Source organism: Streptomyces sp. NPDC107500, assembly GCF_055582785.1.
The window spans coordinates 1-56994 of the sequence record NZ_JBVJPF010000008.1; the positions used below are offsets into that span (position 1 = coordinate 1).

Below are 56994 nucleotides of genomic sequence, written 5' to 3' on the forward strand. Positions count from 1 at the left end.
CTTGCGTTTCCGACTCTATCAGATCTTTCCGATCCGATTTCCTCGGTGCTTTCCAGGTTCTCGCTTTCGCGTTTCCCTTTCCGGCGGTTCCGACTTTATCAGAAGTTCCGGGGCGGTCTGACCGGCCGTTCGTTTCCGATTTGATCGGGAGAGTGCTTCGTCGAATTCGAGATTCGGGAGGAAGCAAGCAGATGTTCACTGTGACCCTCGGGGATGAACCCGTCTACAGGCAACTGTTCGAATCTACCTCCCCGCTCGCTCCGTGTCAACGGCTCTTGCGGGAACGAAGAGGACACTAGCAGTTCACCAAGGCTCCATGCACATCAGGCGGCCGTGGGCACCGTGGCGCTGCGCTCGGCCTCCTCCACGTCGCCCGTGTCGCCCTCGCGTACCGCACGACGGCCCAGGACATAGACGTAGGCGAGGAAGGCCAGTTCGGCGACGACGCCGATGGTGATGCGGGCCCAGGTGGGCAGGCCGGACGGAGTGACGAATCCTTCGATGGCGCCGGAGACGAAGAGGACCAGGGCGAGTCCGACGGCCATGCCGATGGCGGCTCGGCCCTCTTCCGCCAGGGCGATGCGCCGGCTGCGGGGTCCAGGGTCGATCAGGGTCCAGCCGAGACGTAGTCCGGTGCCCGCGGCCACGAAGACCGCGGTCAGTTCGAGCAGGCCGTGGGGCAGGACGAGGCCCAAGAAGGTGTCGAGGCGCCCGGCCGACGACATCAGACCGAATCCGACTCCCAGGTTCAGCATGTTCTGGAACAGGATCCAGATGACGGGCAGGCCCAGGAAGACGCCCAGGATCAGGCAGAGCGCGGCGGCCCACGCGTTGTTCGTCCAGACCTGTGCGGCGAAGGAGGCCGCGGGGTGGCTCGAGTAGTACGTCTCGTACTGACCGCCCGGGCGGGTCATCTCGCGCAGTTCGGCGGGCGCCGCGATGGTCGACTGAACTTCGGGGTGCGTGCCGATCCACCAGCCGAGCAGAGCCGCCACGGCCGTCGACAGGAGTGCGGTGGGGACCCACCAGTGCCGGGCCCGGTAGACGGCGGCCGGGAACTGCCGGGTGAGGAAGCGGGTGACGTCGCGCCAGGAGGCTCGGCGGGTGCCGGTCACAGCGCTGCGCGCGCGTGCCACCAATTGGCTCAGGCGTCCGGTCAGCTGGGGGTCGGGCGCGCTGGACTGGATCAGGGAGAGGTGAGTGGCCGTGCGCTGATAGAGGGCGACGAGTTCGTCGGTCTCGGTACCGGTGAGCCGGCGCCGACGCCGGAGCAGGGCGTCGAGGCGGTCCCACTCCGCGCGGTGGGCGGAGACGAAGACGTCGAGGTCCATCGGTGTGCCTGCTCCTCGGCTATCGTCAGCGGCTCGTCGTGGATCAGCTTGTCGTACCGCGGCGCGGTGCGTCCTCAGCTTGGCAGACTGGCGGGGACGGGGGGAGACGAGGGAAGGGCGGCGGGCGTGAGCGAGCTGGTGACGGGCGAGGCGGTGGCGCTGGAGCTCCGCCCCGCGAGGCTGCCCAGCAGGGCGTTGGCCGTGCTGCTCGACCTCGCGGTGGCCGTGGCCGTCTACGTGGCCGTCACCATCGCCCTGGTGGCCTCCACCGCCTCCTTGGACATGGCGGCGCAGACCGCGCTGTCGATCGCCGCGTTCGTACTCGTGCTGGTGGGTGTGCCGATCGCCGTCGAGACACTCAGTCACGGGCGGTCGCTCGGGAAGATGGCCTGCGGTCTGCGGGTCGTGCGGGACGACGGCGGGCCCATCCGGTTCCGGCACGCGCTCGTCCGGGGGCTCATCGGGGTGATCGAGATCCTGATGACGTTCGGGGTGGTCGCCTGTATCGCCTCGCTGGTGTCGGCGCGGGGGCGTCGGCTCGGGGACGTGTTCGCGGGCACGCTGGTCGTGCGGGAGCGGGTTCCGGTCGCGTCCGCGGGGTTCGTACCGCCGCCTCCGCCCTGGCTGGCCGGTCGTTTCTCGGAGCTCGACCTCTCCGCGGTACCCGATGAGCTGTGGCTCGCCGTCCGTCAGTACCTGTCGCGGATGGGGCAGCTCGACGCCCGCGTCGGCTGGGCCATGGCGGAACGGCTCGCCGCGGACGTGGCCGCTCGGACTGGCGCCCCGGTGCCGCGGGAGGTTCCGCCGCCCGCCTATCTCGCGGCCGTGTTGCAGGAACGGCAGGCGCGGGAGGCGCGGCGCGCGTTCGGGGGTGCGGCCTTGGGGGTGGATCCGGCGGCGACGGCATCGCCGCCGCCTCCCGTCACTCCTGTGGCTTCCCCTGTCATTCCCGCGGCTCCGGTCACGCCTGCCCCTCCCCCGCCGGATTCCTCGGCCACGCCTCCGGCTGCGCCGTCGGACGGGCGCCCCGGTTCCGGTACCGGGTTCGTGCCGCCCGCGTAGCGTCACCGCGTCACGTCACGGGAACGCGGACGGCGGTGACTCCAGGTCCTCCAGCTCGATTCCGGGGGCCGCGAGCACTACGTCGCCGGCGATGTGCACGGCATGCTGCTCACCGGTGTCCAGGGCTGTGACCTGGTACTCGTCCACGGTGAGGGGGCCGTTGTCAGTGGCGTGTGCTTCTCTCTTCAGCAAGGCCCAGGACTGGTCCACGGTGCGGGGGGCGAGGACCGGGTCGGTGAGGGCGACGAGGCGCAGGCGTGTGGCTGATCCGGAGGGGGTGAGGCGCAGGAGACGGGCGACGGCGACGAGGAAGGCCGGGGAGCTGCCGGTGAAGGCGTGGGCGCGCACATTGCCTTCGGTGGCGTGGACTCCGGTGGGGTCGGTACGGACCCAGGTGATGCCGTCGATGGCCGCGCCGCGTACCTGCCAGTCGGCGGCGTGGACTTCGAGGCGGATGGGGCGGCCGAGTTCGTCCAGGGCGAGGTCGACGGAGCCGTGGTGGTCTCCGGTGGGCGTGGTCAGCCGGGAGACGTAGCGCCAGCCGGAGGGTCCGGGGGCGCACTGGAAGTGTTCTTCCGCGAGGGGGGTGTGGTCATGCGGTTCGTGGAGCGAATAACGGCCGCGGGGCATGGTGGTCCTGGAGGGTGACGGGCTGCTGTTCCGGCCGCTGAGGCGCCAACGGGGCAGGCCCCCGGCACGGGGGTGCGGGGGCCTGTCTCGGAGGAGCCGTCAGGGCTCAGTAGCGGTAGTGGTCCGCCTTGTAGGGGCCCTCGACCTTGACGCCGATGTACTCGGCCTGCTCCGGGCGGAGCGTGGTCAGCTTGACGCCGAGGGAGTCGAGGTGGAGGCGGGCGACCTTCTCGTCCAGGTGCTTGGGCAGCACGTACACGTCGGTCGGGTACTCGTCGGGCTTGGTGAACAGCTCGATCTGGGCCAGCGTCTGGTCCGCGAACGAGTTGGACATGACGAACGACGGGTGGCCGGTCGCGTTGCCCAGGTTCAGCAGGCGGCCCTCGGAGAGGACGATGAGGACCCTGCCGTCGGGGAAGGTCCAGGTGTGGACCTGCGGCTTGACCTCGTCCTTGACGATGCCCGGGATCTGGGCGAGGCCGGCCATGTCGATCTCGTTGTCGAAGTGGCCGATGTTGCCCACGATGGCCTGGTGCTTCATCTTGGCCATGTCCGCGGCCATGATGATGTCCTTGTTGCCGGTCGTCGTGACGAAGATGTCGGCCTGGCCGACCACGTCGTCCAGCGTCGAGACCTGGTAGCCGTCCATCGCCGCCTGGAGGGCGCAGATCGGGTCGATCTCGGTGATGATCACTCGGGCGCCCTGGCCGCGCAGGGACTCCGCGCAGCCCTTGCCCACGTCGCCGTAGCCGCAGACGACGGCGGTCTTGCCGCCGATCAGGACGTCGGTGGCGCGGTTGATGCCGTCGATCAGGGAGTGGCGGCAGCCGTACTTGTTGTCGAACTTCGACTTCGTCACGGCGTCGTTGACGTTGATGGCCGGGAACAGCAGGGTGCCGTCGCGGTGCATCTCGTACAGGCGGTGGACGCCGGTCGTGGTCTCCTCGGTCACGCCGCGGATCTCGGACGCGAGCTGGGTCCACTTCTGCGGGCTCTCGCCCACCGTGCGGGTGAGGAGTTCGAGGATGACGCGGTGCTCGTCGGACTCGGCGGTGTCGGGCGAGGGGACCTTGCCGTCCTTCTCGTACTCGACGCCCTTGTGGACGAGGAGGGTGGCGTCACCGCCGTCGTCCAGGATCATGTTCGGGCCGCCGGTAGGGGTGTTCGGCCAGGTCAGCGCCTGCTCCGTGCACCACCAGTACTCGTCCAGGGTCTCGCCCTTCCAGGCGAAGACCGGGATGCCCTGGGGGTTGTCCGGCGTGCCGTTCGGGCCGACGGCGATGGCGGCGGCCGCGTGGTCCTGGGTGGAGAAGATGTTGCAGGAGGCCCAGCGGACATCGGCGCCGAGGGCGACGAGGGTCTCGATGAGCACGGCGGTCTGCACGGTCATGTGCAGGGAGCCGGTGACACGGGCGCCGGCGAGGGGCTGGGCCTCGGCGTACTCCTTGCGGATCGCCATCAGGCCCGGCATCTCGTGCTCGGCGAGGGTGATCTCCTTGCGGCCAAACGCGGCCAGGGAGAGGTCGGCGACCTTGAAGTCCTGTCGGTTGTCGACAGTCGTCATTACGGGCTGCTCCTCGGGTTGGGTCGAGGTGGGTACGGCTGACCTGCGCGGCGGCGGACACAGGGGTGTCCCGGAAGAGGACACAGGCATGCCCGCGTACGCGCAGCGCAGTCCGTCGGAGGCCCTCTCTCCCTCGGCCGGTCCGTCCTGGACCGCCCGACCGCCATCAGCAGCGACGTCTGGCTCCACCCCAAGCTACACCGCGGGCGCCCGCGGACCCCAGTCCGCCTCCGCACACTTCAGGACGTTCCGAGCGGGGATCGAGCGCGGCTCAGGGTGGGGGTCGGACCTCAGTGGGCGTCGGGAGGCGTCGCCGGGCCGCCGGGGGTGGCCTCGCGGTCCGGGCCCTTGGCGGCCTCGGACTCGCTGTAGATGTCGGGCTCCAGGTAGATGACGCGGGCGATCGGGACGGCGTCGCGGATGCGGGACTCGGCGGCGTCGATCGCGGAGGCGATCTCGGTGGCCGTGCCGTCGTGGCGTACGGCGATCTTGGCGGCGACGAGCAGCTCCTCGGGGCCGAGGTGCAGCGTGCGCATGTGGATGACGCCGGTGACCGTGTCACCCGCGACGATCGCGGCCTCGATCTGCTGGACGGCCTCGGGGCCGGCCGCCTCACCGAGCAGCAGGGACTTGGTCTCGACGGCCAGGACCAGCGCGATCAGGACGAGCAGCACGCCGATGCAGAGGGTGCCGATGCCGTCCCAGACGCCGTCGCCGGTGAGGAGGGCGAGGCCGACGCCGCCGAGGGCGAGGACCAGGCCGACGAGGGCGCCGAGGTCCTCGAGGAGGACGACCGGCAGCTCGGGGGCCTTGGCGTGGCGGACGAACTCCTTCCAGGACTTCTTCCCGCGCAGGGTGTTGGACTCCTTGATGGCGGTCCGGAAGGAGAAGGCCTCGGCGATGATCGCGAAGACCAGCACGCCGACCGGCCAGTACCAGTGCTCGATCTCGTGCGGGTGCTTGATCTTCTCGTAGCCCTCGTACAGGGCGAACATGCCACCGAGCGAGAAGAGCACGATGGAGACGAGGAAGGCGTAGATGTAGCGCTCGCGGCCGTAGCCGAAGGGGTGTTGGGGGGTGGCCTCGCGCTGGGCGCGCTTGCCGCCGAGAAGCAGGAGTCCCTGGTTGCCGGAGTCGGCGAGGGAGTGCACGGACTCGGCGAGCATCGACGACGATCCACTGAAGAGGAACGCCACGAATTTCGCTACCGCGATCGAGAGGTTGGCGAGCAGTGCCGCCACGATCGCCTTGGTTCCGCCTGACGCGCTCATGTGTCGCGTTGTCCCTTCGCCTTCGTCTGCGTCCGTACGCCGGTGGGGGCGCGGCCGGTGACCGGCTTTGCCCCTCCTTTGCGGTGCGCCATTGTTGCAGCCCGCGCGGGCCCCGACGTGCCGGATGCCCCTTCGTCCGCCCCTCAGACGTGCGTCAGACGAGCACGGTGGCGCGGAAGAGCGTGCCGGTTCCGGACACTTCGGCCTTTTCGCCCGCGGCGACGAACACCGACTGCCCCGGGGTGAGTTCGTGCTCGCCGGCCCGGACGGTGCCCGCCGTGCAGAGCAGGATCTGCGGGGTGGCCCGGGTGAGGTCGTGGGCGCCGGTGCCCTCGGGCAGGACGTGGCGGGAGAGCCGGAACTCGTCGATCGGGGTCTCGTAGACCTCTTCGCCGTCCGGGGACGCCTCCGGGCGCAGCACGCCGGGGTCGCCGGCCTCGAAGCGGACGATGCGCAGCAGTTCGGGGACGTCGACGTGCTTGGGCGTGAGGCCGCAGCGCAGGACGTTGTCGGAGTTGGCCATGATCTCGACGCCGAGGCCGTTCAGGTAGGCGTGCGGGATTCCGGCGCCGAGGTACAGGGCCTCGCCGGGCTGGAGCCTGACGTGGTTGAGGAGCATCGCGGCGAGGACGCCGGGGTCGCCCGGGTAGTGGTGGGCGATGTCGGCGTAGGGGGTGTAGGCGCCGCCGAGGCGGTCGCAGGCGGCCGCGACCTCGGTGACCGTGTGGGACATCTCCTCGGGGTCGGCCGTGAGGACGGCGGTGAGGACCTCGCGCAGGGCGGCGTCCTCGGGGTGTGCGCGCAGCAGGTCGACGTACGGCTTGAGGGAGGCGACGCCGAGGCCGTCGAGCAGGTCGGCGGTCTCGGCCGGCGGGCGGAAGCCGCACAGGCCCTCGAACTCGGTGAGGGCGCAGATCAGTTCGGGCTTGTGGTTGGCGTCCTTGTAGTTGCGGTGCGGGGCGTCCAGGGGGATGCCCCGGCGCTCCTCGTCCTCGTAACCGGCCCTGGCCTGGGCGAGGTCGGGGTGGACCTGGAGGGAGAGCGGGGCGCCGGCGGCGAGGAGTTTGAGGAGGAAGGGCAGCCGGGGGCCGAACTTCGCCACGGAGGCGGCGCCCAGTTCCTTCTCGGGGGCGGCGTCGACGACCTCGGCGAGGGTGCCCCGGCCGGTGCGGGAGGGGGCGCCGGGGTGGGCGCCCATCCACATCTCCGCCTGCGGTTCGCCGGTCGGCTCGGTCCCGAGCAGGGTCGGGATCGCGGTGGTGGAACCCCAGGCGTAGGGGCGGACGGTGTTGTCGAGGCGGTCCATGGGCTCTCTCTGCCGGTGCGTGTCCTGTGCGTGCGGTGCGTTCCCGATGGTGCGTACGGGATCAGGCGCCCGAGGCGAGCGCCAGGTAAACGGCGGCGAAATCCGTGATGGCGATCAGTTCGGCGAGGGTCTCCAGTTCGCCGCCCGCTTCGGGCTCCAGTTCGCTCATCGGCGTGTCGTGGCTGAGGGCCAGTTCACGGGCGTTGGGGGCGGCGGTGAGGCCACCGCTGGGGCGGTCGCGCAGGAGCACCACGCGTGCGTGCAGGGCGGGTGCCTCCTCGACGCGGTCGCGGAAGAAGTCGTCGGGGTCGGCGCCGGCGGCGAGGCGCCCGGCGAGCAGGGCGGTGTGCGCGGCGAGCGCCTCGGGCAGGTCGGCGACGACGGCCGGGGTGCCGGACAGTTCGGCGAGCGCGGCGGCGAAGCGGCGGCCGGCGGGACCGGCCGAGGTGCCCTCGGTCCAGATCACCGGGAGGGAGTCGGCCAGCTCGGCGGCCAGGGTCTTGGCGGGGTTGCTGTACGTCACGATGGCGGGCCCGCAGCGTTCGGCGATGCGGTCGAGGCGGTCGGCGATCTTCTCGACGGCCTCGGGCGGTGCGTCGAGCAGGGCGGTGCGGTCGAGGAGTACGAGCAGCGGTGTGAGCAGCGCCCACAGGACTCCGGGGGCGGCACCGGCCAGGGGTTCGTCCTGGTCGTAGGGGGCGGTCGCCATCGGGATGAACAGGCCGTGCGCGGCGTTCACCGACTCGCTGAGCGGGCAGCCGGCGGGGGCGACGGCGACGACCGTGCAGCCCCGGCGGTAGGCCTGTTCGGCGAGCAGGGAGAGGCCCGGCTCGGTGCCGTCGGGGGTGGCGATCAGGAGGAGGTCCACGGAGCCGGCCCAGCCGGGCAGTTCCCAGCGCAGGGCGCCCGCGGCGGGGGCGACGCCGGTGGGGGCGAGGCGGGTGACGGGGCTGCCGGCGCCGGCGAGGGTGCCGAGGAGGTCGGCGGCGTGGGTGGCGGCGGCGCCGGGCCCGGCGATCAGGACGGCGCGGGGGCGGCCGTCGGGCTTGAGGTTGCCGACTCCGGCCTCGGCGGCGTGCCGGGCGGCGGTGCGGACGCGGGCGCCTGCCTCGGCGGCGCCGCGCAGCAGTCCGCGGTGGTCGGCCTCGGTGAGGCGCTCCGGGGTGTCGAGGAGCGATTCGTCGAGCATGGCGGCAGGTCTCCGATCGCCGGGGCGTTCGTTCGGTTGCGCGGGGTCGCCGAGTGGCCGGGGTGCCGGGTCGCTTCGCCGTCGGTCAGGCGGGGCGGCGGGCCTCGTCGACGAGGAGGACGGGGATGCCGTCGCGCACCGGGTAGGCCAGGCCGCAGTCCTGGCCGGTGCAGATCAGTTCCGCGTCCTGCTCCTTGAGGGGGGCGTGGCAGGCGGGGCAGGCGAGGATCTCCAGGAGGCCGGCTTCGAGCGGCATGGGGGTTCCCTTCGGGGGCGGTTCGTCTTGTGCGGATGTGCTGGTCAGGGTACCGCCGGTGGGGGCGTGGTGGAGGGGCGCGGCCCCTCTTGCGGCCCCGCCGGGGGGTTCCGCCCCCTGGCCCCCCTCACCCCCTGATGATCGCCAGCGCCGCGTCCCGCACCTTGGTCATCGTGGCCTCGTCGCGGGCCTCCGCGTTCAGGCGGAGCAGGGGCTCGGTGTTGGAGGGGCGGACGTTGAACCACCAGTCGGCCGACGTGACGGTGAGGCCGTCGAGGTCGTCCAGGGTGATGTCGTCGCGGCCCTCGTACGCGGCCCTGATCGCGGCGAGGCGGTCCGCCTGGTCGGCGACGGTGGAGTTGATCTCGCCGGAGCCGGCGTAGCGGTCGTACTCGGCGACGAGGGCGGACAGCGGGCCCTGCTGGCCGCCGAGGGCGGCCAGGACGTGGAGGGCGGCCAGCATGCCCGTGTCGGCGTTCCAGAAGTCGCGGAAGTAGTAGTGCGCGGAGTGCTCGCCGCCGAAGATGGCGCCGGTGCGGGCCATCTCGGCCTTGATGAAGGAGTGGCCCACGCGCGTGCGTACGGGTGTGCCGCCGTGCTCCTCGACGACCTCCGGGACGGACCAGGAGGTGATCAGGTTGTGGATGACCATGCCCCGGCCGCCGTTGCGGGCGAGTTCGCGGGCGGCCACCAGGGCGGTGACCGCGGACGGGGAGACCGGGTTGCCGTCCTGGTCGACGACGAAGCAGCGGTCGGCGTCGCCGTCGAAGGCGAGGCCGAGGTCGGCGCCCTCCTCGCGGACGCGCTTCTGGAGGTCGACGAGGTTGGCCGGGTCGAGCGGGTTGGCCTCGTGGTTGGGGAAGGTGCCGTCCAGTTCGAAGTACATCGGCACGAGGTCGAGGGGCAGCCCGGCGAAGACCGAGGGCACGGTGTGGCCGCCCATGCCGTTGCCCGCGTCGACGACGACCTTCAGGGGGCGGATGGTGGTGAGGTCGACGAGGGAGCGCAGGTGGGCGGCGTAGTCGGCGAGGGTGTCGCGCCGGGTGACGGTGCCCGGCCGGGACGCCGGTTCCGGGGCGCCGGTGTCGCTCCAGCGCTCCACGAGGGCGCGGATCTCGGCGAGGCCGGTGTCCTGGCCGACGGGTGCGGCGCCCGCGCGGCAGAGCTTGATGCCGTTGTACCGGGCCGGATTGTGCGAGGCGGTGAACATGGCGCCCGGCAGGTCCAGCGCGCCGGAGGCGTAGTACAGCTGGTCGGTGGAGCACAGGCCGATCTCGGTCACGTCGGCGCCCCGGGCCGCGGCCCCGCGCGCGAAGGCACCGGACAGGCCGGGCGACGAGGGCCGCATGTCGTGCCCGACGACGACGGCGCCCGCTCCGGTCAGCTCGACGAAGGCCGCGCCGAACAGCTCGGCCAGCGACTCGTCCCACTGGTCGGGTACGACACCGCGCACGTCGTACGCCTTCACGATCTGCGACAGATCAGCAGCCACGGCCAGCCTTCCTGGAGGTGCTCTGGGTCCCCCAAAGTACCCGCACCCGCCGCCCGGCCGTCGCGCGGTTCCCGAAGGTCAGGGCAGCATCCAGCCCAGGACGACGGTGGACTGGCCGACCACGATCAGGCACATCACCAGCAGCAGGCCGAGGCTCCAGGGCAGCACCTTGCGCAGCAGGTCGCCCTCGCGGCCCGCGAGTCCGACGGCGGCGCAGGCGATGGTGAGGTTCTGCGGGGAGATCATCTTGCCGAGGACACCGCCTGAGCTGTTGGCGGCGGCGAGCAGTTCGGGAGAGAGTCCGGACTCCCGCGCGGCGGTCACCTGGAGGGCGCCGAAGAGCGCGTTGGCCGAGGTGTCGGAGCCGGAGACGGCCACGCCGAACCAGCCGAGGACCGGGGAGAGGAAGGCGAGCCCGGCCCCCGCCGCGGCGACGAAGTGGCCGATGGTGGCGGCCTGTCCGGAGAGGTTCATGACGTAGGCGAGGGCCAGCACCGAGGTGACGGTGAGGATCGCGAACCGCAGTTCGTGGACGGTCGCGAGCCACTCCTTGACCGCCACGCGCGCGTGCACACCGAGGACGACCGCCGTGACCAGCCCGGCGAACAGGACGAGCGTGCCGCCGGTGGAGACGATCGGCCAGGAGAAGACGTTGCCGCCCACCGGGTTGCCCTCGGGGTCGGCCACGTCCAGGAACGGCCAGTCGTAGGTCTGGGTCGCCCGGGCCAGCCAGTCCTTGACCGCCGGGATCTGCGCGACGGAGAAGACGGCGACGATCAGGGCGTAGGGGGCGTAGGCGCGCAGCACCTCCCGGCGGGAGTCGTCCTCGTCCAGCTCCTCGCTGCGGGCGCCGGTCAGGACGGCCGCCCGGACGGGTTCGGCGGCGGGCCTGCGAGAGTGCGGTACGGCGACCAGGGCGCCGGCCCCGACCAGGGCGGCGACGATGTCGGCGAGCTGGACGGAGAGGTAGTTGGAGGCGACGAACTGGGCGACGGCGAAGGCGACTCCGCAGGCCATCGCGGGGATCCAGGTCTCGCGCAGTCCGCGCCGCCCGTCCACCAGGCCGACCAGCAGCAGCGGGACGATCAGGGCGAGCAGCGGGGTCTGGCGGCCGACGACGGAGGCGACGTCGTCCAGGGGCAGCCCGGTGACCTGGGCCAGCGTCACCACGGGGGTGCCCATCGCGCCGAAGGCGACCGGCGCGGTGTTGGCGACCAGCGACACGACCGCCGCGCGGACCGGGTCGAAGCCGAGCGCGACGAGCATGACCGAGCAGATCGCGACGGGCGCCCCGAAGCCGGCCAGGGCCTCCAGCAGGGCGCCGAAGCAGAAGGCGACGACGAGGGCCTGGATGCGGGGGTCGTCGGACAGCCGCCCGAAGGAGCGGCGCAGGATGTCGAAGTGCCGGGTGCGGACGGTCATCCGGTAGACCCACAGGGCGTTCACGACGATCCACAGGATGGGGAAGAGGCCGAAAACCGCCCCCTGGACGGCGCTGGAGGCCGTCTGGTCCAGCGGCATGCCGTACGCCAGCCACGCCACCAGTACGGCCGCCAGGAGACCGGTGAGGCCCGCCAGGTGCGCCTTCATGCGGACGCCGCCCAGCAGGACGAGGACGATCACCAGGGGCAGGGCCGCCACCAGGGCGGACAGGCCGAGCGAACCGGCGACGGGTTCCAGTTCCTGCACGTACACGGGCGCCTCCCCGGATTCCGCAATGCGAAAGCGTTTTCTCGCGGCTTCCGGAATGGTCGTGTCCGCGACAAGGCGACGTCAATGGGTGTGCAGCAACGGATGTGACGGGAGATGCCGGGACGGGCGAACGTCCCTGCTCAGTTGTCCGGCGAGCGCAGCACGCGGAGATGGCCGCGGCGCGCGACCTCCATCGGGTCGGCCGTGCGTCCGCCGCCGCCGGCCTCGGCCGCCCGCTCCTGGGGACGGGCCGCCTCGCGCACCGCGTTGGCAAGCGCTTCCAGGTCGTCGCCGCTGGGGCGGGCCGGGGCCGACCCGTCGAGCAGGCGGACGACCTCCCAGCCGCGCGGGGCGGTGAGGCGCTCGGAGTGCTCGGCGCACAGGTCGTAGCAGTGGGGTTCGGCGTAGGTGGCGAGCGGGCCGAGGACCGCGGTCGAGTCGGCGTAGACGTACGTCAGCGTCGCGACGGCGGGACGGCCGCAGGCGGTGCGCGAACAGCGACGTACAGGGCTCACGATGTTGGACGGTACCGCACTCTTGAGCGGGCCGCGACGACTCTCCACCAGGTCACACCCCCGTGTCGTGGCGTGAAACGCCCTACGAGCCCCTCGGAACGCACCCCGGTGACCTGCGCGGACGCCGGTTTCCGGGCGGCGGGACCGCCTGGGAAGCGGTCACGACCTGATACAAACAGTGACATTTGCCTTGAGTTCCACGGTCGGGGAGAGATGCAGAATCGAGCCCAACCTTGGCTGGAATGGTCATTCGGCGACAAGCCGCGTCTCGGGCCCCGGCACTGTCCGGTCCGCGTGTGCGGCCGGACGCTCGACCTCGGCGGGGACTACCCTTCACCAGTGATGGACAACCCCGTGACGCCCCGTGATGCCGGTCGCCCAGGGCCCCGCCGTCGTGATCGCCACGGCCGGGGCATGCGCGGTCCGGTGGCGCCCCCGCAGGTGCCGCTCGCCGCGAGCCGCGGCGAGGTGTTCGCGGACCTGGTGCAGGACTCCGTGGAGCGCCTGGAGCGGCGGTGGCCGCAACTCGCCGACATCGATTTCCTCGTCCTCGACGTGCCCCGGCTGGACGGGCCCGGGGAGATGTGGAACGACGAGGCGGTCCCGCTCGGCGGCACGGTGCCCTCGCGTGAGGGCCGGCGGGGGCGGGTGGTCGTGTACCGGCGGCCGGTGGAGATCCGGAGCAAGGGCCGGGACGAACGGGCGGCCCTGGTGCACGAGGTCGTCGTGGAACAGGTCGCCGAGCTGCTGGGGCTGACGCCCGAGACGGTGGATCCGCGGTACGGGGAGGACTGAGGGCGCGGGGCGCCTTCCCTCCTCCCCGGCCGCGCGTCTACTTCTGAAGCACCGAGAGGTCTTCCTCCGCGTTCGGCACCGAGACCGTCCCCCGGTCGTCCGGGAGGGTCTGGACGGTGAAGGACGCCACGTCGTCGTCGGCGACGGTCAGGGTGCGGGACGCGTGGACCGGCCCCCCGGAGACGGTCTCGACGGTGAGCGCGTAAGCGCCCTTGAGGCCTGCGGGGACGGGTGCCTCGACGTTCTGGGTGGTGCCGGCCTTGACCGTGTACGTCTTGGTCGCCGTCGTGCCGCCCTCCGTGCCCGCCGACGCCGTCACCTTCACCTCGGCGCCCTCGCCCGGGGCGGTCAGGGCCAGGGTCGTGCCCTTGGCGCGGTTGTCCGCGGCCGTCGCGCGCGCACCGACCGGGTCGGTCGCCGGGATGAACGCCGACTCCTGCTCACCGCCCTTGCCCCGTACGACCCGGACCGCGGCCACCACCGGCACGGCCCCGTCCGTCGGCGTCAGCACCAGCGAACCCGCCTCGCCGCGCGTGACCTCGCCGAGGTCCACGCCCGTCGTCATGCCGGCCTTGACGTGCACCGTCTCGTGTCCGGCGGGGGTGATCAGCCCCGACGGCGAGGCGAGCCGCACCTTCAGGTCGGCGTCGGTGCCACCGGGGGTGAACAGCACCAGGCGGACGGCGGTCGCGTCCTTGGGGATGCCCGGCAGGACCAGGTCGCCCGCCGGGTCGGCGGCCGCGGTCAGCCAGTCGCCGCCGGTCTTGTCGTCCAGGGCCTGCACCGCGGCCCCGACCCGCCCGCTGCGCACGCCGACGTGGACGGTCAGGTCGGTCTCCTTCACGTCGGCGAGCGTGGACAGCAGCAGGGACTCGGTGCCGTGCGGCGGCACCGTGACGCCCTCACCCACCGTGGACTCGAGGGCTCCGTCCTTGCCGTAGAGCTCGATGTCGACCACGGCGGCCGAGTCGTCGGGGTTCGTCAGGTGGACGTAGTCGGTGCGGCCGGCCGCCGTGCTGGCGCCGGGGAACCAGAACTCCGTGTCCGGGGCGGTGCAGTTGACCCCCTGGAGGCCGCGGCCCGTCCCGGCGGCGACCTCCGTGGTCTGCTGCACCGTCCAGCCCGGGGCCTGAGCGCCCTCGGCGGTGCCGACCAGCGCGGGCGTGTCGGAGCCGGAGGTCGTGCCGGTGGCCGGGGTGCCGGGCTCCTTGGGATCGACGGGCGGCTTCGCGGCCTTCCCGTCGTCCTTCTTCCCGTCCTGGGCGTCCCCGGCCTCGTCGCCCCGTGCCGCGGTGGTGAGCGCCGCCTCGCCCTTCTCGTCGGCGCCCTTCGTGACGGGCGTGAAGGAGGTGTATTGGGTCTCGGCGAGGTCGGAGGTGCTGGGCGCCGGGCAGAGCAGGCTGGTGCGCTCCACGGGCAGCCGGGCGGCCGGCGCGGCGGTGTCGGCGCCGGAGCCGTCCGGGGTGGCGACCGCCGCGAATCCGGTGACGGCGGCGAGCGCGGCCGCGCAGGCGATCAGGGACAGGGTCGTGCGCTTCACTGCTGGCTCCCGTCGGGACGCTCACTGCCCGTGCCGTGGGGGTGGTGGGGCTGGGAGGGGTCGTACGGCGCGTCGTAGCCGCCCTGGCCGTACGCCTGGTCGTAGGCGGGGTCGTACCCGCCCTCCTGGGGCTGGGCCTGCGCCTGCTCGCCGTAGGCGTACGGAGCGTACTGGTCCGGCTCGTACGGGGCGCCGCGGCCGTCCTGGTAGGCGTCCGCGGGGTAGGACTCCGGCTGGTACGGCTCCCCCTGCTGGTACGGCTGCTGCGCGTACGCGCCCTGGTCGTACTGCTGCTGGGCGCCGCCCTGGTACTGCTCCTGGTCGTAGGCGTCGTAGGTGCCGTACTCGGTCCGGTACCCCGTCGCGTCCCACTCGCCGTACGCCGGCTGCTGCGGGACCGGTGCCGGGGGCATCTCGGGCGCCGCGGGTGGTTCGGGCACCTCGGGGGCGCCGTCCGCCGGTGCGGCCGGCGGCTCCGTGTCCGTCCCGGCCTCGGCCTCCGCCTCCGCCTGGGCGCGCAGTCGCCGGGCCCGGCGTCCCTCGCCCTCCAGGGCCTCGGCGGGGATCAGCGGCTCCTCGGGCAGGTCGTCGTCGACGTCGCGGCGCCTGCCGGGCAGCGCGAGGACGACCAGGACCACGGCGAGCAGGCCCTGGGCCCACAGCCAGACGGTGTGGGTGAACGGGTCGTCGTAGGTGACGTCCAGCCGGCCGCCGGAGGCGGGGAGTTCGAAGCCCTGGGCCCAGCCGTCGACCGTGGTGCGGCTGAGCGGCTTGCCGTCCAGGGTGGCGGTCCAGCCCTCGGCGGCGGTGTCGGCGAGGCGCAGCACGCGGCCGTCGGGGCCCGGTTCGATGTCGGTGTGGACGTCGACCGGTCCGGCGGCCACGGGCTGGGGTTCACCGGTGGCGGAGTCTCCGCCCGACACGATGGTCGCGCGGGCGACCTCCTGGTCCACCCGCCACAGTCCGCTGCCGTCCTGCTGGCTGAGCCTGCTCAGGCCGGGGGTGGCGTCCAAGACCCGGGTGACCTCGCGGGGCGCGCCCTTGTGCACCAGCACGTAGCGCACGGCGAAGCCGCCGAGCTGGTCCGCCTGGTCCGCGCCGGAGCCGGCCACCAGGTTGGCGACGATCTTGTCGAGGGTGCTGTTCTCGCCGTCCCCGGCGGCCAGTTCGCCGTCGCCGAGGCGGGCTCCGGAGCCGCGGACCAGCATGTATCCGACGTGGGCGGTGGAGTCGCTGTCGAGGACGAGGGTGCGGGCCTGGTCGCGGGTGCGGCTCTCCTCGGCGACGAACGCGGGCACCTGTGCGGGGTCACGTCGCTCGACGGGGCCGTCGGCGCCCCCGATCATCCATCCGGTGGCGGCGATCAGCGGGCCGACGGCCGAGGCGAGGGCGATCAGCGCGGCGACGGGCTGGCGCCAGCCGAAGCTCTGCTCGGCGACGCGGGAGCGGGCTCCGTCGGCGCCGAGGGCCGCGGCGGCCAGCAGGGCGATGCCGTAGACGAGGGTGGCGGGGCCGGCCCAGGTGGAGCGGTTGGAGAGGACCGCGAAGACGAAGCCGGCCAGGGCCACCGCCCAGGCGGCCCGGATGCCCAACTGCCGCTCGGAGCGCAGCAGGGCGGCCAGCGCGGCCGGCACGATGCCGATGAGGACCAGCCCGCCGACCGTCCCGGGGCCGCCGGGGCTCGCGCCGAGCAGGTCGAGGGCGGAGGCGGCCGAAGAGCCGTAGTCCAGTCCGGCCTCGTCGAAGAAGCCGAGGGGCAGCAGCGACAGCGACCAGGGCGCGAGCAGCAGCAGGGGGGTGCCGAACTGGGCGAGGAAGCGCAGTCCGTACGCGGTGATCTCGCCGCGGCGCAGGGCCAGGACGCCGAGGCCGAGGAGGAGCGCGAGCGGCCACACGACGGGCGTGAAGGCGGTGGTGACCGTCAGCAGCAGCGCGTACGCCCAGGTGGCGCGCCAGCTGCCGCGGGCGCCGGACGTGCTCGCCAGGCCGGCCGCCGCGACGCCCGCGCGGGCGATGAGCGGCAGCAGCACGGCGAGGACGGCGGTGCCGATGCGGCCGCCGGCGAGGGCGCCGGTGGCGGCGGGCAGGAAGGCGTAGGCGACGGCCGCCCAGGCGCGCAGCAGCCGGGACATGACCAGCGGCCGGGACGCGAAGTACGCGGTGGCGCCGGCCAGGGGCACGGAGCCGACCAGCAGCAGGGTGACGGCGGTGCCGGTCGAGCCGAGCAGCGCGGAGGCCAGTGCCGCCAGGATCGCGAGGTAGGGCGGGGCGGAGGCGGTGCCGCCGGCGCCGACCGTGTGCCAGGCGTCCGCGTAGCGCGACCACAGCTCACCGGCGTCGGCCGGGGCGGGCAGCAGCGCGCCGCCCGCGAGGGCGCCGCCGCCGAGGAGGGCGCGGCAGGCGGCCAGGGAGGCGAGCAGCAGGATCAGGAAGAGCACCGGGCCCGGCTTGCGGGCGATGCGCTTGAGGCGGGCGAACTGCTCGATCTCCAGGAAGTCGGCGTCGTCGCCGCCGGGTCCGGACTCGATGCCGCCGCCGTGCCGTCCGGCGCCCGCGGCGGTCTCGGCCTCGGAGCTGCCGACGAGGTTGCCCGCGACCTGTTCGACGGTGACGCGGATGGTCGCGCCGGGGGGCGGGAACAGGGGGCGCAGTTCGTCCTTCTCGACCTGCGGGCGGCCGCGTTCACGCCGGGCGGCGATGATGCGCTCGGGGCGCAGCAGGACGCCCAGCAGGCCCCGGATCTCGTCGAGTGCCTGCCCGGGCACCTTGCCGACGAGATAGGCGAGGGTGCGCAGCAGCGTGCCGAGGACGATGCGCAGCAGCACCCAGGGCAGGGCGGCCGTACGGACGTTGGCGAGGAGGGTGTGGACGGCGCCGGCCTTGTCCACCTTGTGCGGGGAGGCCGTGGTGCGGCCCGCGCAGTCGACGGCGCGGCGCTCGCGGGAGGCCGCCTCGGCGTGGCGGACGACCGCCTCGGGGGCGATGAGGACGCGCAGTCCGGCGGCGTGCGCGCGCCAGCACAGGTCGACGTCGTCGCGCATCAGGGGCAGCCGGCGGTCGAACCCGCCGAGCCGCTCGAAGACATCGCGCCGGATCAGCATGCCGGCGGTGGACACCGACAGGACGGGCCGGACGTGGTCGTGCTGTCCCTGGTCCTGTTCGCGGCGGTCCAGGCCGGTCCAGCGGCGGCCGGAGTTGGCGATGGAGACGCCGACCTCCAGCAGTTGCCGGCGGTCGTACCAGCCGCGGAGCTTGGGGCCGACGACGGCGACGTCGTCGCGGCCGAGTTCGTACTCGGTGTCCACGACGCGCAGCAGCTGGGCCAGGGCGTCGGGTTCGGGGGCGCAGTCGTCGTGCAGCAGCCACAGCCACTGGACCGGCTCGCCGTGGGGCAGTTCGGGCAGGTCGTAGGCGTCGTCGCGCCAGGTGCGCGTGACGGGGTCCCAGCCGCTGGGCCGCTTCAGGTACGGCAGGTCCTCCGGGGTGAGGACGGGGACGGTGCGGGCCGCCTCCTCCACGGCCTGGCCGAAGCCGGTGCGCCGGGCGAGGTGCAGCACGCGGTCGCCGCCGAGGGCTTCGCCGACCAGCCGGGCCGAGTCGTCGGCGCTGCCGGTGTCGGCGGCCACGGCGTACTGGACGGGGCGCTCCTGGCCGAGCAGCCCGGCGAGCGCGTCGGGCAGCCAGCGGGCTCCGTCGTGGGCGACGAGGACCGCGGTCACGACGTGGCGCGGGAACTCAGGTGTGGCAGCGAGGTCTTGCTGGGCTGCCGTGTGACTCTGCACGGACATCGAGGTACGGGCCCCGGTTCGGTGGACTGCGGTGGACGCCCGTGCCTGTGGGGAATGGCGGGACGTCTCGGACGAGCGCCCACACTATCGGCTGGACAGCAAGAGGGCCCGCCGCCTGTGGACAACCCACCTGCGAGGGGCCGTTCCCGCTGGTCCCGCCGTTCGCGCCGGTTCTGGCGCCTCGTCAGACGGCGGCCTTCTTCAGCCGGCGGCGCTCCCTCTCGGACAGGCCGCCCCAGATGCCGAAGCGCTCGTCGTTGGCGAGGGCGTACTCGAGGCATTCGGAGCGGACCTCGCAGGCGAGGCAGACCTTCTTGGCCTCGCGGGTGGAGCCGCCCTTCTCGGGGAAGAAGGACTCGGGGTCGGTCTGGGCGCACAGTGCGCGCTCCTGCCAGCCGAGCTCCTCGTCCGCGTCGTCGACCAGCAGTTGCTGCACCAGCTCGGTCATGTGCGCCCCTCGTCTGTCTTCGCGTCCCCGTGATCCCGCCGTTACCGATTCCGGCTAAACGACACGAGTGAAATTACAAGTGTGCTGCTCCGGGCGAGTCAAGCCGAGATCTGCTATTGAGCCCCTTATTCACTCTGCGGAACCAAGGCAAAGCGGAAAGTGTTCAAATCGCCATAAACCTTGACATCCCAAAGAGGCCCGGCCGGGCACTCGACCCGCGCTCCGCTCGTACCGGGGAAGACGCCCTGGCGTTCGATCCCGTTCCGATACACACGCCGAAGCGAACCTGATCACATTCGGATCACAGGATCGCTACGGAGGTTGCGCGCCCGGCTTGTGCGCCATGTGTCCCGGGACCCCACTGAGCAAACCTTTCCCCAGCAAGATGAACCGGAAGAGGTGAACCATGTCCCACATACCGGGCATCGAGTTGACAGTGCCGGTGTGAACCGGTGTCCTTGTGGGCATGCTCGCGAACTTGGCGCTCACCTCGACCCGCACCGCCGGGTCCCACGGTGCTGCCCGCGCTCGCTGTAGCTGTTGCCGCTGTTCCAGCTGTTGAGCCAACCGCGCTCCGGCTGTCCCCAGAGTCCACGCGACTCGACGCTCCATGTCCCGCCCCACCAGGGCGTTCTTGGTCATCCGTTCCACCCGCCGCACACTTCCGCCGAGGAACCACCGCACCCATGAACAGCGACAGCGACCTCCAGATCGCCGGCGACATCCTCGAAGTCCCCCACCTCCTCCAGGCACCCCGCGAGCACCCGGCCACCGTGGCCGAGTTCGCCGGGCTGGCCCGCGCCCTCGCCGACGACCGCTCCGAGTGGGAGCACCTCGTCCGGTACGACGCGACGACACGCTGGTACCACCGGCTGCGCACCGGCCCGGGCTACGAGGTGTGGCTGCTGTCCTGGGTGCCGGGACAGGGCAGCGGACGCCACGACCACGGCGCCTCCTCCGGCGTGTGGACCGTCCTGGAGGGGACCCTCACCGAGCGCACGGAGCGCGGCACGCGCGCGTTGCGGGCCGGCACCCAGCGCGTGTTCGCCCCCGGGCACGTGCACGAGGTCGTCAACGACGCGCTGGAGCCCGCGGTCAGCCTGCACGTCTACTACCCGGGCCTCACCGAGATGCCCATGCACGCCCCGCAGTGCTCGGCCGGCACGTCGCGGGACGCGGACACCGGCGCCGTGACGACTGCCTGACGCGGTGTCGTACCCGCCTGCGAGACTGGGGCCATGCGCATTGTGGTTCTGGCAGGCGGCATCGGCGGTGCCCGGTTCCTGCGTGGTCTGAAGCAGGCCGCGCCCGACGCGGACATCACCGTCATCGGCAACACCGGGGACGACATCCACCTCTTCGGTCTGAAGGTCTGCCCGGACCTCGACACGGTGATGTACACGCTCGGCGGCGGCATCAACGAGGAGCAGGGCTGGGGACGGGCCGACGAGACCTTCCACCTCAAGGAGGAGCTGGCGGCGTACGGCGTGGGGCCCGAGTGGTTCGGCCTCGGCGACCGCGACTTCGCCACGCACATCGTGCGGACGCAGATGATCACCGCGGGCTTTCCGCTCAGCGCGGTGACCGAGGCCCTCTGCGACCGCTGGAAGCCCGGGGTGCGCCTCATCCCGATGACCGACGACCGCGTGGAGACGCATGTCGCGGTCGAGCTGGAGGGGGAGCGCAAGGCGGTCCACTTCCAGGAGTACTGGGTACGGCTGCGCGCCTCCGTCCCCGCCGAGGCGGTCGTGCCGGTCGGCGCCGAGCAGGCCAAGCCGGCGCCGGGCGTCCTGGAGGCCATCGCCGAGGCGGACGTGATCCTCTTCCCGCCGTCCAACCCGGTGGTCTCCGTCGGCACCATCCTCGCCGTGCCCGGCATCCGGGAGGCGATCGCCGACGCCGGGGTGCCCGTGGTGGGTCTGTCGCCGATCGTGGGGGACGCGCCGGTGCGCGGGATGGCCGACAAGGTGCTCGCGGCGGTCGGCGTGGAGTCCACGGCGGCCGCGGTCGCCGAGCACTACGGCTCGGGGCTGCTCGACGGCTGGCTGGTCGACACGGTCGACGCCGAGGCCGTCACCCGCGTGAAGGCGGCCGGGATCCTCTGCCGCGCCGTACCGCTGATGATGACCGACCTCGACACCACGGCGCAGATGGCCCGGGAGGCGCTGACGCTCGCCGAGGAGGTGCGGGAGGCATGAGCGACGGCACGCGCGAGGACGCCTTCGACCGTCCGGAGGGCTACCGGGTGTGGGCCCTGCCCGGCCTGCCCGAGGTGCAGCCCGGCGACGACCTCGCAAAGCTGATCGCCGCGGCCGAGCCGGGGCTGGCCGACGGGGACGTGCTGCTCGTCACCTCCAAGATCGTGTCCAAGGCCGAGGGCCGCGTCGTACGGGCCGCCGACCGGGAGGCCGCGATCGACGCGGAGACCGTGCGGGTGGTGGCCCGGCGCGGACTGCTGCGCATCGTCGAGAACCGGCAGGGGCTGGTCATGGCGGCGGCCGGCGTCGACGCCTCCAACACTCCGTCCGGCACCGTCCTGCTGCTCCCCGAGGACCCGGACGCCTCCGCGCGCGGCATCCGCGAGGGGCTGCGCGACACGCTGGGCGTCGACGTGGGGGTCGTCGTCACCGACACCTTCGGCCGCCCCTGGCGGGCCGGGCTCACGGACGTGGCGATCGGCGCCGCCGGGGTGCGGGTCCTCGACGACCTGCGCGGCGGCACGGACGCGCACGGCAACCCGCTCGCCTCCACCGTCGTCGCCACCGCCGACGAGCTGGCCGCGGCGGGCGACCTGGTCAAGGGCAAGGCCGCGGGTCTGCCGGTCGCCGTCCTGCGCGGGCTGCCGCTCCTGGTGGCCGACGACGACGGGGAGGGCGCGCGGGCGATGGTGCGCGGCGCGCGCGACGACATGTTCCGGCTGGGCACGTCGGAGGCGGTACGGCAGGCAGTCACCCAGCGCCGTACGGTACGGGCCTTCACCGACGAGCCCGTCGACCCCGGAGCGGTGCGCCGGGCGGTCGCGGCCGCGGTCACGGCACCGGCGCCGCACCACACGACGCCGTGGCGGTTCGTGCTCCTGGAGTCCGCGGAGTCCCGCACCCGGCTGCTGGACGCGATGCGGGACGCCTGGACCGCGGACCTGCGGCGGGACGGCAAGAGCGAGGAGTCCATCGCCAAGCGGGTCCGGCGCGGGGACGTCCTGCGCAACGCGCCCTACCTCGTCGTCCCCTGCCTGGTCATGGACGGTTCCCACACGTACGGGGACCCGCGGCGGGACGGGGCCGAGCGGGAGATGTTCGTCGTCGCCACCGGCGCGGGCGTGCAGAACCTGCTCGTCGCGCTCGCCGGGGAGCGGCTGGGGTCGGCGTGGGTGTCCTCGACGATGTTCTGCCGGGACGTGGTGCGGGAGGTGCTGGGGCTGCCGGGCGACTGGGACCCGATGGGCGCGGTGGCGGTCGGTCATCCGGCCGAGGAACCGCGCGCGCGGCCGGAGCGGGACGCGGGATCGTTCATCGAGGTGCGGTGAGGCCTCTACTCTCGTAGAGGGCTCTCGCTCCGTTTCTTCTTCCGCTTCCTTCCTACTCCTCTTCCGCCTCTCCCTCGTTCGCTCAAGGACCTCACTCGTGGCAGGACGTTTCGCTCCCCGGCCCCCGCGTGCCGCTGTGCGCGGCGGGATACCCCGGCAGGGGGTCACGCCGGGCCGGGTACGGGTGTGGGTGCCGGACGCGCCGCTGGAGCTGGGGCTGGTGCTCGGGCCGCTGCGGCGCGGGCCGGGCGATCCGACGTTCCGGACGACACCGGACGGGGCCGTGTGGCGGACCAGCCGCACACCCGCCGGGCCGGGCACGCTGCGGGTCACCGCGCGTGGTGACGAGGTGCGCGGCGAGAGCTGGGGGCCCGGGGCCGAGTGGCTGCTGGATCAGCTGCCGCGGATGCTGGGCGCCGAGGACGACCCGTCCGCGTTCGTGCCGAGGCACCGGCTGCTGGCGCTGACACGGCATCGCCGGCCGGGGCTGCGGCTGACGCGGACCGGGCTGGTGCTGGAGTCGTTGATCCCCTCGGTCCTGGAGCAGAAGGTCACGACGCTGGAGGCGTACCAGGCGTGGCGGCTGCTGGTGCGGAAGTTCGGGGAGCCGGCGCCGGGGCCCGCGCCCGGGCGGATGTGTGTCATGCCGTCGGCGCGGACGTGGGCGCTGATCCCGTCCTGGGAGTGGCACCTGGCCGGGGTGGACGACAAGCGGGCCTCGACGATCCTGCGGGCCGTGCGGGTCGCCGCGCGGCTGGAGGAGGCGGCCGGGATGGAGCCGGCGGCGGCGCAGGCGCGGCTGGAGGTCGTACCGGGGATCGGGCCGTGGACGTCGGCGGAGACCGTGCAGCGCAGTCACGGGGCGCCGGACGCGGTGACGGTGGGCGATCTGCATCTGCCGGGGATCGTGGGGTTCGCGCTGGGCGGGGACCGGTACGCGGACGACGCGGAGATGCTGCGGCTGCTGGAGCCGTATGCCGGGCAGCGGCATCGGGCGGCTCGGCTGGTGCTGCTGAGTGGGCGGGTGCCGGGGCGGCGGGCCCCGCGGATGGCTCCGCGGGGTATCGAGCGGATCTGACGGGGCGGGGGTGACGCTGCGGCCGGCGTGGGGTGGGTGACGCGGGCCGGCGTTCGCGTCGCACCCGGCGTGGGGGTGGGCCGGGGGTGGGTGACGCGGACCGGCGCTTGCCGGGTGCCGCCCGCGCCCACCCGTGCCGCCCCAGGCGGCACATGTGCCCGCGGTCTACGGAGCCCGTGCGCCCGCGGTTTACGGGGCCCGTGCCCCGCGGTTTACGGGGCCCATGTGCCCGCGGTCTGCGGAGCCCGTGCGCCCGCGGTTTACGGGGCCCATGTGCCCGCGGTCTGCGGAGCCCATGTGCCCGCGGTTTACGGGGCCCGTGCGCCCGCGGTCTGCGGAGCCCATGTGCCCGCGGTTTACGGGGCCCATGTGCCCACGGTTGCGGGGGAAGGCCGCCCCCGCTCAGCCATGCGGCGTTACGCGTCCGAGGAGAAGCGTAGGGACGCCGCGGGGATGTGGGCGTCGCACCAGATGCGGGCGCCGGAGCGGAGTTCGTTGTCGGCGCCGATGATCGCGCCGTCGCCGATGACCGTGTCGCTGAGGACCGAGCGGGTGCCGACGCGGGCGCGGGTGCCGATGAGGGAGTCGGTGATGACGGCGCCGGGCTCGATGACGGCGCCGGGCAGGATCGTGCTGCCGAAGACGCGCGCGCCCTCCGCCACGAAGGCGCCCTCGCCGATCACCGTGCCGCCGGCCAGCTTCGCGTCGGGCGCGACCTGGGCCGTGGGCAGGACGAGGCGGTCGCCGCAGCGCCCCGGTATCGCCGGGGACGGGGCGCGGCCGAGGACCAGGTCGGCCGAGCCGCGCACGAAGGCCGCCGGGGTGCCGAGGTCCAGCCAGTACGTGGAGTCGACCATGCCCTGGAGGTGCGCGCCGGTGGCCAGGAGTTCCGGGAACGTCTCGCGTTCGACCGACACGGGCCGCCCCGCCGGGATCGTGTCGATGACCGAGCGGCGGAAGACGTACGCCCCCGCGTTGATCTGGTCGGTGACGATCTCCTCCGGGGTCTGGGGCTTCTCCAGGAAGGCGAGCACCCGGCCCGTGTCGTCGGTGGGGACCAGCCCGTACGCCCTCGGGTCGGTGACCTTCGTCAGGTGCAGGGAGACGTCCGCGCCCGTCGTCTCGTGGGTGCGGACCAGCGCGCCGATGTCCAGGCCCGTCAGGATGTCGCCGTTGAAGATCAGGACCGGCTCGTCCGGCCCCGAGTGCAGCCGGGACGCCACGTTGCGGATCGCGCCGCCGGTGCCGAGCGGCTCCTCCTCGGTGACGTACTCGAGGTGCAGCCCCAGCGCCGAGCCGTCGCCGAAGTACGGTTCGAAGACCTCGGCCAGGTAGCTCGTCGCGAGCACGATGTGGTCGACGCCCGCCGCCTTCGCCCGCGCCAGCTGGTGCGTGAGGAACGGCACCCCGGCCGCCCGGACCATGGGCTTCGGGGTGTTCACCGTGAGCGGACGCAGCCGCGTGCCCTTGCCGCCGACCAGGAGGATCGCTTCTGTCACCGTCGTCTCTGCTTCCTGCCGGGACCGGCCGAACTGTGTTTCGGCCGGCCAGTGTATGCAGACCGTTCCTCGCGCCCTCGACGGCCGTGCGGTGTTCCGCCCTCAGCGGCCCTGGTACTGAGCCGCCTTCGAGCGGCTCGTGTCGAGCTTGCCGTAGAGCAGCCTGCCGGGGCAGTTCGTCGCGAAGCCGTCGCGGTGACCTGAGATGACGTTCAGTCGTACGTTCTTACCTTTTCGGTAGAGATTGCCACCACCGGACTTCAGGTATGTCTTCCCGTCCGGATTCATGCCGTAGATGCCGAGCTTCCACGCGGTGAGCCGCGCGATCGCCTTCACCGCGGCCGAGGACGGCTTCCTGTTGCTGTACGTGCCGAGAACGGCGATGCCCATGCTGTTGGAGTTGAACCCCAGGGTGTGGGCGCCGAGCACCGCCTTGGACACTCCCCCGGCGCGGCCCTCGTAGATGTTTCCGCACTTGTCGACGAGGAAGTTGTAGCCGAGGTCACGCCAGCCCGTGCTGTGGACGTGGTAGCGGTAGATACTGCGAATGACTGACGGTGCCTGTGCGCAGCGGTAGTTGTTGCCGGTGGCCGAGTGGTGCACGAAGGCCGCCTTGACCTTCTTCGTGTACACGAACCCCTTCTCCCGCAGCCCCTCGTCCGCGCCCCAGCCGTGGCGCGTGGTGATGCTCGGGCGGGCGCCGACGTACGGCTTGGCCTGCTGCCCGGTGCCGAGTTCGGCCTCGGTCCGGGCCTGGCTGAGGGCCGGGATCTCGGTGGCGCCGAGCGGGGCGAGGCCGGCGTTGACGGCGGAGGCGGCGAGCGCTTCGGCGGACGTGTCGGACACCGCCGTGGTGCGGGGCTCGCCCTCCGGTCCGTGCTCCGGTCCGGGTGCCGCCGGGGGCGGGGCGCCCTTGCCGGGGTCGACGAGTTCGAGGCGCATGCCGGTGGGGAGCGTCGACGCGGTGGCCGCCGGGACGGCTCGGGTGGCGGCCTCGGGCGCGGAGTCCGCCCGCACGCGCACCTCCACCCCGTCGGACTCGCCCACCCACAGGGGCGCGGTGGCGCCGCGGACCCGGTCGGAGGCGCTCTCGGCGGTGCCGGGGTCGGCGGCGTGGTCGGCGTTGTGGGTCTCCAACTCCTGCCAGCCGGACCAGGCGCCGGTGGCGGTCGCGCGCGTGCGGACCTCGACGCGGCCGTGCAGTTCGGTGCCCGGGTTGTCCCAGACGACGCCGACGAGCGAGAAGTGCCGTACGTCACGGCGGGGCAGGCCCTGCGCGGCGGCGCCGGGGGCGCGGTCGCGGGCGAGGGGGGTGAGGGGCAGCGACTGGGTGCCGCCGGGGGCGTATGCCTCGGCCCGCACCGCTCTCGGGGTCGCGGGCGGGGGCGCGGAGGTGGCCGCCGCCGCGGGTGGGGCGAGCGGGACGGCCAGGGCCGCCGCGGTCGTGACACCGATCGAGGAAGCAAGGAATCCACGCATGCCCCTGATACTGGACATGGTCATACAAATATGTCCATTTGAGATCTGACGGCCCGTAGGGTGTCTTCGTCCGAACCGGTGGTGGCGCGGTACGCCGTCCGCTCGGTGCGGGGGTTGGGGTCCGCGTACCCTTGCGCGGATGAACGCGACCGATCGCACCCCTGCCGACCTGCTGAGTTCCGCGCTCGCCGCGGACCCGGGACGCCCCCTGGTGACCTTCTACGACGACGCCACCGGCGAACGCGTCGAACTGTCGGTCGCCACCTTCGCCAATTGGGTGGCCAAGACCGCGAACCTGCTCCAGGACGAACTCTCCGTCGAGCCCGGCGACCGTGTCGCGCTGCTGCTGCCCGCGCACTGGCAGACGGCGGTGTGGCTGCTGGCGTGCGCGTCGGTGGGCGTCGTCGCCGACGTGGCGGGTGACCCGGCGTCGGCCGACGTGGTCGTCAGCGGGCCGGAGCCGGAGTCGCTGGACGCCGCGCGGGCGTGCTCGGGGGCGCGGATCGCGCTGGCCCTGCGGCCGCTCGGGGGGCGGTTCGCGCCGCGCGCGCCGGAGGGCTTCGCCGACTACGCGGTGGAGGTGCCGGGGCAGGGGGACCGGTTCGTGCCGTACGCGCCGGTGGACCCGGAGGGGCCCGCGCTGATCGTGGCCGGGCGGGAGTTCAGCGGGGCGGAGGTCGTGGAGCGGGCGCGGGCGGAGGCGTCCGGGCTGGGGCTCACCGGGCCGGGGGCGCGGATTCTGTCGGGGCTGCCGTACGACACGTGGGAGGGGTTGAGCGCGGGGTTGTACGGGCCGTTGGCGAGTGGAGGGTCGGTGGTGTTGTGCCGGCATCTGGAGCGGGCGGGGGACGGGGTGCTGGATCAGCGGATCGAGGCGGAGAGGGTTTCTGCCACGGCTCGGTGACGGGAGGTTTTGACGGGGCCGGGTGTCGGTGGGCTCTTGACACTGACCCGGCGTTGACCGGGCGCCCGGTGTCGGAGCTGGGCGGGGGTGGGTGTCGCAGCCCGGCGTGGCGGGGTGCCGCTGCGCCCACCCTCCCCCACTCTCGGCTTCGCTCGAGCGGGGGACCCCCATCGCCCCAGCGGCACGACTGCCCGCAGCTGAGTAGACGGCTGACCCGTTCGGCCCACCAACGTTCCGCGTCGCCGCGGCCCGCGCTGCATGGTCGTAGGAGCGCACGGGTGTGGGACGGAGGGAGACGTGAGCGATGACGCCGGCAAGGGGGCGGGGGCGTCCGCGTCCGGGGAGGGGCTGAGGCGGCGGCGTCGGAGGCGGCGGCTGGCCCGGGCGGGGATCGCGGTCGGCGTGCTGGCCGTCGGTGCCGTGGGCGTCGGGTGGGCGGTGTACGCGAAGCTGAGCGGCAACATCACGTCGGACGAGGCGGCGGCCGCAGAACTCGCCCGGTACGAGAAGGAGCGCCCCAGCGCCCTGGTGCGCGGCGCGCAGAACGTGCTGCTGATCGGGTCGGACTCGCGCTCCGGCGACGGCAACGCGCGCTACGGACGGGACTCCGGGACCGAGCGGTCGGACACCACGATCCTGCTGCACCTGGCGGCGGGCCGGGACAGCGCCACCGCCGTCTCCCTCCCCCGCGACCTGATGGTGAACGTGCCCGGCTGCCACGGCCCCGACGGGGCGCGCACCGCGCCGGTGTTCGCACAGTTCAACTACGCCTTCGCGGCGGGCGGTTCGGCGTGTTCGATCCGGACCGTGGAAAAGCTGACCGGCATCCGGATCGACCACCACGTGGTCGTCGACTTCCAGGGCTTCAAGAAGATGGTCGACGCCCTCGACGGCGTCGAGGTGTGCCTGCGCAAGCCGGTCGACGACGAGGACGCCAAGCTGAAGCTGCCCGCGGGCCGGGTGACGCTCGACGGTGAGCAGGCCCTCGGATACGTCCGCGCCCGCAAGTCGCTCGGGGACGGCAGCGACACCGACCGGATGGACCGGCAGCAACGTTTCCTCGGGGCGCTCGTGAACAAGGTGCAGAGCAATGGCGTACTGCTGAATCCGGTGAAGCTGTACCCGGTTCTCGACGCGGCCACGTCGTCCTTGACCACGGACCCGAATCTGGCGAGTCTGCGCGGGCTGTACGACCTCGTGCGCGGGCTGCGCGACATCCCCACCGAGCGCGTGCAGTTCCTGACCGTCCCCCGGGAGTCCTACGCGGGCGACGCCAATCGGGACCAGCTCGTGCAGCCCGCCGCCGAGAAGCTCTTCACCCGGCTGCGGACGGACGACCCGGTGACGATCGCGGGGCCGGCCCACGGCGAGCCCGGTGACGCCGATTCTCCGGCGCCGACGTTCAGCGGGAACACCGCCGACGAAGACGTCTGCGAGTAAAGCGCTTTCAAAGTCACGGCAAGACGGGTGCAAGGTGCGCATGAAAGTACGGACAATTGTCCAAGAAATGCGCTGGATTGCCCAGTTGTAAGTTTCGTGGCATGCGTCACTGCCATCGCCCCGAGCCGAACCGGGCGGTTAGTGTGAGCGATCCGGTGCGCCCGGCCCCGAGGCTCTGCCCGAGGCCGCGCACCGAGTGAGCGAGACCGGGCGCCCGGAGGGGAGGGCGCCGCGTGGCCCTGACGGAGGATTCGGACAACCGTGGACGCGCAAGGCCGTGGACGGGCGGGCGACATCGACCCCGCAGACCAGTGGGTACTCAATCCGGACACCGGCGAATACGAACTGCGACTGCCCCCTTCCGCAGCGCAGTCACCGGTCCCGGGCCCCCGGGGCGCCGCGCACGCCCCGGCACCGGACCGTGAGGTCCCCCCGCAGCGCAGACGCCGTTCGGCTCCCGAGGAACCGCCGCCGGGGCGGGCCGGGCGCCGGCGGCCGGCGAAGAAGAAGTCGCGGGGCAAGCGCGTCCTGCTGTGGACGGGCGGCACCATGGCGTTCGTCGTCCTCGCCGGCGGCACCGCCGGGTACCTCTACCTCCAGCACCTGAACGGCAACATCCAGTCCGTCGCCGACGACGGCGCGAGCACCGGTGGCTTCCAGAAGGACAAGGCCATCAACATCCTGCTGATCGGCACCGACAAGCGCACCGGCAGCGGCAACGAGGGCTACGGCGACACCGGGAGCGCCGGCCACGCCGACACCACGATCCTGCTGCACGTGTCCAAGGACCGCTCCAACGCCACCGCGCTCAGCATCCCCCGCGACCTGATAGTCGACGTCCCCGACTGCCCCACCACGCAGGAGGACGGGACGCAGAAGGTCATCCCCGGCTCCAGCGGCGTCCGCTTCAACACCAGCCTCGGCCAGAGCGGCCGAACCCCCAGCTGCACCATGCGGACCGTCACCGAGCTGACCGGGGTGACGCCGGACAACTTCATGGTGGCCGACTTCAACGCGGTCAAGACGCTGACCTCGGCCGTCGGCGGCGTCGAGGTGTGCCTGGCGAAGGACATCGACGACCCGGACTCGCACCTGAAGCTGCCGGCGGGCGAGCACACCGTCGAGGGCGAGCAGGCACTGGCCTTCGTCCGCACCCGGCACTCCGTGGGCTTCGGCGGCGACCTGAGCCGTATCGAGATCCAGCAGCAGTTCCTCAGCGCGCTGATGCGCAAGCTGAAGTCCAACGACACGCTGACCAGCCCGTCGAAGATGCTGAAGCTGGCCGAGGCGGGGACCGAGGCGCTGACCGTCGACTCCAAGCTGGACAGCATCGGCAAGCTGAAGGACCTCGGCCTGGAGCTGGGCAAGCTCAACACCAAGAACCTGACCTTCACCACGGTGCCGGTGATCGACAACCCGGCCGAGAAGGTCAAGGCGACGGTCGTGCTGAAGGAGGGCCCCGCCCAGCAGGTCTTCGACATGATGCAGAACGACGTCTCCTTCACCGAGGTCAAGAAGAAGGAGTCGGAGAAGGAGAAGAAGGAGGCGGCCGCGGTCGCCGCCCGGCTCAAGGGCGGGCAGTCCGAGCCCTCCGAGGTCCGCGTCCGCGTCATGAACGGCGGCGCCCCCGCCGGCAGCGCCCAGCAGGAACTCGCCTACCTCCAGACCGACGCCGGCGTCACCAAGTCCGAGAACGCCGGCAACGCCCCCGCGGAACTCGCCAAGACCACCCTGGAGTACGCCCCCGACCAGGCCGACCAGGCCCGCGCCCTCGCCGAGATCCTCGGCCTGTCCGGCGCCGCCATGAAACCCGGCGAAAGCGTCACCAACTCCCAGGGCCTGCCCACCATGACCCTCACCCTCGGCAAGGACTTCAAGGGCGCCGGAGTCAAACTCGACGCCACCTCCGCGAAGGCCCCGGAGGACCTCCAGAAGTCCACCGCGGACAAGGTCGAGTGCGCGAAGTGACCTGACGGCCCCCAAACCCGTCTGACAGTACGACAGTCCATCGGCACGCCGGGGGACGGCCGGGACGGAAGTGGCTCCGCGGGGCGCCCGCAATCCGTCGGGGCCGCCGTACAGCCAACGAGGGGCTCCGTACGTCCAACTGTGCGAACAGGTCGCGCGCAGGGGCACGTTCACGGGCCCGAGGGTGGGAGAGGGACATGACGCAGGGCAGTGTGCACGGGGAGGGAACGCGACCGGGCGCGGTCCGGCAGGCTCACGGCGGGGACACCGGCGCCGAGGGCGGGGGCGGCACCGGCACGGCAGGCCCGCCGGGCCGCAGGGACGGGAACCGCCGCCGGTCGGGGCGGCGGCGCCCCGGACGCCGGCGCCGGGCGCTGCGCTGGTCTGCGACGGTCCTCGCGGTGCTGATACTCGGCACGGCGGGCGCCGGATACCTCTACTACCAGCACCTGAACGGCAACATCGAGAAGGGCGCGCGGAGCAGCGGCGACTCCAAGGCGCACCGCACCGAGCCGAACGCGGCCGGCCAGACTCCCCTGAACATCCTGCTGATCGGTTCCGACAGCCGCGCCTCCGAGGCCAACGTGGCGCTGGGCGGCGGCAAGAACCACCGCGACAACCCGCCGCTGGCCGACGTGCAGATGCTGATCCACCTGGCCGCGGACCGCAAGAGCGCGGCGGTGGTGAGCATCCCCCGTGACACTCGCGTGGACATCCCCGCGTGCGAGAACGCGGAGACCGGGGAGAAGTTCCCCGCGACCAACGCCATCATCAACGAGTCGCTGGCCCGCGGCGGCGCCGGCTGCACCCTGGCCACCTGGGAGAACCTCACCGGGGTCTACGTCGACCACTGGATGACGATCGACTTCGCGGGCGTGGTCTCGATGGCGGACGCCGTCGGCGGCGTCGAGGTCTGCGTGAACCAGAACGTGTGGGACCGGCCGCTGCCCGCCGTACCCGGCGGCTCCGGTCTGAAGCTGAAGGCCGGCCGCACCAAGGTGCAGGGCGAGCAGGCGCTCCAGTGGCTGCGCACCCGGCACGCCTGGGGCAGCGACCCGCTGCGGGCCCGCGCCCAGCACATGTACATGAACTCGATGATCCGCACGCTGAAGCAGCAGAACGTCTTCACCGACACCGGCCGGCTGATGAACCTGGCCGAGGCCGCCACCAAGTCCCTGACCGTCTCCGAGGAGATCGGCACGGTCAAGAAGCTGTACGACCTCGGCATGCAGCTCAAGACGGTGCCCACGGACCGCATCACCATGACGACGATCCCCACCGTGGCGGACGACCAGGACGCCAACCACCTGCTGCCGGCCGCCGGCGCGGACCAGATGTGGGCGATGCTCCGCGACGACGTGTCCTTCGACGACAAGGGCGGGAAGGACGGCAAGGGCGCCGGGGACGGCGGGAGCGGCAAGGACGCGAAGGACCCGAAGGACGCCGACGGCGCCACCGGGAAGCCCTCCGACGAGCCCGCCGCCGACTCCGACATCGGCGTCCTGGTCCAGAACGCCACCCGCTCCGAGTCGCTCGGCCCGGTCAGCGGACGGGCGAGCGCCGTCGCCGGGACGCTGGTGCGGAAGGGCTTCTCCAGGGCGACGACGGACACCTCCGCCGCGCTCTCCGAGGAGCGGACGCTGGTCCGGTACCCGAGCGACGAGTTGGCCGGCGACGCGCGGCGCGTCGCCGATGCGCTGGGCATCCCGGCGAACGCGGTGCGCAAGTCCACCGACGTGTCCGGGATCACTCTCGCCGTGGGAGCTGACTGGCGCTCGGGCACGTCCTATCCGAAGCAGAAGACGCCCGAGGCGGGAGACCTGCCGGACGACAGCGACGCCCTCAACGGCTCGGACACCGGCAAATGCATGGACGTCTACAAGCCCTACCGATGGTAGGAGTTCACGAAAATAGGAGGGATTGCCCTGTTGTAGGGGCGTCGAATGTGACACCAGAGTCGTTCGACGCTGAACTGGACGGATAGTGTGAGCGCTCCAGTGCCCCTGCCGCGAGGCCAGCCCTGGCGTCGTGCACTAGTTGACCCTTCATCGTGCGCCTTCCGGAGAAGGCGCCGCGTGGCCCCCGACGGAGGATTGGGAGACCGTGGACGCGCAAGGACGTGGGCGGGCAGACGATGTCGATCCCGCAGACCAGTGGGTACTGAATCCACGCACCGGCGAATACGAACTGCGACTGTCCCCTTCCGCACCGCAGTCGTCCGTTCCGGGCCCCCGCCGGGGCGCACCCCGCTCCGGCGACGCCTCCCGCGACGCCAGCGGCAACACGGCGGGCACGGCCCGTCGCCGTACGGCCGCGCCCGGCCGCGAGGTCCCGCCGCAGCGGCGGCGCAGGCCCGCGCCCGAGGAGCCGGTACCCGGGCGGCGCGGACGCCGGCCGGAGAAGAAGTCGAAGGGCAAGCGGGCCCTGCTCTGGGTCGGAGGCAGTACCGCCTTCGTCGTCCTGGTGGCCGGGGTCGGCGGCTACGTCTACCTCAAGCACCTCGAGGGCAACGTCTCGACGACGGACGTCGGCAGCGCCGGAAGCAGCAGCTTCAAGAAGGACGAGGCCTTCAACATCCTCATCATCGGCACCGACAAGCGCACCGGTGAGGGCAACGAGGGCTACGGCGACAAGGGCAGCGTCGGGCACGCGGACACGAACATCCTGCTGCACGTCTCCGAGGACCGCTCCAACGCCACCGCCCTCAGCATCCCGCGCGACCTGATCGTCGACGTCCCCGACTGCGAGACGGTGCAGGAGGACGGGACGAAGAAGATCATCCCCGGCTCCACCGGCGTCCGCTTCAACACCAGCCTCGGCGAGAGCGGCCGGGACGCGGGCTGCACCATGCGCACGGTGAAGGAGGCGACCGGGATCCAGCCGGACCACTTCATGATGGCCGACTTCAACGCGGTCAAGACGCTGACCACCGCGGTCGGCGGCGTCGACGTGTGCGTGGAGAAGGCCGTGGACGACCCCAAGTCCCATCTCAAGCTGCCCGCGGGCGAGTCGAAGGTGGAGGGCGAGCAGGCGCTGGCCTTCGTCCGCACCCGGCACGCCTTCGGCAACGAGGGCGACCTGGACCGCATCAAGGTGCAGCAGCAGTTCCTGGGCTCGCTCATGCGGAAGATGTCCTCCAGCGACACCCTCACCAGCCCCACCAAGCTGGTGAAGCTCGCCGAGGCCGCCACCAAGGCCCTGACCGTGGACAAGGCCATCGGCAAGGTGGGCACGCTCAAGGACCTGGCCCTGGAGCTGAAGAAGGTGCCGCCGAAGAACATCACCTTCACCACGGTGCCGGTGATCGACAACCCCGCCGAGAAGGTCAAGGCGACGGTGGTGGTGAACGAGACCACGGGCCCCCAGGTCTTCGACATGATCAGGAACGACATCTCCTTCACCGGGGTCAAGCAGAAGGAGAAGAAGGAGGCGGCCGCGGTCGCCGCCCGGCTCAAGGGCGAGCAGTCCGAGCCCTCCGAGGTCCGCGTCCGCGTCATGAACGGCGGCGCCCCCGCCGGCAGCGCCCAGCAGGAACTCGCCTACCTCCAGACCGACGCCGGCGTCACCAAGTCCGAGAACGCCGGCAACGCCCCCGCAGAACTCGCCAAGACCACCCTGGAGTACGCCCCCGACCAGGCCGACCAGGCCCGCGCCCTCGCCGAGATCCTCGGCCTGTCCGGCGCCGCCATGAAACCCGGCGAAAGCGTCACCAACTCCCAGGGCCTGCCCACCATGACCCTCACCCTCGGCAAGGACTTCAAGGGCGCCGGAGTGAAGCTCGACGCCAAGTCCATCGAGACGCCGGACCTGGACAAGTCCACGGCCGACCAGAAGCAGTGCGCCAGTTGACCTGACGGGCCTGTCGTACGTCTCACACGACGGCGACGGGCCCGCGGGTGGCGCGGGGGTGGGGAGGGACGCGCAAGTGACGCGGAGCGGTGTGCAGGAGGAGGACAGACGGGAGGCCGTCCCGGACGTCCAGGAGAGTGACGCAACCGGCGCACGCCGTCCGCGGCGTGCCCGCCGGGCGCTGCGCTGGAGCGCGGTAGTGCTCGCCGTGGTCCTGGCCGGCACGGCCGGTGCCGGTTACCTCTACTACGAGCACCTCAACGGCAACCTGAAGAAGGACCCCCTGAACCTGGGGGACGGCAAGGTGGCCGCGCCGACGCCGAACGCGGCCGGGCAGACCCCGCTGAACATCCTCGTGATCGGCTCGGACGCCCGGGACAGCGAGGAGAACCAGCAACTCGGCGGCGCCCGCGAGACGTTCGGCTCCACGCCGCTGGCGGACGTGCAGATGCTGGTGCACGTGTCCGCCGACCGCAGCAACATGTCGGTGGTGAGCATGCCGCGCGACACCCTGGTCGAGATACCCAAGTGCACCGACCCGGACGACGGGAAGGTGTACCCGGCGAGCGGCGGCCGGGTGATGACCAACCAGAGCCTCGGGCACGGCGGCCCGGGCTGCACGGTGGCCACCTGGCAGGAGCTGACCGGCATCCACATCGACCACTTCGTGATGGTGGACTTCGCGGGCGTGGTCTCGATGGCGGACGCCGTCGGCGGTGTCCCGGTGTGTGTGGACGCCGACATCCACTCGCGCGACAGCGAGGGCCACGGCTCGGGTCTGAAGCTGGAGAAGGGCACGCACCCGGTCGAGGGCGAGCAGGCCCTTCAGTGGCTGCGCACCCGCTACGGGTTCGAGGACGGCAGCGACCTGGCGCGGGCGAAGGCCCAGCACATGTACCTCAACTCGATGGTCCGGACGCTGCGCGAGAACGCGACCCTGGGCAACCCGAACAAGCTGCGCAGGCTGGCCGAGGAGGCCACCTCGGCGCTCACCGTCGACCCGGGCCTGGACACCGTCAAGAAGCTGTACGACCTCAGCGACGAGCTGCGCCGGGTGAAGCCGGAGCGCATCACCATGACCACGATGCCCAACCGGTACGTGGGCGCGCGCGTGGAGCCGACCGAGGACGCCGAACAGCTCTTCCGGCTGGTGCGCGAGGACATCGCGCTGGACGGCAAGGACGCGAAGAAGAAGCCCGAGGCGGAGCCGGCGGAGCCGGACGACCCCGCCGCCCCCGACGGCGAGATCGCGGTGCAGGTCCGCAACGGCACCCGCACGGACCGCCTCGGCGCGGCCGGCGGACGTGCGAACACGGTCGCCGGTCTGCTGGTGGAGGGGGGCTTCACCAGGGCCGTCGCGGACCCCTCGGTGCTGCCGAGCGAGGACCGCACGCTGGTCCGCTATCCGAGCGCCGACCTGGAGGGCGACGCCCGGCGCGTGGCCGGGTCCCTGGGGATACCGGCGAGTTCGGTGCAGCGGTCGACCGACGTCTCGGGGGTCACCCTCGTCGTGGGCGCCGACTGGCGCGAGGGCAAGGCGTACCGGGCGCCCGAGTCCGACGACCGCACCCCGGAGTCGGCCGAGGCCCTCAATGGCGCGGACGAGAGCGCCTGCATGAAGGTGGACCCGGCGTTCAGCCCCTGACGGACGTCAGCGCGCTCCGGCGGCGTCGGCGGTCCCGGCGTCGGCCTGGACGGCCGGGCGCCGCGAGGCGATGACCTTCCTGGCCAGCGACTTGGGGCTGGTCAGGAAGCCCCACCCCCACGACATGTGCATGGTGGCCAGCGCCACGGGGATCTGCGCCCGCGCCTTCAGCCCGAGCCCCTTGCCCGCCGGGACCGAGCCCGCGGCGATCGCGGCCAGGTAGGCGCCCGGCACGACGAAGCCCCACGGGGTCAGCGCGGCGCCCACCACGACGCCGGCCGCGATGGCGCACACGGCGGTCGGCGGGGCGAGGTAGCGCAGGTTGATGGAGCCGGAGTGGTAGCGGGCGACGACGTGCCGCCAGCGGCCGTAGTCCTTGTACTGCTTGGCCAGCGCGCGCACGCTCGGCCGGGGGCGGTAGGAGACCCGCAGCTCGGGCGAGAACCAGATCAGGCCGCCGGCCTCGCGGATGCGGAAGTTCAGCTCCCAGTCCTGGGCGCGGATGAACTCCTCGTTGTACCCGCCCTGCCGCTCCAGCGCCTCGCGGCGGAAGACACCCAGGTACACGGTCTCGGCGGGGGCGGCCTCGCCGCCGGTGTGGAAGGCGGCGTTGCCCACGCCGATCTTCGACGTCATCGCGGCGGCGACGGCGTCCTCCCAGGCGTTCTCGCCCTCGGCGTGCATGATGCCGCCGACGTTGTGCGCGCCGGTCTCCCCCAGCAGCCGTACGGCCGTGGCGATGTAGCCGGGCGACAGGATGCCGTGGCCGTCGACGCGGACGACGACGGGATGGCGGGAGGCCTTGATGGCGGCGTTCAGCGCGGCGGGCGTACGGCCGGTGGGATTCGGCACGGTGTGCACGCGGGGATCCTCGGCGACGAGTGCGGCGGCGATCTCGTCCGTACGGTCCGTCGAGGGACCGAGGGCGATCACGACCTCCATCTCGCCGGCGTACTCCTGGGCGAGGATGGCGCGGACGGCGCCGCGCAGGTGCCGCTCCTCGTTGAGGACGGGCATGATCACGGAAACGGCGGGCGGCCGCACGTCGGACTTGGCGTTCATCGGTGCTCACGTTACCGCGAACGGGGGACACGGGTGCGCGCCGCGGGGGTCACAGCGGCGGGCAGCAGATCGTATGGGCCTACGGTGCTCACGGATCCCACGTCCGGCCTCACGGTCCGCAGCCAAGTGCCCGTCCTCGCGGAGGTGTCACCTTGCCCACGCCGCCCCGCTCCCCCCGGGTCCCGGCCTCGTCCCCCCGGGGCGGTCCCCCGCCGCAGCGCCGCGGCCCGCGCCCCTCCGGGCGCCCGCCCAGGCCCCCCGTAAGGCGGAAGAAGCCGCGCTGGGCCATGCGGGCGGTGACCGCGCTGTCGGTGGTGGTGCTCGCCTCGGCGGGCATCGGTCACATGGTGCTCTCGGGGCTGGACGCAGACATCTCGCGCGTCGACCCCTTCAAGGACATGAAGAACCGCCCGAAGGCGGGCGACGGCATGAACGTCCTGATGGTCGGCACCGACGGCCGGGACCGGATCAGCGAGGCGGAGCGGCGCAGGTACCGACTGGGCGGCGCCCCCTGCCACTGCACCGACACCGTCATGATCGTGCACATCTCGGAGGACCGGGAGCGGGCGAGCGTGGTGAGCCTGCCGCGCGACTCGTACGCCGAGACGCCCGGCCACACCGACCGCACCACCGGGGAGCGGCACAAGGGGCACCCGGTGAAGCTGAACGCGGCGTACGCCGAGGGCGGCCCGCAGCTGACCATCCGCACCGTGGAGAACATGACCCACGTGAAGATCGACCACTACCTGGAGGTCGACTTCACCAGCTTCATGAAGACCGTGGACGTCCTCGGCGGTGTGAAAATCTGCACCGTCCAGCCGCTGAAGGACAGCTACACCGGGCTCGACCTCGCGGCCGGCGACCACACCCTGATGGGCGGGCAGGCGCTCCAGTACGTCCGGGCCCGCCACCTCGACGGGGCCTCCGACCTGAGCCGGATGAAGCGCCAGCAGCGCTTCCTGGCCGCCCTGATCGACCGGGCGACCTCCTCGGGCATCCTGCTGAACCCGCTCAAGTTCCGTGACGTCACCCGGGCCGTGCTGGGTTCGGTGCGGGCCGACAAGGGCTTCGGCACCGACGAGCTGCTGGCGCTGGGGCGGGCGATGCGGAACTTCTCGCCGTCCTCCTCCGAGTTCACCACCGTGCCCATCGGACGGATGGGGTACGCCGTGAAGGGCGTCGGTTCGACGCTGAAGTGGGACCCGGTGAAGTCCGAGCGGATCTTCAACGCCCTGCGCGAGGACAAGCCGCTGTCGGCACCCCGGCCGAAGCCCACGGGACCGGCGCCGGTGCGGGTCCCGGTGGACCCGAAGCAGATCCGGGTCCAGGTGGAGAACGGCACCCGCACCGCGGGCCTGGGAAGGCGGGTGGACGACGCGCTGGCCGCGACCGGGTTCCGCACCACCCGGGCGCCGCGGAACGCCGCCGACCGCGCCGTCGAACGCACCGTGGTCGCCTACGACCCCCGCTGGGACCAGTCGGCGAAGTCGCTGGCCGCCGCCCTGCCCGGCAGCGAGCTGCGGCCGGTCAAGGGGCAGGGGGCGCTGCTGAAGGTGATCGCGGGCGCCGACTTCCGGCAGGCCGTCAAGGTGCGGCCGGCCGATCCGCCGCAGGAGTCGGGCACGGTGGTGCGGGGCGACGAGGTGGTCTGCGGCCAGGAGTGAGGGGCCCGGCCGCCCGGCCCCGGCTCAGTTGCCGGAGACGGTGATCTTCTCGTCGTTCTTCAGCTCCTGGACGAGCTGCTTCACCTTGGCGTCGTCCCACTTGAGGTTCCCGCCGACGCTGCCGGAGATCGGCATGTTCATCGAGGTGCCCTCGCCGCCGCTGACGCTCTTCATCGCCCAGAACATGCTCGCCAGGTCGAAGAGGCCCATGTCCTTGTCGACGATGAGGGAGTCCAGGCCGGCGCCCATCGTCGGGTACAGCTTGAACGGGTTGAGGATCGTCGAGGGGGTGGCCACCTGGCTCGCCAGCGCCGACAGGAACTTCTGCTGGTTCTTGGTGCGGTCCAGGTCGGAGCCGGCCAGCGCGTACCGGGTGCGGACGAAGGCGAGGGCCTCCTCGCCGTTCAGGGTCTGCTTGCCCTTCTTGAGGTCGGCGCCGGACTTCTTGTCCTTGATGTCCTGCGGGATGTCCATCTCGACGCCGCCGACCGCGTCCACGATGTTCGCGAATCCGGCGAAGCCGATCTCCACGTAGTGGTCCAGGCGCAGCCCGGTGTTGTGCTCGACGGTGCGCACCAGCAGCTCGGGGCCGTCCTCGGCGTATGCGGCGTTCAGCTTCGTGTGCCGGCCGGTGCCCGGGTACGTCTTGCCAGAGTCGGAGCCGACGAAGGAGGGGATCTCCACGTCCGAGTCGCGGGGCAGCGAGATCAGCGTCGACCCGTTGTCCCCGGTGTGCAGGATCATCATGGAGTCGGTGCGCTTGCCCTCGGCGGAGCCGGTGTGCAGGTCCTTCTTCTGGTCGTCGGTCATGCCCTCGCGGCTGTCGGAGCCGACGATCAGGTAGTTCGTGCCCTCTCCGGCGCCGGGCCGCTCGATGACCTTGGACAGGTCGACCTCGCGGTTGAGCTTGGAGTCGGCCCAGAAGTAGGTGCCGACGGTGGTGACGACCAGCGCGGTCACGACGGTGATCGCGGTCCACTTGATCCGTCTGCGCCAGTCCGGGGCGGGCCGTCCGGCCCCGCCGCGGCCCTGTCCCGGCCCGTGGCCGCCGGGGCTGCCGTAGACCTGGCCGGTGTTGTATCCGCTGTCGTAGCCGTCGCCGCCGTGCCCCTGGCCGTCGACGTAGGAAGGCTGCTGCGGCACCCCGCCGCCGTACGGCGGGGCCGACGGGCCCGGGCCGGGCGGCGGGGCCGCGCCGCGGCGGACCTGGCGCATCACGCGTGCGCTCTCGGGCTGTGCGCTCCCGCTGCCACGTCCGTACCGGCCGCGGTTGTCACCGGACCATCCCTCGGGCCAATCATTCATGCGCACCAGTGTGCAGGTACCCGCTGTGGGCCATACAAGGGTCGTCGGAAAATAGGGTCCGCGCTGTTGCGAAGCTGACACAAAATTACGCCGGTGTCGCCGCGGCATAAGGTGGAGGCCATGACAGACCAGGCAGAACAGGCCTCGGCCGCGCGGTCGGCGCCACCGGAGATCCCGGGCAAGCCCACCTCGGCCTCCCGCACCACCCTCAGCCACATCATGACGCACGGCGACACCAACCTTCTGGGCACCGTGCACGGCGGCGTGATCATGAAACTGGTCGACGACGCGGCGGGCGCCGTGGCGGGACGGCACTCCGGCGGGCCGGCGGTCACCGCGTCCATGGACGAGATGGCGTTCCTCGAACCGGTCCGCGTCGGCGACCTCGTCCATGTGAAGGCCCAGGTGAACTGGACCGGCCGCAGCTCCATGGAGGTCGGCGTCCGGGTCATGGCGGAACGCTGGAACGAGTCCACCCCGGCCACCCAGGTCGGCTCGGCGTACCTGGTCTTCGCCGCCGTCGACGCGGACGGCAAGCCGCGCACGGTCCCGCCGGTGCTGCCGGAGACGGAGAAGGACAAGCGGCGCTACCAGGAGGCCCAGATCCGGCGCACCCACCGCCTGGCCCGCCGCCGCGCCATCATGGAGCTGCGGGAGCGGCGGGTGGCGGAGGGCTACCAGGACTGACCGAGCACGGGGCGTCAGAGCATCAGCAGCAGCCGTGTGTTCGGTACGAGCTTCCGGTTCACGCTGGTGCTCTGCACGAAGATCGTGAAGTCGTCGTTGTGGTCGGGCTTGATGCGGACCTCCACGTCCGGCAGGCCGAGCAGCGCTCGGGCCTCCGGCCCCGTGTACACCCGGTCCGTCTTCTTCTCCAGCACCGATATCTGCTTCTTCGGCTGGACCTTCTCCGACTTGCTCAGCTGGTAGAACGCACCGCCGGTGCGGTACGTGTACCCGGATTCGACCACCCAGTCCCGAATCGCCGCGTCACGCGTCACCGGGACCAACTGGTACTTCGACGTGTCCACCGGGGTGAGGCCGGCCGCCTTGATGGTGTCCTTGTTGACCGCGTCCGCGCCCGTGGAGAACACCGCCCGCGACCCCCGGATGCCCTGCGCGCGGCCCACCATGAACTTCTCGGTGGCCTCCTGGATGACCTGCCCGGCCTCCTGAAGACCCTGCGTGCTCGTGGCGTCCCAGATGGCGATGTTGTCCTTCGGGAACCCGTACTGCATGGCCTCGCGCTTGCCCATCTGATCCGGCACGAGGACGGCCAGCGTCCAGTTGTCCTCCTGTGTCTCGATCATCCCGGCCACGGCGTCGACCAGTGCGCGCGGATCCTTGGCCGGGGCGTCCGGGCAGCGGTGGCTCACGTTCTCCTGCCCGTCGGTGAGGACGAAGGTCAGGAAGCTGTGGTCTCCGTACAGCTGGGCGGTGTGCGCCAGCTCCCGCTGCGACTTGAGCGTGGCCGCCAGCAGCGCCGTCATGCCGCCGACGCGGTACATCTGCTTGAGCGACGGCATCCGCAGCACGTCCTTGTCGTAGATGACGCACTCCACCCTGTCGGCGAAGACGTACACCGTGACGCGGGTCTCCTGGTCCAGTTCCTGCGAGCGGCGGGCCAGGTAGGCGATCTGCTCGTCGGCGACTTCGACCACCTTCTGGCTCAGGCGGGACATGGACGAGCTGGCGTCCAGCACGAGAGCGACGTGATTGATGTAGTTCTGGCTTCCGGACAAGGCGGCTCCCCCTCTTTCCGACTCGATGCCCCTACCGTCTCACCCACCACTGACAATCGGCCCGGACAGCGCCGGGCACCCGGGGACGTACGACGGCAGCCCCCGGCGTGACGCCGGGGGCTGCCTCCTGACCTGCGAAACCCCGCTAGGGAAGGTTGCGCGCCATGACGATGCGCTGGACCTGGTTGGTGCCCTCGTAGATCTGCGTGATCTTGGCGTCGCGCATCATGCGCTCGACCGGGTAGTCACGGGTGTAGCCGTAGCCGCCGAGGAGCTGGACGGCGTCGGTGGTGACCTCCATCGCGACGTCGGAGGCGAAGCACTTGGCGGCGGCCCCCTGGAAGGTCAGGTCGCTGTCACCGCGCTCCGACTTCGCGGCGGCGGCGTAGGTCAGCTGCCGGGCGGCCTCGATCTTCATGGCCATGTCGGCGAGCATGAACTGGATGCCCTGGAAGTCGGCGATCGGCTTGCCGAACTGCTTGCGCTCCTTGACGTAGCCCTTGGCGTAGTCGAGGGCGCCCTGGGCGATGCCGAGGGCCTGGGCGGCGATGGTGATCCGGGTGTGGTCCAGCGTCTTCATCGCGGTGGCGAAGCCGGTGCCCTCCTCGCCGATCATGCGGTCGGCGGGGATGCGGACGTTGTCCAGGTACACCTCGCGCGTGGGCGAGCCCTTGATGCCGAGCTTCTTCTCCGGGGCACCGAAGGAGACGCCCGCGTCGGACTTCTCGACCACGAAGGCCGAGATGCCCTTGGAGCGCTTGGCGGGGTCGGTGACCGCCATCACCGTGTAGTACTCGGACTCGCCGGCGTTGGTGATCCAGCGCTTGACGCCGTTGAGGATCCAGTGGTCGCCGTCGCGGACGGCCTTCGTCTTCATGCCGGCCGCGTCGGAGCCCGCGTCGGGCTCGGAGAGGCAGTAGGAGAACATGCCCTCGCCCTGGGCGAGCGGGGTCATGTACTTCTTCTTCAGCTCCTCGGAGCCGGACAGGATGACCGGCAGGGAGCCGAGCTTGTTCACCGCCGGGATGAGGGAGGAGCTGGCGCAGACGCGGGCGACCTCCTCGATCACGATGACCGTGGCGAGCGCGTCGGCGCCCGCGCCGCCGTACTCCTCGGGGACGTGCACCGCGTGCAGGTCGTTCGCGGTCAGGGCGGTGAGGGCCTCGCGCGGGAAGCGGGCCTCCTCGTCCACCGCCGCGGCGTGCGGCGCGATCTTCGCCTCGGCCAGCGCACGGACGGCGTCGCGGAGCATGTCGTGCTCCTCGGACGGGCGGTACAGGTCGAAGTCAGCCGATCCGGCCAAGGTGTCTCACGCTCCAAAACGCTGTGATGCTGGGCACGCTAACTACCGTTAAGTAACACAAATTTTAGAGCCCTGGCCGGGGTCATGGATAGGTGAGCTTGACGACAGCCGACCGACGGGGCCGCCCCGCGCCCCCGTTATGCTCGGGCGCGCACCCCGCCGTACACCTCTGGAGCACCCATGGCCCTCAAGATCACCGTGATCGGTACCGGCTATCTCGGCGCGACCCACGCGGCGGCGATGGCCGAACTCGGTTTCGAGGTGCTGGGCCTGGACGTGGTGCCCGAGAAGATCGAGATGCTCAAGCGGGGCCAGGTGCCCATGTACGAGCCCGGTCTGGAGGAGTTGCTGCGCAAGCACGTCGCCGGGATCGAGGGCGCCACCGGGCGGCTGCGCTTCACCACCGACTTCGCGGAGGTCGCGGCCTTCGGCGACGTGCACTTCCTGTGCGTGAACACGCCGCAGAAGCACGGCGAGTACGCCTGCGACATGTCCTACGTCGACTCGGCGATCGCCTCGCTCGCGCCCCATCTGACGGGCCCGGCGCTGGTCGTCGGGAAGTCGACGGTGCCCGTGGGCTCCGCCGACCGGCTGGCCGCCTACCTCGCCGAGCACGCGCCGGCCGGCGCGGACGCCGAGCTGGCCTGGAACCCGGAGTTCCTGCGCGAGGGCCTCGCCGTGCAGGACACGCTGCGCCCCGACCGGCTCGTGGTCGGTGTCCGCAGTGAGCGGGCGGAGAAGCTGCTGCGCGAGGTGTACGCCACACCGATCGCGGAGGGATCGCCCTTCGTCGTCACGGACTTCCCGACCGCCGAGCTGGTGAAGACCTCCGCGAACTCCTTCCTGGCCACCAAGATCTCCTTCATCAACGCGATGGCGGAGGTGTGCGAGGCGGCCGACGGCGACGTCGCCAAGCTGGCCGAGGCGATCGGGTACGACGACCGGATCGGCCGGAAGTTCCTGCGGGCCGGGATCGGCTTCGGCGGCGGCTGCCTGCCCAAGGACATCCGGGCGTTCATGGCGCGCGCCGGTGAGCTGGGCGCGGACCAGGCGCTCACCTTCCTGCGCGAGATCGACTCGATCAACATGCGCCAGCGCGGCCAGATGGTGGAGCTGACCCGGCAGGCGCTGGGCGGCGGCCCGTTCCTCGGCAAGCGGATCGCGGTGCTCGGCGCCACCTTCAAGCCCGACTCGGACGACGTGCGGGACTCCCCCGCGCTGAACGTCGCCGGGCAGGTCCACCTCCAGGGCGCCCAGGTGACGGTGTACGACCCCAAGGGCATGGCGAACGCGCGGCGGCTCTTCCCGACCCTCGGGTACGCCGACTCCGCGCTGGAGGCGGTGCGGGGTGCCGACGTGGTGCTGCACCTGACGGAGTGGCGGGAGTTCCGCGAGCTGGACCCCGGGGCGCTGGGCGAGGCCGCGGCGGCCCGGGTGATCCTCGACGGGCGCAACGCGCTGGACCCGGAGACCTGGCGCAAGGCCGGCTGGACCTACCGGGCGATGGGCCGCCCCACGGCCTAGCCCGCCGTCCGCATTCTGCCCCATCACGCGGCCCGGGACCGGTGAACCCCGTGTGGTTCACGCCTCCTTGGCCCGGTACCTGCGCATCTTGGCGCGCGCCCCGCACACCTGCATCGAGCACCAGCGGCCGCGTCCGGCCGGGCTGCGGTCGTAGTACGCCCAGAGGCAGTCGACGGCCTCGCAGGCCTTCAGCCGGCTCCAGGTGCCGGCGACCAGCGCCTCGGCGACGGCGGCGGCGACCCGTGCGGCCAGCAGGCCCTCCCGGGCCGGGACGAGGGCGGCGGAGCCGTCGGCGTCGTCGACCGTCACCACCAGCGGAGCCGCGGCCAGCAGCTCGCCCAGCGGGGTCACCGCGCGGTGCGGCGGATGGCCGGCGTGCGCGAGCAGCGTCACGCGCAGGGACTCGCGCAGCTCGCGGGCGCCTGGAACGGCGTCCTCCGCCAGGCCGAACCGCGCCCGGTTCTCCGGAGTGTCCAGCGAGTCGGCGCCCGTCTCGACGTCCAGCGTGTTCACCAGGGCCCGGACCAGCTCCAGACCTCCCGGCGCGGGCGATCTCACACTCATGCTTGCGACGTTACCGCCAATGCGGGAGCATGAGGTAACCGTTACCGGTTACCCGCCTCATGCAGGTAACCGCCGCAGCGACCACCGCGGACCTCAAGGAGGAAGTCATGGCTGTCGCCGAACTGGGCGTCGTCGTCCTGGACTGTCCCGACCCGCAGGCACTGGCCCGCTTCTACGCCGGCGTGCTCGGCGGAACCGTCGAGGACAGGAGCGACGAGCACGACGAGTGGGTCGACCTGAACCTGCCCGGCGGGCAGACGCTGGCCTTCCAGGGCTCCCCCGGCTACGTACCGCCGAAGTGGCCCGGGCCCGACGGCGCCCAGCAGTTCCACCTCGACCTCGACGTGAAGGACCTCGACGCGGCCGAGAAGGCCGTGCTGGAGCTGGGCGCGCGCCCGCTGGACGCGGAGGACCGCTCCCGCACCTTCCGGGTCTACGCCGACCCCGCCGGGCACCCTTTCTGCCTCTGCGCCTGCTGAGCAAGGCACCACCGACCCAGGAGGGACCCCGCATGGCCACGACACCCGTCGCACGCTTCCGCTCCGTCGTCCTCGACTGCCCCGACCCCCGTGAGCTGGCCCGCTTCTACGCCGCCATCGTCGGCGGCACGCCCGAGGGGGAGGACCCCGACTGGGTGGTGCTCCAGGTGCCCGGCGGGCCCCGGCTGGCCTTCCAGCAGGCCCCGGACCTCACCCCTCCGGAGTGGCCGCGCTCCGACCGCAACGCGCAGCAGTTCCACCTCGACCTCGACGGCGGGGCGACCTGGGCCGAGATGGACGCGGCGCACGAGCGGGTGCTCTCGCTGGGCGCCCGCCCGCTGGACCTCGAGGACCGGGAGAAGAAGGACTTCATGGTCTACGCCGACCCGGCCGGACACCCCTTCTGCCTGTGCCGCATCGAGCGTCCCTGACGGGGCCGGCGCTCAGCCGTCCAGTTCGGCGATCGTCGCCGTCGACGGCTCCCGGCGCTGCTGCACCGCGCGGGCGGTGAAGGCCGCGCCGCGCAGCACACGCTGGACGTTGCCCCAGGTCAGCAGGGCCACGTCCGCCTCGTCCCAGCCACGGCGCAGCAGCTCGGCGATGAGCCGCGGGTAGCAGGAGGCGTCGCCCAGCTCCAGCGGGTGGGCGGCGCCCGAATCGTAGGTGCCGGACAGGCCGACGCTCTCCGCTCCGGCCACCGTGCGGACGTGGTCGAGGTGGTCGGCGACGTCGCGGACGGTCGGGCCGGTCTGCTCGGCGGTCAGCGGCACCATGCACAGCCCCCCGGCCGCGCCCAGCTCGACCAGCAGGTCGTCGGGGAGATTGGCGGGGTGGGGGCGCAGGGCGCGGGCGGCGGAGCGGGTGCACACGGCCGGCGCCTTGGAGACGGCGAAGGTGCGGCGGACGGTCTCGGCGGAGGCGCCGGAGAGATCGGCGAGCACGCCGAGCCGGTTCATCTCCCGGACCACCTCCTCGCCGAACCGGGTCAGCCCCGCCTCGCTCGCCCAGCTCACCCCGGACAGCGTCAGCACGCGCAGGCCGAGGGCGTGCAGCGAACGCAGGATGCCGAGGCGGTCGCCGAGGGCGGGGGCGCCCGCGGGACCCGGCAGCACGGCGACCCGGCCGCAGTTGCGGGCGTCGATGGCCTGCCCGGCGTCGTAGGCCAGCCGCAGCCCCTCGGGGTGGGCGCGCACGACCATCTTGACCAGGTCCAGCTGCTCCAGCGTGGCGCCGATCGCGCGGTCCCCGTCGAGGGCCTCGGGCAGGTGCAGCGACCACAGCAGCGCGCCCACGTGGCCCTCGCGCAGCCGCGGCACATCGGTGTCGACGGCGCTCTCGCCCAGCTCCAGGTCGTACCAGGGCAGGTGCTTGAGCGCCCAGGGCAGCCCGCTGTAGCCGTCGGCGACGGGGTGGGCGGCCAGGACGGCGTGCGCCCTGGTCAGCGGCTCGTCGTCGGGGTCGGACACGGGCGTGTAGGGCTCCGACGGGAAGGCCTGCGCGGCGAGCGGCTCGGACAGGTCGCCGAGCCCGCCGGCCTCGGTACCGGTGTGCAGGTCGTCCTGGAGGTCTGCCATGGCGCGCTCCGTACGCTCGTTCGTGAGGTACGGCCACCGTCGCACGGAGCGGAAAGGGCTTCCTGGTGGGTGGGGCGTTCGGGGGTACGCGGCTCAGCCCCCGGCCGCCTCGATCACCTCGTCCAGGGTGTCCCGGGAGCGGAGCAGGTCGGCGATGGTCCGGTCGATGCGGGCGCGCTCGGCGGTGAGGTCGGCGACCAGCTTCGGCGTCGCCACGGCCGAGGGGCCGCCGTCGCCGTCGCGCATGCACGGCAGCAGCTGCGCGATCTTGCTGCTGCACAGCCCGGCCGCGTACAGCTCCTGGATGCGGACGACCCGGTCGACGGCCGCCTCCGCGTAGTCGCGGTGCCCGCCGGGCGTACGCCCGGACGCGAGCAGCCCCTGCGTCTCGTAGTAGCGCAGCGAGCGCTCGCTGACGCCCGTGCGCCGGGCCAGTTCGCCGATCCGCATCCGCCGTACCTCCCGCTCCGGGCTTGAATCTGACACTGGTGTCAAGTTTTAGCGTACGGGCATGTCGAACACAACAGACCTCTTCGCGTCCGCCCCGCTCGGCCCGCTCACCCTGCCCAACCGCCTCGTGATGGCCCCCCTCACCCGGAACCGGGCGGAGGCCGACGGCACGCCGACCCCGCTCATGGCGGCCTACTACGCCCAGCGCGCGACCGCCGGGCTGATCGTCGCCGAGGCCGCGACGCCGAACGCGGCCGGGCAGACGTACCCGAACATCACCGCCGTGCACAGCGCCCGGCACGTGGCGGGCTGGCGGCTGGTCACCGACGCGGTGCGGGAGGCAGGGGGCCGGATGTTCCTCCAGCTCCAGCACGGCGGCCGGGTCGGCCATCCGGCCACCAGCGGCCTGACGCCGGTCGCGCCCTCGCCGGTGCCGCTGCCCGAGACGGTCTTCACGCCCGACGGGCACCGGCCGGCCGTCGTCCCCAGGGAGATGACCACCGAGGACATCCGGACCACCGTCGCCGACTTCGCGCGGGCCGCCCGCAACGCGCTGGACGCCGGTTTCGAGGGGGTCGAGGTGCACTCCGCCAACGGTCACCTGCTGCACCAGTTCCTGGCCGCCAACACCAACCTGCGCACCGACGGCTACGGGGGCTCCGTCGCCGCGCGGATCCGGTTCACGGCCGAGGTGACGGAGGCGGTGGCCGCCGAGATCGGCGCCGAGCGGGTCGGCCTGCGCGTCTCCCCCGGCAACACCGTCAACGGAATCGCGGAGGGCGAGACCGACGCGCTGTACCCGGCCCTCCTGGAGCGGGTCGGCGGACTGGGTCTCGCCTATCTGCACCTCGTGCACGCCGACCCCGACGCCCCGATGTTCGGCAGGCTCCGCGCCGTGTGGCCCGGGGTGCTGATCGCCAACCCGGTGCTGCCCGAATCCCCCGCCACGGAGGCCGTACGGCACGCCTCCGCCCGGCTGCTGGCCGCCGGGGCCGACCTGATCGCGCTCGGCCGGCCCTTCCTCGCCAACCCGGACCTGGTGGCGAGGCTGCGGCTCGACGCGCCGCTGAACCCCGTACGGGGCCGGTACCTGATGTACGTGGGCGGGGCGACCGGATACACCGACTACCCCGCCCTCGGAGAGGTGACGGCTCAGCCGTCGAGTTCCTCCAGCGACGCGTTGGACGGCTCCCGGGTGGCCTGAAGCCCCCGGGCCACGTCCTCGGCGTCGCCCAGCACCCGGACCGCGTTCTTCCAGGTCACCTTGGAAAGGTCGGCCCTGGACCAACCGCGGTCGAGCAGTTCGGCGATGAGGTTCGGGTAGCCCGCGACGTCACCGAGGCCGTCCGGGGTGAAGGGCGTGCCGTCGTAGTCGCCGCCGATGCCGAGGTGGTCGACGCCGGCGACCTCGCGCATGTGGTCGAGGTGGTCGGCGACCGTGGAGACGGTGGCGACGGGACGCGGGACGCGCTCCTCGAAGGCGGCGTGCACCTTCATCGCCTCGGGGCTGGAGTCGAGGTGGTGGAAGCCGTGCGCGCGCATGTTCTCGTCGGCCTCGGCGGTCCAGTCGACGGCCGCCTGGAGCACGAACTTCGGCACGAACGTCACCATCGCCATGCCGCCGTTGGCGGGCAGCCGCTCCAGGACGTCGTCCGGGATGTTGCGCGGGTGGTCGCAGACGGCCCGGGACGAGGAGTGCGAGAAGATCACCGGCGCGGTCGAGGCGTCCAGCGCGTCGCGCATCGTCGTCGCCGCGACGTGCGAGAGGTCGACCAGCATGCCCTCGCGGTTCATCTCGCGGACGACCTCGCGGCCGAAGGCCGACAGGCCGCCGACGCCGGGTTCGTCGGTCGCCGAGTCCGCCCACGCGACGTTGTCGTTGTGGGTGAGCGTCATGTAGCGCACGCCGAGCGCGTACAGGGCGCGCAGGGTGGCCAGCGAGTTGTCGATGGAGTGGCCGCCCTCGGCGCCCATCAGCGAGGCGATCCGGCCCTCGGCGCGTGCCGCCTCCATGTCGGCGGCGGTGAGCGCCGCCCGCAGGTCCTCGGGGTGGCGGTCGATCAGCCGCCGTACGCAGTCGATCTGCTCCAGCGTCGCCGTCACCGCGCCCGGCAGGTCGGAGCGGACGTACACCGACCAGTACTGCGCGCCGACGCCGCCGGCCCGCAGCCGGGCCAGGTCGGTGTGCAGGTGGGCGGACTGGTCGGAGGCGATGTCGCGGGCGTCGAGGTCGTAGCGGACCTGCTCGCGCAGCGCCCAGGGCAGGTCGTTGTGCCCGTCGACGACGGGGAACTCGCGCAGCAGTTCCCGGGCCTGGTCCAGCGAGGTCATCCGCGTCCCTTCGGTCACTGTCCGTCCGTCACTTTCCGAATCCGAAGCCGGCCGCGGCGCCCTCGACCTTGCTGCGCAGCCGCTTGCCCTTCTCGGTGGCCTGGTCGTTCAGCTCCTGCTGGAACTCGCGCATGCGGCCCTGCAGTTCCTCGTCGTGCGCGGCGAGGATGCGGGCGGCCAGCAGACCGGCGTTGCGGGCGCCGCCCACGGAGACGGTGGCGACGGGGACGCCGGCCGGCATCTGCACGATGGACAGGAGGCTGTCCATGCCGTCCAGGTACTTCAGCGGCACCGGGACGCCGATGACCGGCAGCGGGGTGACGGAGGCGAGCATGCCCGGCAGGTGGGCGGCGCCCCCGGCTCCGGCGACGATCGCCTTGAGTCCGCGGCCGGCGGCCTGCTCGCCGTACGCGATCATCTCGTGCGGCATGCGGTGCGCCGAGACGACGTCGACCTCGTAGGCGATCTCGAACTCGTCGAGGGCCTTCGCGGCGGCCTCCATGACGGGCCAGTCGGAGTCCGACCCCATGACGATGCCGACAACTGGGCTCATTCGGTGATCGTCCCTCTCAGGTAGCCGGCAGCGTGACGGGCGCGCTCCAGCACGTCGTCGAGGTCGTCGCCGTAGGTGTTCACGTGGCCGACCTTGCGGCCGGGCTTCACGTCCTTGCCGTACATGTGGATCTTCAGCTGGGGGTCGCGGGCCATGCAGTGCAGGTACGCGGAGTACATGTCCGGGTAGTCGCCGCCGAGGACGTTGACCATCACGGTCCACTTCGCGCGCGGGCGCGGGTCGCCGAGGGGGAGGTCGAGGACGGCGCGGACGTGGTTGGCGAACTGCGAGGTGATCGCGCCGTCCATCGTCCAGTGCCCGGAGTTGTGCGGGCGCATCGCCAGTTCGTTGACGAGGACGCGGCCGTCGCGGGTCTGGAACAGCTCGACGGCGAGGTGGCCGACGACGCCGAGTTCCTTGGCGATGCTGAGCGCCATCTCCTCGGCGTGCAGGGCCAGGTCCTCGTCGAGGTCGGGGGCGGGCGCGATCACGGTGTCGCAGACGCCCTTGACCTGCTGGGACTCGACGACCGGGTAGGCCACCGCCTGGCCGTGCGGGGAGCGGACCACGTTGGCGGCCAGCTCGCGGACGAAGTCGACCTTCTCCTCCGCCAGCACCGGCACACCGGCGCGGAAGGGGTCGGCGGCCTCCTCGACGGAGTCCACGACCCACACGCCCTTGCCGTCGTACCCGCCCCGGACCGTCTTGAGGACGACGGGGAATCCGTCGCCCTCCGCCGCGAAGGCGGCCACGTCGTCCGGATCGCTCACGATCCGGTGCCGCGGGCAGGGCACGCCGATCGCGTCGAGCCTCGCGCGCATCACGCCCTTGTCCTGGGCGTGCACGAGCGCGTCGGGGCCCGGACGGACGGGGATGCCGTCCGCCTCCAGGGCCCTGAGGTGCTCGGTCGGCACGTGCTCGTGATCGAAGGTGATCACGTCACAGCCGCGCGCGAACTCGCGCAGCGTGTCCAGATCGCGATAGTCGCCGATGACGACTTCGTTCACGACCTGCGCCGCAGAGTCCTGAGGTGTGTCACTGAGAAGCTTGAACCTGATGCCCAACGGGATGCCCGCCTCGTGTGTCATACGAGCGAGCTGGCCACCGCCGACCATGCCGACTACGGGGAACGTCACACCCCTAGCGTATCGGCCGCGCGGAGCCCACCTGTTTACCGGCCGTTTCCCGCCCCTCCGGCCGCCCGTTCCGGACCCCCGCCGGGCTCTCGGCAGGAAGATCGCGCGTCCGGGTGGTTAGCATGAACAGATTGACGCCAACCGAAGGACGGGGGCCTGCACGACCATGGAACGTGGTTCCTCGGGTGCTCACATGGCTCCCCCCGCTCCTCCCGTGCCCCGCGGCCCGCTGCGGGAGCGGATCGACCGGCTGGTGCGCGAGGTCGTGAAGTTCGGCGCGGTGGGCGGCGCGGGAGTGCTGGTCAACCTCCTCGTCTTCAACTTCGTGCGGCACGTGACCGACCTCCAGGTGGTGCGGGCCAGCATCGTGGCGACGATCGTCGCGATCGTCTTCAACTACGTGGGCTTCCGCTACTTCACCTACCGCGACCGCGACAAGGGCCACCGGACGCGTGAGATGTCGCTGTTCCTGCTGTTCAGCGCGGTCGGGCTGGTGATCGAGAACGGTGTGCTCTTCACGGCGACGTACGGTTTCGGCTGGGACAGCCCGCTGCAGAGCAACATCTTCAAGTTCCTCGGCATCGGGCTCGGCACGCTCTTCCGCTTCTGGTCGTACCGCACCTGGGTCTTCCGCACGCTGCCCGCCCGTCCGCCGGTGACCCGCTCGGACACCTTCCGGGGGCCCGGGCGCCCGGCTCCGGTGCCCACCTCCGACGGCACCCCCGCGGCCCACCGCTGAGCGCCCGCTAGCGCACCGTGGAGCCCGCGTCCCCGGACGACTTCTTCGGGGGCGGGGTGCGGGACAGGAACAGCCCGAAGACCGGGGGGCGGCCCTGGAGCAGTTCCAGGCGGCCGCCGTCCGCCTCGGCCAGGTCGCGGGCGACGGCGAGACCGATGCCCGTCGAGTTCCGGCCGCTGATCGCGCGCTCGAAGATCCGCGCCCCCAGGTCGCCCGGCACGCCGGGGCCCTCGTCGGTGACCTCCACGACCGCCTGGTTGCCGGTCACCCGGGTCCGCAGGGCCACCGTGCCGCCGCCGTGCATCAGGGAGTTCTCGATCAGCGCGGCCAGCACCTGCGCCACGGCGCCCGGCGTGCCCACGGCCGTCAGGTGCCGCTTGCCGGAGCTGACGATCGCCCGGCCCTCGCTGCGGTAGGCGGGACGCCACTCGGCGATCTGCTGCTGGATGACGTCGTCCAGCTCGAAGGTGACGGCGGAGCCGCTGCGCGGGTCGCGCGAGTTGGTCAGCAGCCGGTCCACGACGTCCGTCAGCCGCTCCACCTGCGACAGCGCGATCGTCGCCTCCTCCTTCACCGTCTCCGGCTCGTCGGTGAGGGTGATCTCCTCCAGCCGCATGGACAGCGCGGTCAGCGGCGTACGCAGCTGGTGGGAGGCGTCGGCGGCCAGGCGGCGCTCGGCGGTGAGCATCCGGGCGATGCGCTCGGCGGAGGAGTCCAGCACGTCCGCGACCCGGTCCAGCTCGGGGACGCCGTACCGCTTGTGCCGCGGGCGCGGATCGCCGGAGCCGAGGCGCTCGGCGGTCTCGGCGAGGTCGGTGAGCGGGGAGGCGAGGCGGTTGGCCTGCCGGATCGCCAGCAGGACGGCGGCGACCACCGCGAGCAGCGCCACCAGGCCGATGATCAGCAGGGTGCGGCCGACCTCCCGGGTCACCGAGGAACTGGGCTCCTCGACCAGGACGGTCTCGCCCTCCTCACCGGTGGCCGTGCCCCGCAGCACCTCACCCGTCGGCTTGCTGCCGACCTCGATGACCGGTTCGCCGGGGATGCGGATCACGGCGTACCGCGCGTCCCGGATCTGCTCCCGCAGGAACCGCGCGTCGACGGAGCCGGTGCCGATCAGCCGGCTGTCCACGATGCTGGCCAGCCGCACGGCCTCGAGGTCGACCCGTTCCTGCGCGGTGCTGCTGATCGTCCGGGTCTCCACGATCACGAGGGAGACGCCGAAGACGGCGATCACGACGAGCACCACGGCGAGCGTGGACTGGATCAGTCGGCGGCGCATGTCCTCTTACCCGGGCAGGCCCCTGCGGGGGCTCAGTTCTTCTCGAAACGGAAACCCACACCGCGCACGGTGGCGATGTAACGGGGGTTCGCCGCGTCGTCGCCCAGCTTCTTGCGCAGCCAGGAGATGTGCATGTCCAGGGTCTTGGTCGACGACCACCAGGTGGTGTCCCAGACCTCGCGCATCAGCTGGTCGCGGGTGACGACCCGGCCGGCGTCGCGCACCAGCACCCGCAGCAGGTCGAACTCCTTGGCGGTGAGCTGGAGCTCCTCCTCGCCCATCCAGGCCCGGTGCGACTCGACGTCGATCCGCACGCCGTGCGTGGCGGGCGGCTGCGGGGGCTCGACGGCGCCGCGCCGCAGCAGGGCCCGGACCCGGGCGAGCAGCTCGGCCAGGCGGAAGGGCTTGGTGACGTAGTCGTCGGCGCCCGCGTCCAGGCCGACGACGGTGTCCACCTCGTCGGCACGCGCGGTCAGGATCAGGATCGGTACCGCGTGGCCCTCGGAGCGCAGCCGCCGGGCGACCTCGAGACCGTCCATGCCCGGCAGGCCGAGGTCCAGCACGACCAGGTCGACGCCGCCCTGGAGCCCGGCGTCGAGTGCGGTGGGTCCGTCCTCACGCACCTCGACCTCGTACCCTTCCCGGCGCAGGGCGCGGGCCAGCGGCTCCGAGATGGACGCGTCGTCCTCGGCGAGCAGTACACGGGTCATGAGCTGATGGTAGACCGCTCGGAGCAACGGCCGGGGCATGATCGCCGCCCGGAACTCTTACCCAGGGACAAGCCGGACACCCCGGTGCCGAGCGGGTCCACGCACCCCCGGCTCGGCCCTGCGGCTGTGGGATGCCATCCTGGAATGGACCTTCGAATGATCGTTCGCGGTTCCGGAATCACCTGTGATCCGTGTCTCAAGTCCTTCCATACCGGGCGGTGTCCTGCCGTATGGTGAATCAGCGCCTGTAGCACCCAGGGGACCTTTGGCGACAGTTCGACGCTGAAGGTCTCTTTTGTGTGCGGGCCGGCCCCAGGGGCCGGCCTCGAAAGGAATGACCTGTGGCCGGGCCTCGAAGCGTGCGGTGACGCGCGGGGAGGCGTGGATCCCGGTGGCCGCCGTCCACCGCTCCGTGATCCGGAGCGGAATCCCTCAGGCGTGGGGTGGGCGAGTGAAGGCCGCCGGTGCCGGCCGCCCCCCACCGGGCGCGCATCGCCTCATGAGCGCGTCCCGACCAGCAAGGATCGACCATGGCGTCCAGCCTGACGAAGGACTCGGTCACACCGGGCACCCCCGGCTCCGAGAAGACCTTCTTCGGCCACCCCCGCGGACTGGCCACACTCTTCATGACCGAGATGTGGGAGCGTTTCTCCTACTACGGCATGAGGGCTCTGCTCCCGCTGTACCTCGTCGCCCCGGGTGGCCTCGGCCTCAACGCCGGCACCGCGACCGCGATCTACTCGGTGTACCTCTCGCTGGTGTACCTGCTGACCATGCCCGGCGGCTGGTTCGGCGACCGCGTCTGGGGACCCCGCAAGACCGTCGCCATCGCCGGCGGCGTGATCATGCTCGGCCACCTCACCCTGGCGCTGCCGTCCTCCGGCACCTTCTACGCGGGCCTCGGCCTGGTCGCCATAGGCTCGGGTCTGCTGAAGGCCAACATCTCCACGATGGTCGGCCAGCTCTACGACGGCCCCGACGACCCGCGCCGCGACGGTGGCTTCACCGTCTTCTACATGGGCATCAACCTCGGTGCCTTCGCGGCGCCGCTGGTCATCGGCACCATCGGTGAGAACGTCAACTGGCACCTGGGCTTCGCGCTCGCCGCGCTCGGCATGGGCCTGGGCGTGATCCAGTTCCTGCTCGGCAGCCGCCACCTCGCCCCCCACTCCAGCGTGGTCCCCAAGCCGCTGTCCGTCGAGGAGAAGACCTCGACGCTGCGCAAGGCCGCGTTCTGGGCCGCGCTCGCCGTGGTGTTCTACGCGATCGTCGGCTTCTCCGGCGCCTACACCCTGAACTGGATCCTGGTCCCGCTGACCCTGCTCGGCGTGATCATCCCGGTGCTCGTCCTGACCCGCATCAAGCGCGACAAGTCCCTGGACCGCGCCGAGCAGTCCAAGATGTCGGCGTACATCTGGTTCTTCGTCGCCGCGGCCGTGTTCTGGATGATCTACGACCAGGGCGGCTCGACGCTGTCGCTGTTCGCCGACTCCTCGGCCGAGAACAGCGTCCTCGGCTGGGACTTCCCGGTCTCCTGGTACCAGTCGGTCAACCCGGTCATCATCATGGCCCTGGCCCCGGTCTTCGCCATGCTGTGGCTGGCGCTCGCCCGCCGCGGCAAGGAGCCGAGCACCATCGTGAAGTTCTCGTTCGGCCTGGTCCTGGTCGGCGCGTCCTTCTTCCTCTTCCTGGCCCCGCTGGCCATCGCGGACGGCGGCCACAAGGCGGCCGCCCTGTGGCTGGTGGCGATCTACTTCGTCCAGACCTGCGGTGAGCTGCTGCTCTCCCCGGTCGGCCTGTCGGTCACCACGAAGATGGCGCCCGTGAAGTACGCCTCGCAGATGATGGGCGTCTGGTTCCTGGCCGTCACCGCCGGTGACGCCACGACCGGCCTGCTCTCCATCGCGGGCGTCGACCTGAACAAGACGGGCATCGTCGCCGCGGAGGCGACCCTCGCGGTCGTCGCCGGTGTGGCGATCTGGATGTACCGCAAGCGCGTCAAGGAGCTCATGGGCGACGTGCGCTGAGGCTCGCCCGCCCAAGCACTCCTCGCAAGGGTCACCGCGTCCCGGGTGGACGCGGTGGCCCTTCCGGCTTTCCGGATGCCGCCCCGGCCCTCTCCCTCTAGCCCAACCAGGTCTGATCCCCGCCCGCCCCTCCCTCCCCCGGTGCGTCCACGTGGCCGATGCGAGCCCTACGGACGATGTTGGTGGGCGGCGTGTGCCGCGCCGGTGAGGCGGTGCGGCGCCGGACGGGTACGAGAGCGAGGGAGCCGCGATGTCGGAACTGTTCGTCGACGGGGAGTGGAC

Annotated in this window: 48 protein-coding genes (1 of these 48 only partly in view); 21 read left to right on the forward strand and 27 right to left on the reverse strand. The window is 72.1% G+C overall.

What is annotated here, in order from left to right; genetic code table 11:
* Positions 1–323 precede the first annotated feature (323 nt).
* Positions 324–1331 carry a stage II sporulation protein M gene (locus tag ACZ67M_RS29275; RefSeq protein WP_361368058.1) on the reverse strand — a complete coding sequence of 336 codons (1008 nt, stop codon included), beginning with the start codon at positions 1329–1331 and terminating at the stop codon, positions 324–326.
* 126 nt (positions 1332–1457) lie between these two features.
* Between ACZ67M_RS29275 and ACZ67M_RS29280 the strand changes: the two genes are divergently transcribed.
* Positions 1458–2393: an RDD family protein gene (locus ACZ67M_RS29280; RefSeq protein WP_467321717.1), complete on the forward strand. Its 936-nt coding sequence runs from the start codon at positions 1458–1460 to the stop codon at positions 2391–2393.
* A 15-nt stretch (positions 2394–2408) separates the two neighbouring features.
* Here ACZ67M_RS29280 and ACZ67M_RS29285 read toward each other — a convergent pair whose 3' ends face one another.
* The 9 genes from ACZ67M_RS29285 to ACZ67M_RS29325 all read right to left on the reverse strand — a co-directional run bounded on the left by ACZ67M_RS29285 (position 2409) and on the right by ACZ67M_RS29325 (position 12356).
* Positions 2409–3023, reverse strand: coding sequence for a hypothetical protein (locus tag ACZ67M_RS29285; protein WP_469853596.1), 615 nt, complete (start codon positions 3021–3023; stop codon positions 2409–2411).
* A gap of 106 nt (positions 3024–3129) precedes the next feature.
* On the reverse strand, positions 3130–4587 hold the full coding sequence (gene ahcY, locus ACZ67M_RS29290; protein WP_361368066.1) for an adenosylhomocysteinase: 1458 nt from the start codon (positions 4585–4587) through the stop codon (positions 3130–3132).
* A 290-nt stretch (positions 4588–4877) separates the two neighbouring features.
* Entirely contained in the window at positions 4878–5858 is a 981-nt protein-coding gene (locus ACZ67M_RS29295; protein WP_361368069.1) for a cation diffusion facilitator family transporter, read from the reverse strand.
* A 154-nt stretch (positions 5859–6012) separates the two neighbouring features.
* On the reverse strand, positions 6013–7164 hold the full coding sequence (gene manA, locus ACZ67M_RS29300; protein ID WP_469853597.1) for a mannose-6-phosphate isomerase, class I: 1152 nt from the start codon (positions 7162–7164) through the stop codon (positions 6013–6015).
* Positions 7165–7225: 61 nt separating this feature from the next.
* On the reverse strand, positions 7226–8353 hold the full coding sequence (locus ACZ67M_RS29305; RefSeq protein ID WP_361368075.1) for an SIS domain-containing protein: 1128 nt from the start codon (positions 8351–8353) through the stop codon (positions 7226–7228).
* Between the two features lie 85 nt (positions 8354–8438).
* Positions 8439–8609, reverse strand: a complete 171-nt coding sequence (locus ACZ67M_RS29310; RefSeq protein WP_020940431.1) for a Trm112 family protein — start codon at positions 8607–8609, stop codon at positions 8439–8441.
* Between the two features lie 127 nt (positions 8610–8736).
* On the reverse strand, positions 8737–10101 hold the full coding sequence (locus ACZ67M_RS29315) for a phosphomannomutase/phosphoglucomutase (RefSeq protein ID WP_467321723.1): 1365 nt from the start codon (positions 10099–10101) through the stop codon (positions 8737–8739).
* Between the two features lie 78 nt (positions 10102–10179).
* Positions 10180–11796: an L-lactate permease gene (locus ACZ67M_RS29320; RefSeq protein ID WP_382805510.1), complete on the reverse strand. Its 1617-nt coding sequence runs from the start codon at positions 11794–11796 to the stop codon at positions 10180–10182.
* A 137-nt stretch (positions 11797–11933) separates the two neighbouring features.
* Positions 11934–12356 carry a DUF3499 domain-containing protein gene (locus ACZ67M_RS29325; RefSeq protein WP_114533823.1) on the reverse strand — a complete coding sequence of 141 codons (423 nt, stop codon included), beginning with the start codon at positions 12354–12356 and terminating at the stop codon, positions 11934–11936.
* 294 nt (positions 12357–12650) lie between these two features.
* Between ACZ67M_RS29325 and ACZ67M_RS29330 the strand changes: the two genes are divergently transcribed.
* A complete protein-coding gene (locus ACZ67M_RS29330; RefSeq protein WP_361368128.1) occupies positions 12651–13103 on the forward strand; it encodes a metallopeptidase family protein in 453 nt (150 codons plus the stop codon).
* Positions 13104–13140: 37 nt separating this feature from the next.
* Here the strand turns inward: ACZ67M_RS29330 and ACZ67M_RS29335 are convergent, their stop codons facing one another.
* The 3 genes from ACZ67M_RS29335 to ACZ67M_RS29345 form a co-directional block, all read right to left on the reverse strand.
* Positions 13141–14643, reverse strand: coding sequence for a DUF5719 family protein (locus tag ACZ67M_RS29335; protein WP_469853598.1), 1503 nt, complete (start codon positions 14641–14643; stop codon positions 13141–13143).
* On the reverse strand, positions 14640–18431 hold the full coding sequence (locus ACZ67M_RS29340; protein WP_469853599.1) for a glycosyltransferase family 2 protein: 3792 nt from the start codon (positions 18429–18431) through the stop codon (positions 14640–14642). Before ACZ67M_RS29340 ends, ACZ67M_RS29335 begins: the two co-directional genes overlap by 4 nt.
* A gap of 184 nt (positions 18432–18615) precedes the next feature.
* A complete protein-coding gene (locus ACZ67M_RS29345) occupies positions 18616–18879 on the reverse strand; it encodes a WhiB family transcriptional regulator (RefSeq protein WP_003975777.1) in 264 nt (87 codons plus the stop codon).
* Positions 18880–19565: 686 nt separating this feature from the next.
* On the opposite strand from ACZ67M_RS29345, the gene ACZ67M_RS29350 reads away from it, so the two are divergent.
* From ACZ67M_RS29350 to ACZ67M_RS29365, 4 genes are all read left to right on the forward strand, one after another.
* Entirely contained in the window at positions 19566–20084 is a 519-nt protein-coding gene (locus ACZ67M_RS29350) for a cysteine dioxygenase (protein ID WP_361368088.1), read from the forward strand.
* 33 nt (positions 20085–20117) lie between these two features.
* Positions 20118–21077: a 2-phospho-L-lactate transferase gene (gene cofD, locus ACZ67M_RS29355; protein ID WP_361368091.1), complete on the forward strand. Its 960-nt coding sequence runs from the start codon at positions 20118–20120 to the stop codon at positions 21075–21077.
* Positions 21074–22405, forward strand: coding sequence for a coenzyme F420-0:L-glutamate ligase (locus tag ACZ67M_RS29360; RefSeq protein WP_469853600.1), 1332 nt, complete (start codon positions 21074–21076; stop codon positions 22403–22405). The genes cofD and ACZ67M_RS29360 overlap by 4 nt, the downstream gene beginning before the upstream one ends.
* 97 nt (positions 22406–22502) lie before the next feature.
* Positions 22503–23483 carry a DNA-3-methyladenine glycosylase family protein gene (locus ACZ67M_RS29365; RefSeq protein WP_392102700.1) on the forward strand — a complete coding sequence of 327 codons (981 nt, stop codon included), beginning with the start codon at positions 22503–22505 and terminating at the stop codon, positions 23481–23483.
* A gap of 416 nt (positions 23484–23899) precedes the next feature.
* On the opposite strand, the gene manB is transcribed toward ACZ67M_RS29365, so the two are convergent.
* Both manB and ACZ67M_RS29375 read right to left on the reverse strand, forming a co-directional pair.
* Complete coding sequence (gene manB / locus ACZ67M_RS29370; RefSeq protein ID WP_125493555.1) at positions 23900–24982, reverse strand: mannose-1-phosphate guanylyltransferase; 1083 nt, start codon at positions 24980–24982, stop codon at positions 23900–23902.
* Positions 24983–25084: 102 nt separating this feature from the next.
* On the reverse strand, positions 25085–26461 hold the full coding sequence (locus tag ACZ67M_RS29375; RefSeq protein ID WP_469853601.1) for a peptidoglycan recognition protein family protein: 1377 nt from the start codon (positions 26459–26461) through the stop codon (positions 25085–25087).
* A gap of 139 nt (positions 26462–26600) precedes the next feature.
* On the opposite strand from ACZ67M_RS29375, the gene ACZ67M_RS29380 reads away from it, so the two are divergent.
* The 6 genes from ACZ67M_RS29380 (at position 26601) to ACZ67M_RS29405 (ending at position 36267) form a co-directional block, all read left to right on the forward strand.
* A complete protein-coding gene (locus ACZ67M_RS29380) occupies positions 26601–27365 on the forward strand; it encodes a TIGR03089 family protein (protein ID WP_307012676.1) in 765 nt (254 codons plus the stop codon).
* 258 nt (positions 27366–27623) lie between these two features.
* Complete coding sequence (locus ACZ67M_RS29385) at positions 27624–28805, forward strand: LCP family protein (protein WP_469853602.1); 1182 nt, start codon at positions 27624–27626, stop codon at positions 28803–28805.
* A gap of 261 nt (positions 28806–29066) precedes the next feature.
* Positions 29067–30773, forward strand: a complete 1707-nt coding sequence (locus tag ACZ67M_RS29390; RefSeq protein WP_469853603.1) for an LCP family protein — start codon at positions 29067–29069, stop codon at positions 30771–30773.
* A gap of 197 nt (positions 30774–30970) precedes the next feature.
* Complete coding sequence (locus ACZ67M_RS29395) at positions 30971–32671, forward strand: LCP family protein (protein WP_469853604.1); 1701 nt, start codon at positions 30971–30973, stop codon at positions 32669–32671.
* A 205-nt stretch (positions 32672–32876) separates the two neighbouring features.
* Positions 32877–34622: an LCP family protein gene (locus ACZ67M_RS29400; protein WP_469853605.1), complete on the forward strand. Its 1746-nt coding sequence runs from the start codon at positions 32877–32879 to the stop codon at positions 34620–34622.
* A 76-nt stretch (positions 34623–34698) separates the two neighbouring features.
* Positions 34699–36267 carry an LCP family protein gene (locus ACZ67M_RS29405; RefSeq protein WP_469853606.1) on the forward strand — a complete coding sequence of 523 codons (1569 nt, stop codon included), beginning with the start codon at positions 34699–34701 and terminating at the stop codon, positions 36265–36267.
* A gap of 6 nt (positions 36268–36273) precedes the next feature.
* Here ACZ67M_RS29405 and ACZ67M_RS29410 read toward each other — a convergent pair whose 3' ends face one another.
* Positions 36274–37329 (reverse strand): glycosyltransferase family 2 protein, encoded by a 1056-nt coding sequence (locus ACZ67M_RS29410; RefSeq protein WP_469853607.1) that lies wholly within the window; start codon positions 37327–37329, stop codon positions 36274–36276.
* Positions 37330–37481: 152 nt separating this feature from the next.
* Here ACZ67M_RS29410 and ACZ67M_RS29415 point away from each other — a divergent pair, with 152 nt between their 5' ends.
* Positions 37482–38993 carry an LCP family protein gene (locus tag ACZ67M_RS29415; RefSeq protein ID WP_453427263.1) on the forward strand — a complete coding sequence of 504 codons (1512 nt, stop codon included), beginning with the start codon at positions 37482–37484 and terminating at the stop codon, positions 38991–38993.
* Positions 38994–39017: 24 nt separating this feature from the next.
* Here ACZ67M_RS29415 and ACZ67M_RS29420 read toward each other — a convergent pair whose 3' ends face one another.
* A complete protein-coding gene (locus ACZ67M_RS29420; protein WP_469853608.1) occupies positions 39018–40298 on the reverse strand; it encodes an LCP family protein in 1281 nt (426 codons plus the stop codon).
* 120 nt (positions 40299–40418) lie between these two features.
* Between ACZ67M_RS29420 and ACZ67M_RS29425 the strand changes: the two genes are divergently transcribed.
* The gene (locus ACZ67M_RS29425) at positions 40419–40985 is read left to right on the forward strand and encodes an acyl-CoA thioesterase (protein ID WP_161329101.1); all 567 of its coding nucleotides are present in this window, start codon (positions 40419–40421) and stop codon (positions 40983–40985) included.
* A 14-nt stretch (positions 40986–40999) separates the two neighbouring features.
* Here ACZ67M_RS29425 and ACZ67M_RS29430 read toward each other — a convergent pair whose 3' ends face one another.
* Positions 41000–42040, reverse strand: a complete 1041-nt coding sequence (locus ACZ67M_RS29430) for a vWA domain-containing protein (RefSeq protein WP_392017546.1) — start codon at positions 42038–42040, stop codon at positions 41000–41002.
* A gap of 145 nt (positions 42041–42185) precedes the next feature.
* Entirely contained in the window at positions 42186–43343 is a 1158-nt protein-coding gene (locus tag ACZ67M_RS29435; RefSeq protein WP_392102690.1) for an acyl-CoA dehydrogenase, read from the reverse strand.
* A 180-nt stretch (positions 43344–43523) separates the two neighbouring features.
* On the opposite strand from ACZ67M_RS29435, the gene ACZ67M_RS29440 reads away from it, so the two are divergent.
* A complete protein-coding gene (locus tag ACZ67M_RS29440; RefSeq protein WP_361357997.1) occupies positions 43524–44867 on the forward strand; it encodes a UDP-glucose dehydrogenase family protein in 1344 nt (447 codons plus the stop codon).
* A gap of 57 nt (positions 44868–44924) precedes the next feature.
* Here the strand turns inward: ACZ67M_RS29440 and ACZ67M_RS29445 are convergent, their stop codons facing one another.
* The gene (locus ACZ67M_RS29445) at positions 44925–45431 is read right to left on the reverse strand and encodes a CGNR zinc finger domain-containing protein (protein WP_392238794.1); all 507 of its coding nucleotides are present in this window, start codon (positions 45429–45431) and stop codon (positions 44925–44927) included.
* Positions 45432–45538: 107 nt separating this feature from the next.
* Between ACZ67M_RS29445 and ACZ67M_RS29450 the strand changes: the two genes are divergently transcribed.
* Together ACZ67M_RS29450 and ACZ67M_RS29455 are read left to right on the forward strand one after the other, a co-directional pair.
* Positions 45539–45910, forward strand: coding sequence for a VOC family protein (locus tag ACZ67M_RS29450; RefSeq protein WP_360891616.1), 372 nt, complete (start codon positions 45539–45541; stop codon positions 45908–45910).
* 32 nt (positions 45911–45942) lie between these two features.
* A complete protein-coding gene (locus ACZ67M_RS29455) occupies positions 45943–46341 on the forward strand; it encodes a VOC family protein (protein ID WP_361357992.1) in 399 nt (132 codons plus the stop codon).
* Positions 46342–46353: 12 nt separating this feature from the next.
* On the opposite strand, the gene ACZ67M_RS29460 is transcribed toward ACZ67M_RS29455, so the two are convergent.
* Complete coding sequence (locus ACZ67M_RS29460) at positions 46354–47484, reverse strand: dipeptidase (RefSeq protein ID WP_469853609.1); 1131 nt, start codon at positions 47482–47484, stop codon at positions 46354–46356.
* A 93-nt stretch (positions 47485–47577) separates the two neighbouring features.
* On the reverse strand, positions 47578–47934 hold the full coding sequence (locus tag ACZ67M_RS29465) for a MerR family transcriptional regulator (RefSeq protein ID WP_361358047.1): 357 nt from the start codon (positions 47932–47934) through the stop codon (positions 47578–47580).
* 61 nt (positions 47935–47995) lie between these two features.
* Here ACZ67M_RS29465 and ACZ67M_RS29470 point away from each other — a divergent pair, with 61 nt between their 5' ends.
* Positions 47996–49138 carry an alkene reductase gene (locus ACZ67M_RS29470; protein ID WP_469853610.1) on the forward strand — a complete coding sequence of 381 codons (1143 nt, stop codon included), beginning with the start codon at positions 47996–47998 and terminating at the stop codon, positions 49136–49138.
* Here ACZ67M_RS29470 and ACZ67M_RS29475 read toward each other — a convergent pair.
* Genes ACZ67M_RS29475 through ACZ67M_RS29485 form a run of 3 tightly spaced genes read right to left on the reverse strand, consistent with a single transcriptional unit; the run spans position 49087 to position 51954 of the window.
* Positions 49087–50265, reverse strand: coding sequence for a dipeptidase (locus ACZ67M_RS29475; RefSeq protein WP_361357984.1), 1179 nt, complete (start codon positions 50263–50265; stop codon positions 49087–49089). The two genes, ACZ67M_RS29470 and ACZ67M_RS29475, sit on opposite strands and share 52 nt — an antisense overlap.
* Before the next feature lie 28 nt (positions 50266–50293).
* Positions 50294–50818, reverse strand: coding sequence for a 5-(carboxyamino)imidazole ribonucleotide mutase (gene purE / locus ACZ67M_RS29480; protein ID WP_361357981.1), 525 nt, complete (start codon positions 50816–50818; stop codon positions 50294–50296).
* A complete protein-coding gene (locus ACZ67M_RS29485) occupies positions 50815–51954 on the reverse strand; it encodes a 5-(carboxyamino)imidazole ribonucleotide synthase (protein ID WP_161329109.1) in 1140 nt (379 codons plus the stop codon). The genes purE and ACZ67M_RS29485 overlap by 4 nt, the downstream gene beginning before the upstream one ends.
* A 166-nt stretch (positions 51955–52120) precedes the next feature.
* On the opposite strand from ACZ67M_RS29485, the gene ACZ67M_RS29490 reads away from it, so the two are divergent.
* Complete coding sequence (locus ACZ67M_RS29490) at positions 52121–52693, forward strand: GtrA family protein (RefSeq protein WP_392017531.1); 573 nt, start codon at positions 52121–52123, stop codon at positions 52691–52693.
* Between the two features lie 7 nt (positions 52694–52700).
* On the opposite strand, the gene draK is transcribed toward ACZ67M_RS29490, so the two are convergent.
* Together draK and ACZ67M_RS29500 are read right to left on the reverse strand one after the other, a co-directional pair.
* Positions 52701–53975: a two-component system sensor histidine kinase DraK gene (draK, locus tag ACZ67M_RS29495; protein WP_361357972.1), complete on the reverse strand. Its 1275-nt coding sequence runs from the start codon at positions 53973–53975 to the stop codon at positions 52701–52703.
* A gap of 32 nt (positions 53976–54007) precedes the next feature.
* Complete coding sequence (locus ACZ67M_RS29500; protein WP_052842140.1) at positions 54008–54685, reverse strand: response regulator transcription factor; 678 nt, start codon at positions 54683–54685, stop codon at positions 54008–54010.
* A 530-nt stretch (positions 54686–55215) separates the two neighbouring features.
* On the opposite strand from ACZ67M_RS29500, the gene ACZ67M_RS29505 reads away from it, so the two are divergent.
* Positions 55216–56712 carry an MFS transporter gene (locus ACZ67M_RS29505; protein WP_361357969.1) on the forward strand — a complete coding sequence of 499 codons (1497 nt, stop codon included), beginning with the start codon at positions 55216–55218 and terminating at the stop codon, positions 56710–56712.
* Between the two features lie 250 nt (positions 56713–56962).
* Positions 56963–56994: the beginning of an aldehyde dehydrogenase family protein gene (locus ACZ67M_RS29510; protein ID WP_361357966.1), read on the forward strand. Its footprint extends 1435 nt past the window's final position; only the first 32 of its 1467 coding nucleotides appear in the window; its start codon is at positions 56963–56965; the stop codon falls past the right edge of the window.

Bases quoted from the DNA above. Each gene is read 5' to 3' on its own strand.
- ACZ67M_RS29275 (WP_361368058.1), bottom strand. From the start codon at position 1,331: ATGGACCTCGACGTCTTCGTCTCCGCCCACCGCGCGGAGTGGGACCGC.
- ACZ67M_RS29285 (WP_469853596.1), bottom strand. From the start codon at position 3,023: ATGCCCCGCGGCCGTTATTCGCTCCACGAACCGCATGACCACACCCCC.
- ahcY (WP_361368066.1), bottom strand. From the start codon at position 4,587: ATGACGACTGTCGACAACCGACAGGACTTCAAGGTCGCCGACCTCTCC.
- ACZ67M_RS29295 (WP_361368069.1), bottom strand. From the start codon at position 5,858: ATGAGCGCGTCAGGCGGAACCAAGGCGATCGTGGCGGCACTGCTCGCC.
- manA (WP_469853597.1), bottom strand. From the start codon at position 7,164: ATGGACCGCCTCGACAACACCGTCCGCCCCTACGCCTGGGGTTCCACC.
- ACZ67M_RS29305 (WP_361368075.1), bottom strand. From the start codon at position 8,353: ATGCTCGACGAATCGCTCCTCGACACCCCGGAGCGCCTCACCGAGGCC.
- ACZ67M_RS29310 (WP_020940431.1), bottom strand. From the start codon at position 8,609: ATGCCGCTCGAAGCCGGCCTCCTGGAGATCCTCGCCTGCCCCGCCTGC.
- ACZ67M_RS29330 (WP_361368128.1), top strand. From the start codon at position 12,651: ATGGACAACCCCGTGACGCCCCGTGATGCCGGTCGCCCAGGGCCCCGC.
- ACZ67M_RS29340 (WP_469853599.1), bottom strand. From the start codon at position 18,431: ATGTCCGTGCAGAGTCACACGGCAGCCCAGCAAGACCTCGCTGCCACA.
- ACZ67M_RS29345 (WP_003975777.1), bottom strand. From the start codon at position 18,879: ATGACCGAGCTGGTGCAGCAACTGCTGGTCGACGACGCGGACGAGGAG.
- ACZ67M_RS29350 (WP_361368088.1), top strand. From the start codon at position 19,566: ATGAACAGCGACAGCGACCTCCAGATCGCCGGCGACATCCTCGAAGTC.
- cofD (WP_361368091.1), top strand. From the start codon at position 20,118: ATGCGCATTGTGGTTCTGGCAGGCGGCATCGGCGGTGCCCGGTTCCTG.
- ACZ67M_RS29360 (WP_469853600.1), top strand. From the start codon at position 21,074: ATGAGCGACGGCACGCGCGAGGACGCCTTCGACCGTCCGGAGGGCTAC.
- ACZ67M_RS29375 (WP_469853601.1), bottom strand. From the start codon at position 26,461: ATGCGTGGATTCCTTGCTTCCTCGATCGGTGTCACGACCGCGGCGGCC.
- ACZ67M_RS29380 (WP_307012676.1), top strand. From the start codon at position 26,601: ATGAACGCGACCGATCGCACCCCTGCCGACCTGCTGAGTTCCGCGCTC.
- ACZ67M_RS29385 (WP_469853602.1), top strand. From the start codon at position 27,624: ATGGTCGTAGGAGCGCACGGGTGTGGGACGGAGGGAGACGTGAGCGAT.
- ACZ67M_RS29395 (WP_469853604.1), top strand. From the start codon at position 30,971: ATGACGCAGGGCAGTGTGCACGGGGAGGGAACGCGACCGGGCGCGGTC.
- ACZ67M_RS29410 (WP_469853607.1), bottom strand. From the start codon at position 37,329: ATGAACGCCAAGTCCGACGTGCGGCCGCCCGCCGTTTCCGTGATCATG.
- ACZ67M_RS29420 (WP_469853608.1), bottom strand. From the start codon at position 40,298: ATGAATGATTGGCCCGAGGGATGGTCCGGTGACAACCGCGGCCGGTAC.
- ACZ67M_RS29425 (WP_161329101.1), top strand. From the start codon at position 40,419: ATGACAGACCAGGCAGAACAGGCCTCGGCCGCGCGGTCGGCGCCACCG.
- ACZ67M_RS29440 (WP_361357997.1), top strand. From the start codon at position 43,524: ATGGCCCTCAAGATCACCGTGATCGGTACCGGCTATCTCGGCGCGACC.
- ACZ67M_RS29445 (WP_392238794.1), bottom strand. From the start codon at position 45,431: ATGAGTGTGAGATCGCCCGCGCCGGGAGGTCTGGAGCTGGTCCGGGCC.
- ACZ67M_RS29450 (WP_360891616.1), top strand. From the start codon at position 45,539: ATGGCTGTCGCCGAACTGGGCGTCGTCGTCCTGGACTGTCCCGACCCG.
- ACZ67M_RS29455 (WP_361357992.1), top strand. From the start codon at position 45,943: ATGGCCACGACACCCGTCGCACGCTTCCGCTCCGTCGTCCTCGACTGC.
- ACZ67M_RS29460 (WP_469853609.1), bottom strand. From the start codon at position 47,484: ATGGCAGACCTCCAGGACGACCTGCACACCGGTACCGAGGCCGGCGGG.
- ACZ67M_RS29465 (WP_361358047.1), bottom strand. From the start codon at position 47,934: ATGCGGATCGGCGAACTGGCCCGGCGCACGGGCGTCAGCGAGCGCTCG.
- ACZ67M_RS29470 (WP_469853610.1), top strand. From the start codon at position 47,996: ATGTCGAACACAACAGACCTCTTCGCGTCCGCCCCGCTCGGCCCGCTC.
- ACZ67M_RS29475 (WP_361357984.1), bottom strand. From the start codon at position 50,265: ATGACCTCGCTGGACCAGGCCCGGGAACTGCTGCGCGAGTTCCCCGTC.
- purE (WP_361357981.1), bottom strand. From the start codon at position 50,818: ATGAGCCCAGTTGTCGGCATCGTCATGGGGTCGGACTCCGACTGGCCC.
- ACZ67M_RS29490 (WP_392017531.1), top strand. From the start codon at position 52,121: ATGGAACGTGGTTCCTCGGGTGCTCACATGGCTCCCCCCGCTCCTCCC.
- draK (WP_361357972.1), bottom strand. From the start codon at position 53,975: ATGCGCCGCCGACTGATCCAGTCCACGCTCGCCGTGGTGCTCGTCGTG.
- ACZ67M_RS29500 (WP_052842140.1), bottom strand. From the start codon at position 54,685: ATGACCCGTGTACTGCTCGCCGAGGACGACGCGTCCATCTCGGAGCCG.
- ACZ67M_RS29505 (WP_361357969.1), top strand. From the start codon at position 55,216: ATGGCGTCCAGCCTGACGAAGGACTCGGTCACACCGGGCACCCCCGGC.